We start from the raw sequence: 57671 nt of genomic DNA on the forward strand, positions 1-57671 counted from the left end.
GGTTGTGGCGGATGTGGTGAAAGGAGGGACCCAGAAGAAAAAAAATCCCACCCAGGTAGCAGGGTGGGGAAAAACGGGGGGGGGGGGGGGGGGGTGATCCCCCCCCCGCCTCCGCTGTGCCGCCAGGGCCTCAGCTGAAGGAGTCGCCGCAGGCGCAGGAGCCCGAGGCGTTCGGGTTGTCGATCGTGAAGCCCTGCTTCTCGATGGTGTCGACGAAGTCGATCGAGGCACCACCCAGGTACGGGGCGCTCATCCGGTCGGTCACGACCTTGACTCCGTCGAAGTCCTTGATGACGTCACCGTCGAGCGAACGCTCGTCGAAGAAGAGCTGGTAACGCAGGCCGGAGCAGCCACCGGGCTGGACGGCGACGCGCAGCGCGAGGTCCTCGCGGCCCTCCTGCTCCAGCAGGCTCTTGACCTTCGACGCGGCGGCGTCGGACAGGATGATGCCCTCGCTCGCGGTGGTCTCGTCCTGAACGGTCATCTGCTTCTCTCCCGGGTCGTACGGACTGCTTGCCGTCGGCACCAACCAACGGCGCCCCGGATTCATTCCGGGCCCAGCGCATGTTCCTGGCTCTTCATGCTCGCACACGGGGCCCGCGGACCGTAATGCGTCACATCGACGCGATGCCCATCGTCAACATGACGTGAAGCGGTTATGATAGATAGCGTCAAGTTGACGATTAGGGTTCCGAATGAAGAAAGAAGGGTGCGTGTTGTGACCACCGCCCAGCCCCTCGACGTCCAGCCGACCCCGCTCGCGCTGCTCCTGCTCGGCCGTGATGCCGACCCGAGGAGCGAACGCGGTGTCGAGTGTCCCGGCGACCTCCCCGCGCCCTCGGACCCGGATCTGGTGGACCGGGCCCGCGCGGCCAAGGAGAAGCTCGGCGACAAGGTCTTCGTGCTCGGGCATCACTACCAGCGCGACGAGGTCATCGAATTCGCCGATGTCACCGGTGACTCCTTCAAGCTCGCCCGGGACGCGGCCGCCCGGCCGGACGCCGAGTACATCGTCTTCTGCGGTGTGCACTTCATGGCGGAGTCCGCCGACATCCTGACCGGCGACGCCCAGCAGGTCGTCCTCCCCGACCTGGCGGCGGGCTGCTCGATGGCCGACATGGCCACCGCCGAGCAGGTCGCCGAATGCTGGGACGTGCTGACCGAGGCGGGCGTCGCCGAGACGACGGTGCCCGTCTCCTATATGAACTCCTCCGCCGACATCAAGGCTTTCACCGGCCGCCACGGCGGCACGATCTGCACCTCCTCCAACGCCCGCCGGGCCCTGGACTGGGCCTTCCAGCAGGGCGAGAAGGTGCTGTTCCTGCCCGACCAGCACCTGGGCCGCAACACCGCGGTGCGGGACATGGGCATGTCGCTGGACGACTGCGTTCTCTACAACCCGCACAAGCCCGGCGGCGGGCTGACCGCCGAGCAGCTGCGCGCCGCCAAGATGATCCTGTGGCGCGGCCACTGCTCCGTGCACGGCCGCTTCTCGCTGGAGTCCGTACGGGACGTCCGCGAGCGCATACCGGGCGTCAACGTGCTGGTGCACCCCGAGTGCAAGCACGAGGTCGTCGCGGCGGCCGACCTCGTCGGCTCGACCGAGTACATCATCAAGACCCTCGAAGCCGCCCCGGCCGGCAGCAAGTGGGCCATCGGCACCGAGCTGAACCTCGTCCGGCGGCTGGCGAACCGATTCGCCGAGGAGGACAAGGAGATCGTCTTCCTCGACAAGACGGTCTGCTTCTGCTCGACCATGAACCGGATCGACCTGCCGCACCTGGTGTGGACCCTGGAGTCGCTGGTCGCGGGCAAGGTCGTGAACCGCATCCAGGTGGACGCGGATACGGAAGCCCACGCGAAGGCCGCGCTGGAACGCATGCTGGCGCTCCCGTAGCCCTCCCGGCCCTCCCCCGGACCCGCCCTCGCGGGCCCCGAGCAACCGCACTGCCCCGCCCCGAACCAGGGGCGGGGCAGTGTTGTTCTAAGAGCCGGTAAATAAACCTTCCGCATCCACTTCGATGCAATCGAAAAGCCTTGCGCCTGGTCGTACAGGACTGCTAGCGTCTCCACTGATCAAGGGAACGGGGGCTCCTGTGCTGGCATTTCTGCCGCTTCATACGACGCATAGCGTCTTCACAGCTATCGCATTCGCCCGTATGTCTGAGCATTTCGGGTAAGGTCGGTCACTTTTCGGCGCGCATCTGCTGCGCCACTGCTCTCCAGATCACCACTGGCATTTCCAGCGGCACTGCCGCGATCCATGGAACAGCCATGGTTCCATCCTGCACGGACAAATGGTTCTGCAAAGGAAGTGTACGTGAGCGACCGCATTTTAGAGGACAGCCAGCTCGACCCTGCCGAGCTGTTCGATCCCATGAGTCCCCAGTTCATCGCGAACCCGCACGACGCCTATCGCGTCGCCCGCGAAAAGGCCCCCGTCTGCCCGGTGACGAAGCAGGGCCCGTGGGTCATTACGGGACGCGAGGAAATGGCTCAGGTACTGCGGGATCCGCTCCGGTTCACCAGCCGGAACAACACCCATGGCGCGTATGAGCTGACCGCCGAATGCAAGGAACTGCTCGCCGGGTCGCTCTTCTACCGGGTCACCCTGTTCAATTCCGACCCGGAGACCCACAGCCGCTTCCGCTCCCTGGTCAATGAGGAGTTCACTCCGCGCGCTCTGCGCCGCCGCGAGCCCGCGATCCGGAAATTGGCCGAAAAGCTGGTACGGGATTTCCAGGACGCCGGAAGCATCGACCTTCTCTCCGGCTTCGCCTATCCGCTGCCGATGAGGGTGATCTGCGACATCATCGGCGTACCCGCGGAGGACCACGCCACCGTCAAGGCGTGGAACAACGACTGGCTCCTCATGCAGGTCATGCCGCTGCCCCCGGAGGAGCAGCTGCGCTGCGCCAGGAGCGTGCTCGCCTACGAGGAGTACTTCCGGGGGCTGCTGGCCGACCGGAAGCGGCACCCGGCCGACGACCTGCTCAGCGTGCTCGTCGAGGCGGCCGGACGGCAGGCCCCGGTCTGCACCCTCGACGACGCCGTCCTCGCCCTCCAGGTCATCCTGGCCGCCGGGCACGAGACGACGACCAACCTCATCGCGAACACCGTCTACCAGCTACTCCGGGACCGGAGCCTGTGGGAGAAGGTCGTCGCCGACCGCGAGCTGATCCCCGCGGCGGTGGAGGAGGGGCTCCGGTTCGACACCTCGGTGCAGGGCGCGCCCCGGCTGGCCGCCGAGGAGACCACGATCGGCGGCGTGACGATCCCGGCCGGTGCGAAGCTGCACACGATGTTCGCGGCCGTGGGCCGCGACCCCGAGGTGGTCGAGGATCCGGAGACCTTCCGGCTCGACCGCGGCGGCCCGCCGCGCCACTTCGCGTTCGGCCACGGCATCCACTTCTGCCTCGGCGCGAGCCTGGGGCGGCTGGAGAGCCGTATCGCGCTGGAGACGCTCGCCGAAGCCCTGCCGGGCATCGACCTCGCCCCCGGCTTCGAGCCGCAGCATCTGCCGGGCGGATTCGTCTTCCACGGCCTGTCGGCTCTTCCCGTCACCTGGCCCGCCGGCTGATTCACGGCTTTCGCAGGTCGCACGGAATTTCAGAGCTTTCACGGATCCGCTTCTTCCTGGGAGTCGTCCATGGCCGCCATTACCGCTGCCCCGAACGTGCCGATCTCTCCTGGCCGGCTGCCGCTCATCGGGCATGCCTTTGCCATGTGGAAAAACCCGCTCAAGTTCTTCAATTCGGTGAGCGAACAGGGGCCACTCGCCCGTATTCAGCTCGGCCCGCTGCACGCCTATCTCGTCAGCAACCACGACATGCTGTACGACATCCTGGTGCGCAAGTCCAAGGACTATGAGAAGGGAATGCAGTACGACCGCGTGCGGTCCATGCTCGGAAACGGCATCCTGCTGTCCGAGGACGAATTGCACCGGAGTCAGCGACTGCTGATGCAGCCCGCTTTCCACCACACCCAGATCGCCACCTATCTGGGAATCATGCGGGACAGCGCCAGCGCCGTCTTCGACTCGTGGGAGGACGGCCAGCGGGTGAACATGTACCCCATGTTCTACGAGCTGGCGGTCCGGATCGTCATCAAGGCGCTCTTCTCCACCGACATGGCCGAGCACGACATCAAAGAAGTGTATCGGTGCATGCCCGTCGTGATTTCGGGTGTGGAGCGCCGGGCCGCCGTTCCGCCCGCCCTGCTTGACCGGATTCCGACGCGCGGCAGCAAGATGTTCCACAGCGCCATCGGCAGGCTCACAAAGGTGGGCCGTCGCATCGTCTCGGATCTCGATTCCGAGAAGGACCGGACGGCCAATGATCTGATGGCGCGGCTTTTCGCCGCCCGGGACTCGGGAAATCCGAATGTCACGGAACAGCAGATCCACGAAGAGTTCATGACCATGCTGACCGCGGGTTCCGAGACGACGCCGAGCGCGATGTCCTGGACGGCGTACCTGCTGGGCGAGCACCCCGACGTCCAGCGCAAGCTGCAGGCGGAAGTGGACGCCGTACTGGAGGGGCGCCCGGTCACGGCGGAGGACCTGCCGAAGCTGGAGTACACCCGCCGGGTGGTCACCGAATCGCTGCGCATGTACCCGCCGGTCTGGGCGCTGGGCAGGCGGACCAGGGTGGACACCCAGCTGGGCAGGCACCGGATCCCCAAGGGGACCGAGGTGCTGTACTCGATCTACGCGGTCCACCACGACCGCACGATCTACCCGAAGCCCGGCACGTTCGACCCGGACCGCTGGCTGCCGGAGCAGCGCAGGGAGATCCCGCGCAGCGCGTTCATGCCCTTCGGCGCGGGCGTCCGCAACTGCATCGGGGAATCGTTCGCGTGGAACGAGATCCAGGCCGTGATCGCCACGCTCGCCGCCACGTGGCATGTGCGGCCCACCAGCGACAAGCCGGTGGAGCCGATCGCGATGGGCGCCCTCGTGCCCGGGCCGCTCCCGATGACCGTCGTCCGGCGCAAGATATGAGCGGTCCGGCCCTGACGCTCGAAGAGCACGCCGCCGTCCGCACCCAGATCGAGGACAAGCTCCGCTCGTTCCTCGACGCCAAGGTCGGCCAGATCACCAACGCCGAGACCCGCGGCGTGCTCCAGCACCTGCGCGACTTCGCGCTGGGCGCGGGCAAGCGCATGCGCCCGCTGTTCTGCTACTGGGGATGGCGGGGTGCCCTGGGCGAGGACCGTGCCGAGGAGGACATCCTGTCGGTGGCGGCCGCGGTGGAGCTGTTCCACGTGGCCGCGCTGATCCATGACGACATCGTCGACCGCAGCGATCTGCGGCGCGGGTCGCCGACGATGCACCGCAGATACGCCCGGCTGCACGAGGAGTCGTGCTGGAACGGCGAGAGCGGCCACTTCGGCCTGAGCGCGGCGCTCCTGGCCGGGAACGCGGGCATCGTCTGGTCCGACGAGCTGTTCCACGACGGCTGGCGCGCCAGCCGCTCGCCGAGCGCCATGTCCCTGTTCTCCGGGCTCCGCGCCGACGCCATCCACGGGGAGTATCTGGACCTCTTCGGCGAGGCGCGGACGGGTTCAGTGGCCGAGGCCCTGGAGGTCGTGCGCTACAAGACGGCCGGTTACTCCGTGCGCGACCCCCTGCGGCTCGGTGGCGTCCTGGCGGGCGCGCCGGACGACGTCCTCGCCTCGTACGGGACGTACGGGCTGCTGCTCGGCGAGGCGTACCAGCTGCGCGACGACCTGTTCGGGGTCTTCGGGGAGCCGCTGACCACCGGGAAGTCGAATGTCGACGACATTCGCCAGGGCAAGCTGACCGTGCTCATCACGATCGCGCGGGACCTGGCCGGGCCGCGGGAGGCCAAGCTGATCGACCGGCTCTACGGGGCGCCGTGGGTCGACGACGAGGGGGCCGCCGAGGTCAGGGACGCCGTGGAGCGCGTCGGCGCGCGGGCGATGGTCGAAGACATGATCAGCGACCGGTACGCGGGCGCGCTGCGCGCCCTGGAGAGCGCCGCCATCCACCCCTCCGCCGCGGAGGCGCTGCGCGGGCTGGCCCATGCCGCCGTGGACCGCCGGACGTGACCGCGGGCCACCACGCCGCCGTCGCTCATCACCTTTCTCGTTCCGCCCGTCAGAGGAGCGTCGCCATGCCACGGACCCGAAGCCCCTACGTTCCCGGTGAGGAGTTCTACCTCCCCGAGTTCCCGTATCTGCTGCCCGCGCTCGCCCACCCGGAGACGGCCGCCATCCACCGGAGTTCGAACGGCTGGGTGCGCGAGAACATGCGGTTCGCGCTGGACGGCGACCGGGAGCTGGACCAGCTCCTGGAGGAGGGCGCGGCGCTGTGGACCTGTTACGTCCTGCCGACGGCGGAGCGGCAGCGCCTGCAGCATCTGTGCCACTACACGGAGTACCTGTCCGTCTTCGACAACGCGATGGTCGACCGCGAGAAGATCGGCAGGGACGTCAACGCCGCGAAGGAGATGTTCGCCCGGGTGGTGAACATCCTCGACGACCGGGCGGTCGGCGGCGACTTCGAGTGGGGCCGCGTGCTGCAGGGCGTCTGGCGCGAGATGCGCGCCCAGATCCCCGACCGCCAGTGGGAACGTTTCCTCGGTGAGGTCCGGCGGTTCCTCTCCGGCTGCGTCGCCGAGATCACCTCCCGGCGCGACGACGAGGTCTTCGACCTGGAGACCTATCTCAACGTCCGCCGGGACAGCGTCGGCATGGGGATGTACTTCGTGCTCGGCGAATACGGCCTGGGCATCGACCTCACCGATCAGCTGGAAGCCCACGCCGAGCTGCGGAAGCTCATCGACATCGCGCTTGAGCACATCATGCTCACCAACGACATGTTCTCCTTCCGCGCCGAGGCCGCGATGGACGACTACGTCAACGCCATCGCGGTGCTGCGGCTGAGCGAGAACATGGACCTCCAGTCCGCCGTGGACCGGCTGTTCCGCGTCATCGAGGACCGGCGGAACGACTTCATGGCGGCGCGGAAGGCGATCGAGGAGAGCCCACTCGGCGGCGATCCCGCCGTGGCCGCCTACCTCGACGCGGTCTGGCACATGATGGCGGGCAACCTCCAGTGGTCGTATCTGACCTCCCGTTACAACGGCATCGGCCACGCCTGGAACGGCTTCCGGTCCGGTGTGGTGACCCTGCACGCGGACCGGACGGTGTTCAGCGACCGCCCGTTCCACAGCCTCGGGCGGTCCGCATGACGGACATCGCGACCTACCGCGTGGCGCGCGGCCGGGTGCCGCTCGCCGGACACACCCCGGCGCTGGCGCGCAGCCCCTTCCGGTTCCTGCGGTCGCTGCAGGGTCAGGCCGACATCGTGCGCGTCGACTTCGGCACCGTCCCGACGTACTTCCTCACCGAGCCGGCGCTGATCAACGCCCTGCTGACGGACCACGACGGCGTGCTCGACAAGGGCCGCTTCTACGACAAGGTGCGCCCGCTGGCCGGGAACGGCGTCGTCCTGGCCAACGGCGACGAGCACCGGCGGCAGCACGCCATGGTCAAGCCGTCGGTGCATCGCACCCAGGTCAGCCGCTACGCCGAGGTGATGCGGGACGTGGCCGCCGAGAAGGCCACGTCCTGGCACGCCGGACAGCGGATCGCGGCCGACAAGGAGATGCACGCGATCACCCTGCGCATCCTGGCCAGCACCATGTTCGGGGCGGGGGTGGACGCGCGCGCCGTCTCCGAACTGGTCCGGCTGCTGCCCGCCGTGCTCAAGGGCATCATGTGGCGGACCGTCGTGCCCGACGCGGTCAACCGGCTGCCGCTGCCGGTGAACCGGCGGTTCGACAGGGCGTTCGCCGAGCTGCGCGAGGCCATCGACCGGATCATGCGGTCCTACCGCGACCGGGGCATCGACAACGGCGACCTGATGTCGGTGCTGCTGGCGACGCGTGACGAGAAGAGCGGCGAGCCGCTGACCGAACGCGAGGTGTGCGACCAGATCGTCGCGGTGACCATGGCCGGTGCCGAGACCGCCGCCACGGCGCTGGCCTGGACGTTCTACGAGATGGCCCGGCATCCGGAGGTCGAGCGCCAGGTCGCCGAAGAGGTCCGGGACGTGGTCGGCGACCGCGACTTCGAGATCGGCGACGTCGGCAAGCTGGAGTACGTCAAGCGGGTGCTCCAGGAGTCGCTGCGGCTGCGGCAGCCCATCCTGGTCATCTCGCGCCGCACCACCCGGCCGATGGACCTCGGCGGCCGTAAGGTTCCGGCCGGGACCGAGCTGTTCTACAGCCCGTACGGGGTCTTCCGCGATCCGCGGCTGTACCCGGCCCCGGAGCGGTTCGACCCCGACCGGTGGCTGTCCCGCCCGGCGACGAGTCTGCCGCGCGGCGCGTTCGTCCCCTTCGGCGGCGGCCCCCGGCACTGCTTCGGCGAGCACTTCGCCTGGACCATGATGGCGGCCGTCGTCGTCGAGGTCACCCGGCGCTGGCGGCTGGAGCTGCCTGTGGGGTTCCGGGCGCGCGAGATGCCCTGGGCCACCATGAACCCCAGCTCGCTGCCCATGACCGTGCTCCCCCGTACCGGACGGTGACGGGCCGTGCGGCGCGTGGAGACCAGCGTGCACATCGCCGCGGAACCCGCGCGGGTCTGGGCGGTCCTGACGGACTTCGCGGACTATCCGGAGTGGAGCCCGACGCTGCGGCGGATCAGCGGTACCCCGGCCGAGCACGCGCGGCTGGCGGTCACCGTGGCGGGACCGGGCGGCCGGGAGTGGACGATCAGGCCGGTGGTGCTCGCGGCCGAACCCGGCCGGGTGCTGCGCTGGCGCGCCCGGCCGCTGCTGCCCGGAGTCCTCACCGGGGTGCACGAGTTCGTGCTGACGCCGGAGGGCGACGGCACCCGCGTCGTCCACGCCGACACCTTCTCCGGAGTCGCCGTCCCCGCGCTCGGCCGCTTCCTGACACGGAACGCGGACGGTATGCGCGACCAGAACTCCGCGCTCAAAGCCCGGGTCGAAGCAACGAGTTAGTTCAGACCGGATCATCCAGAAGGACAGTCGATGAGTGCCGATCAGTGCCCCATGCGGATTCCCGTCAAGCGTGACGGAGTGTTCGACCCGCCGCCCGAGCTGGCCGAGCTGCGGACCCATTCCCCGGTGGCTCCCCTGACGTACGCCGACGGCCACATCGGCTGGATCGTGACGAGCTACCGGCTCGCCCGGGAGGTCCTCCAGGACCCGCGCTTCAGCTCCCGGCCGGAACTGCGGCACTCGGCGGTCCACGAGGTGCTGGGGGACGGTTCCCCGCCCGAGGAGGACGTGCCGGGGATGTTCGTCGGCATGGACCCTCCGGAGCACACCCGCTACCGGAAGCTGCTGACCGGCGAGCTGAGCGTGCGGCGGATGCGGCAGCTCGAAAAGAAGATCGAGACCACCGCGCACCGTCTGATCGACGACCTGGACAAGCCCTCGAAGAGCGCCGACCTGGTACCGGAGTTCGCGGCCCCGCTGCCCTCGCTGGTGATCTGCGACCTCCTCGGCATCCCCTACCCGGAGTGGGAGCGGATCCGGCCGGTGTCCGAGCACATGCTGCGGACAGACTCCACGGCGGACGAGGTCAAGGAGTGCTACCGGACCATCTTCGAATTCCTCGGCGAAGCGGTCGAGCGGCAGCGCCGGACTCCCCAGGACAACCTGCTGGGAGGGCTGGTCTCGACCAGCGGACTGTCCGATGTCGAGCTGACCAGCATCGCCTTCCAGCTGTTCACGGCGGGCCACGAGACGACGGCCAACATGCTGTCGCTCGGCACCTTCACCCTGCTGACCCACCCCGCGGAGCTGGCCGCGCTGCGGGCGGACCCGGCCCTGCTGCACGGGGCGGTCGAGGAGCTGCTGCGGTACCTCACGGTCATCCAGTTCGGCATCTCCCGGGGCGCTCTGGAGGACGTGGAGCTGGGCGGGGTGACCGTGAAAGCCGGGCAGACGGTGACGATCTCGCTGCCCGCGGCGAACCGGGACCCCAAGCGCTTCGCCGACCCCGATGTGTTCGACATCCGGCGCCCGGCGGCCGGGAACCTGTCCTTCGGCTTCGGTGTCCACCAGTGCGTCGCCCAGCAACTGGCCCGGGCCGAGATGCGGATCGGCTACCGGGCGCTGCTCGACCGCCTGCCGGGGCTCGCCCTCGCGGTCCCCGCGGACCAGGTCGAGACGCGCACCACGGAGATCGTCTACGGCATCCAGTCGCTGCCGGTCACATGGTAGGGAGGCCGATGTTCATCGAGGCGGACACCGGGCGCTGCTGCGGATCGGGCATGTGCGCGCTCGTCGCGGGCGAGCTGTTCGACCAGACCGACGACGACGGCACGGTCATCGTGCTGCGCCCCGAGGTTCCCGAGGACCTGCGGGAGCTGGCGCTGGAGTGCGAGCGCAACTGCCCGTGCGGCGCGATATCGGTCCGTACCGGCGGTACGGCCCTCGGGAGCGGCGCATGACCGGCGAAAGGCGACTGGACCCCAGCGAGGCGTTCCACGCGTCGATCGACTGGGCGGGCAACTACTCGGCGCTCTGCGAGGGAACGGTCGACGGCGAGGCGCTGGGCCGGGCGTTCGCGGTCCTGTCGGACGCGGCCCCGCTGCTGCGCGGCCGCCTGGTCCGGGACGAGGAGGGGTTCCGCTTCGAGGTCGCCGACCGGCCGCGGGCGGAGTTCACCGTCCGCGGGGGCGGCGAGGCGGCGTACCGGGAGGAGATGGTCAGGCGGCTGGACTCGTCCCGGTCGCTGGCCCGGCTCACCCTGATCGAGGGCGAGGGCTCCCGGCACCACGTGATCCTGACGCTGCATCACGCGATCGCCGACGCCGGTGTCGGCATCGCGCTGTTCGCGCGGCTGTGGGAGATCTACACCGCCACGGTCACCGCCGCTCCGGTCCCCCGGGCGGCCACCGCGCTGCCCGCCTCGACGCTTCCCGCCTCGACGCTTCCCACCTCGACGCTTCCCACCTCCGCCGAGCGGCTGCTGATCGCGCGTGGGGCGGGGCGGGCCGACGGGTACGGGCCGGGCTGGGACGAGGACGCCGCGGCCGTCTCCCGCGCCCTGTCTGCGGCAGCGGGCGCCTTCGAACTGCCCGCCTCCGAGGTCGCCAGGGAGCGCTTGGACCGGGACACCACCCGGCGGCTGATCGAGTCCGTCACGGGCCTCGGCCTGTCGCTGCACGGCTTCCTGTGCGGTGCGGTGCTCGTCGCGTGCCGTGATGAACTGCGCGAGGAGAGCGGTCCGACGCGGCTGGTGTGCGGGTCCCCGGTCGACCTGCGGGCCTGGCTCTCGCCGCGGGTCGGCCCGTTCGAGGCGACCAACTTCGTGGCGGGCATCGAATTCGCCGTCACCGTCCCCGAGTCCGCCGACCCGCTGACGGTCGCCCACGACGCCACCGAGGGACTGGACGCGGCCATCGCGGCCATCGTCCCCGAGCGCGTGCTGCTCGACTCGCAGCGGTTCTCGGGCTCGGCGGTGGAGGTGGTGGACTACGCCGTCTCCAACATCGGCCGCATCCCCGACCTGGCCACCCCCGAGGGGCTGGCCATCACCGACTTCCGCGGCTACACCTCCACGACCGTCCCCGGCATGCCCCTGTTCCTGGTGAGCCTGTACGACGAGCGGCTCAGCATCGAACTGATCTCGGCCGCCGGTCTCCTGACCGCCGAGCAGCGCACCCGGGTCGTCGAGCGACTCGGCGACGTCCTGCGCGCGGTCCCGGGCCCGAGCATCGCGAAGACCGCGGGAAAGGCACTCCGTGACTGACCACTCCCCCGCCGACTCCCCCGACCCCGCTTCCCACGACGCCGCTTCCCACGACCCCGCGTCGTCCATCGCCGTCGTCGGCATGGCCGGACGCTTCCCGGGCGCGGCGGACATCGACGGCCTGTGGCGGCTGCTGACCGAGCGGGGCGACGCGATCGGCCCCGTACCGCCGGACCGGTGGGACACCACGGCCCCGCTGGACCCGGAGCGGCACATCCAGGACGTCGGCGGCTTCCTCCCCGACATCGGCCTGTTCGACCCCACGTTCTTCGGGATCTCGCCGCGCGAGGCCCCGGACCTCGACCCGCAGCAGCGGCTGCTGCTGGAGGTCGCCTGGCAGGCCCTGGAGGACGCCGGACGGCCCGCGGCGGACCTGCGCGGATCCCGTACGGGGGTGTACGTCGGCGCGATCTGGCACGACTACGAGCAACTGCGCAAGGAACGGGGCGCGGCCACCACCCAGCACAGCCTGGTCGGCAACGTCCTGGACGCCATCGCCGCCCGCGTCTCGTACTTCCTCCGGCTCTCGGGGCCCAGCCTGGTCGTGGAGACCGGATGCTCGTCCTCACTGGTGGCGCTGCACCTCGCCGCGCAGGCGCTGCGCCTGGGCGAGATCGAGGCGGCCATGGTCGGCGGGGTCAATCTCCTGGTGCACCCCGACACCTCGATCGGGCTGACCCACTTCGGCGGTCTGTCCCCCACGGGCCGCTGCCACTCGTTCGGGGCCGCGGCCGACGGGTTCGTCCGCGGTGAGGGCGTGGTCGCCGTCTACCTCAAGCGGCTGGACCGGGCGCTGGCCGACGGCGACCGGATCCACGGCGTGCTCGTGCACACCACCGTGAACAACGACGGCGGGGGCAAGAGCCTGGTCACACCGAACCCGGCGGCGCACGAGGCGCTGCTGCGCACGGCGTACGCGGAGTCCGGCGTCCCCGTCGACCAGGTCGCGTACGTGGAGGCACACGGCACCGGCACCCGGCGCGGTGACCCGATCGAGGCGACGGCGATCGGCCGCGTCCTCGGTGCCGGGCGTCATGGCTCCCCGCTGCCCATCGGCTCGGTGAAGAGCAACATCGGCCATCTGGAGGGGGCTTCGGGCCTCGCCGGGCTGGTGAAGGTCCTGCTGGCGCTGCGGCACCGCACGGTCCCGCCGAGCCTGCACTGCGAGGAGCCGAACCCGGAGATCGACTTCGCCGGGCTCGGCCTGCGCGTCGCGACGGATCCGCTGCCGCTGCCGCGCGGCGGGCCGCTCTACGCGGGGCTGAACTCCTTCGGCTGGGGCGGCACCAACGCGCACGTCATCGTCGCCCCCGCGCCCCAGCGGCCCGCCATCCCGAAGGCCGCGGGCCCGAAGGCCGCCGACCGCACCGGGCCCGTGCTGGTGCCGGTCTCCGCCCATCAGCCGCGCGCGCTCCGCGACCGGGCCGCGGAGCTGGCCCCGCTCGCGGCGGAGGCCGGTACGGCGGACCTCGCCGACGCCCTCGCCCACCACCGTGACCACTTCGGCGTCCGGGCGGGGTTCGTGGCGGACGACGGCGCCGAGGCCGCCCGGCAGCTGGCCGCGTACGCCGCCGACCCCGGTGCCGACATCCCCGGGGTGGTCACCGGCCGGGCGCGCGCGCACCAGCGCACCGCGTTCGTCTTCCCGGGGCAGGGCTCGCAATGGGCGGGCATGGCCACGGAGTTGTACGCGGCCGACCCGGTGTTCGCCGCGGCGGCCCGGCGCTGCGCGGAGGCGCTGCGGCCGCATGTGGCGTGGGACCACGACCCGGTCGAGGTGATCGCGGGCCGGGCGGGCGACGGCTGGCTCGACCGGCTCGACATGGTGCAGCCGGTGCTGTGGGCGGTCTCGGTCGGGCTCGCCGCGTCGTGGCGCGCCGCCGGGGTCGAGCCGGACGTGGTGGTCGGGCACAGCCAGGGCGAGGTCTCGGCCGCCACCGTCGCGGGGCTGCTGAGCGTCGAGGACGCCGCCCTGATCGTGGCCCGGCGCAGCGCGCTGGTGGCCCGTACGGCGGGCGAGGGCGGCATGCTGGCGGTGGAGCTGGGCGCGGACGCGGCCCGGCGGGCGCTGGCGGGGTCGGAGGACGTGGTCTCCCTCGCGGTCGTCAACGGGCCCCGGTCCTGTGTGCTCTCCGGGGCGCTCGACGCGCTGGCCGCGCTGAAGAAGTCCCTGGAAGCCGACGATGTCCACTGCCGCATGGTGAACGTCGACTACGCGTCCCACAGCCCGCAGATGGACCCGCTGGCCGAGGAACTCCTCGCCGCGCTCGCGCCGGTCCGGCCCCGTCCGGGGCGGGTCCCGCTGCGGTCGACGGTCCTCGCGCGCACCGCCGAGGCGGCCGAGCTGGACGCCGCCTACTGGGTGCGCAACCTGCGGCAGCCGGTGCTCTTCGCCGACGCGATGGGCGCCCTGTTGGAGGAGGGTGTCAGCCATGTCGTGGAGATCAGCCCGCATCCCCTCCTGGCGCCCGCGGTCGAGGAGCTGACCGCGGAGTACGAGGAACCCGCGCGCGTGGTGTCCACGCTGCGGCGGGACGCCGGTGGCCCGCGCGACTTCCGGCTCGCCCTCGCCGCCGCCTACGTGGCGGGCCTCGCGCCCTTCGGGAGGCGTACGGCGCGCGGCGCCCCCGCGGTCGCGCTGCCCGGCTATCCCTGGCAGCGCGGCCGGTTCTGGGTGGACGGGGAGAAGCGGCGCCCGGCCCGCACGGGCGCCGGTTTCGACATCGCCCTGCTGCCGTCCCCCGGCGGGCACGACACCTGGCACGGCACCGCGGAACTCGGCACGCTCGACCACCCGTGGCTGACCGACCACACGGTCCACGAGGCGGTGGCGGTGCCCGGCGCGGCCATGCTGACGCTCATGCTCGGCGCGGTGGCCTCCCGTACCGGCGGGCTGCCCACGTCCCTGACCGACGTACGGTTCCGGACCGATCTGACCCTGGACGGCGAGCGGCCCGCCCTCGTCGGCGCGGACTGGCGCGACGACCTGGCCGAGGGCGGCACCGTCACCCTGCGCTCGCTGCAGGAGGGGACCACGTCCTGGCTCACCCACGCCTCGGCCCATGTGCGGCTCGGGGAGGTCCATCCGGTGAGCGAGGAGTTCCCGGCCCGGCTGCTGGCGGAGCCGGAGCGCGACATCGCGGCGTTCTACGAGGACTGCGCCGGGCGCGGTCTCGGCTACGGGCCGTCGTTCCGTACCCTCGCCTCCCTGCGGGTGTCCGGCCCGGCGCGGGCCGCGCTGGGCGAGGTGCGGGCGACCGGGCGGGGGCACGCCGTGGCCCGCCCGGGGATGCTCCACCCCACCGTGTGGGACGGGGCGCTGCAGATCCTGCTGGCCCTCGACGGGGTGGCGGGCGACGGCCGGGCGGTCGTGCCGACGGGGGTGCGCCGGGTCCTGGTGCACGCGCGTCCTGAGCACGCCGTGACGTCGGTGTGGTCGTATCTGGTCCGGCGCGACGACACCCACGTGGATGTGCATCTCTACGACGCCCGGCGCACCCCGCTCATGACCATGGAAGGTCTGACGGTGCAGGCGCTGGAGCGCGCCGGGGGGACGGACGGCGGCGAGGAGCGGCTGCACCGGATGGAGTTCCGTCCGGTGCCGCGGGCCGCCACCGCCGCGCCCCGCGGCGGCACTTGGCGCGTACGCGGGGAGAGCGCGCCCGCCGAAGACGCGGCGGCGGTGACGGAGGCGCTGCGCGCGGCCGGAGCCGAGGTGGCCGAGGTGCCCGGCGGGAAGAGCGCCGGACTGGTGTATCTCGCGCCGCGCGGGGATCTGGCGGCCCAGCGGGCGGGGCTGCTCGAACTGACCGGGCTGGTCCGCGCCGCCGTGGCCGAGGGCACCGTGTCGCGGCTGGTCGTGGTGACCGCGGGCGCCCAGGCGGTGGCCGACGGGGAGGACGTGGACCCGGGTGCCGCGCTGTTCTGGGGCTTCTGCCGGGTGCTGCGGCGGGAGCACCCGGAGCTGGATCCGCTCGTGCTGGACGTCGGACCGGACGCCGAACCGTGGGCGGCGGTCGCGGCCGAGGCGCTGGCGCGGGACGGCGAGGACCAGGTGGTGCTGCGCGCCGATGCCCGCCATGCGGCCCGCCTCACCCGGGGAGCCGCCCGGGAGGCGAGCCTGCCGGAGGTGCCGTGGCGCGGTCAGCCGCAGCCGTTCCGGCTGACCACCGGCAGGCCGGGGTTCTTCGACGCGCTCGGCTATCGCCCGCTGCGGCGTATCGCCCCGCCGCCCGGCCACATCGAGATCGAGGTGACGGCGGCCGGGCTGAACCGCATCGACGTGGTGAAGGCGATGGGCACCTACCCCGATCCGTCCGGCGCGGACGTGTTCGGCAACGAGTGCGCGGGCCGGGTGGCGGCGGTCGGGGCCGGGGTGGCCGGGTTCGCGCCCGGCGACCGGGTCGTCGCGGTGGCCCCCGGCTCGCTGGCCTCCCATGTCACGGTGCGCGCCGACCATGCCCGGCCGATTCCGGACGGCATGGACGACGCGGCCGCGGCGGGCGTGCCGGTGGCCCTGCTCACCGCCTGGTACGGCCTGCACGACCTGGCCCGGCTGGAGGCCGGTGAGACCGTGCTGATCCACTCAGGCACCGGGGGCCTGGGGCTCGCCGCGATCGGCGTGGCCCGGGCCCTGGGCGCGCGGGTGATCGCCACCGCGGGCAGCGAGGAGCGGCGGGAGTACCTGCGTACGGAACTCGGCGTGCGGCATGTCTTCGACTCCCGTGAGCTGTCCTGGGCCGGGGAGGTACGGAAGGTCACCGGCGGCCATGGCGTGGAGGTCGTGCTCAACTCGCTGACCGGTGCGGCGATCGGGCAGGGCCTCGACGCGCTGGCGGAGGACGGCCGGTTCATCGAGGTCGGCAAGACGGACATCTGGGCCGACCGGTCGCTGGGGCTCGGCGCGTTCCGCAAGCGGATCACCTTCGCCGCGGTGGACCTGGCGGGGGTGGCGCGCAGCCGCCCCGAGCGGATGGCGCGCCTGCTGCGCGACGTCTGGGACCGGGTGACGACGGACCGGCTCAGCCCGCTGCCGGCCACGAGGCTCCCCTTCGCTGCGGCGGCGGACGCCCTGCGGACCATGTCGGCCGGTCACCACATCGGCAAGTTCGTCCTGGTCGACCCCGCGTCGGTGGTCTCGGTGGCCCCTCAGCCCCTGCCGTTCCGCGACGACGCGAGCTATCTGATCACGGGCGGGCTGGGGGCGCTCGGCCTGTCGCTCGCCGAGTTCCTGGCCGAGGGCGGGGCGGGCGCGCTCGTGCTGCTCGGCCGGTCCGCACCGGCTCCGGAGGCCGCCGCCCGCATCGAGGCGCTGCGCGACAGCGGCGTCCGGACGCACGTGGTGACGGCGGACGTCGCGGACCCGCTCGCGCTCGCGGACGCGCTGGCCGGGGTGCGGGCGCAGCTGCCGCCGCTGCGGGGCGTCGTCCACGCGGCGGCCGTGCTGGACGACGCGACGATCGGCACGCTGCGGCCGGAGAGCGTCGAACGGGTGCTGGCGCCGAAGGTGGACGGCGCGGTCAACCTCGACCGGGCGACCCGCGAGGACCCGCTCGACTTCTTCCTGCTGTTCTCCTCGATGGCGGCGCTGGTCGGCAACGCCGGGCAGGCGGCCTACGCCGCCGGAAACGCCTTCCTCGACGCGCTCGCCGTCGCGCGCAGGCGGCGCGGGCTGCCCGCGCTGTCGGTGCAGTGGGGGCCGTTCGACGGGATCGGTCTCGCCGCCGCCGACGAGCTGCGCGGGGCGCGGCTCGCCGATCGCGGCATGGCGGGCTTCCCGGCCGCCGAGGCGTGGTCCGCGCTGCGTGCCCTGCTGGAGAGCGGCGAGGAGGACGTGGTCGGATACGCGCCTCTCGATCTGCCGCGATGGTTCGAGGCCAACCCGGAGACGCTGGCGCAGCGGACCTGGCAGGAGCTGCGCGAGGTCTCCGCGAGCGGCGGTGGCGGTGGCGCCGGAGGCGGATTCGCCGCCCGGGTGCGCTCGCTCGGCCCCGAGGACCGCCAGCAGGCGGCGGCGGAGAAGGTCTGCGAGCTGGCCGTGCGGGTGCTGAGCCTGGAGGAGACGGGGATCGAGCCGGACGTTCCGTTCCGGTCGCTCGGTCTGGACTCCCTGATGAGCATCGAGCTGCGCAACCGGCTGGAGACGGCGTTCGACCTGAAGCTGCCCCCGACGATCCTGTGGACCTGCCGCAACGCGGAGGCGCTGGCCGCGGAGCTGTGCAGGCGGCTGGAGGAGGCCCCGGCCGGATGACGGCGCGCGGTGGGGCGCCCGCCCGGCGAGCGGGCGCCCCGCCCGATGCGTTACGAACCGGGGCGGACCAGGCCCGTTTCGTACGCGATGACCACCAGCTGGGCCCGGTCCCGGGCGCCCAGCTTCGCCATCGCCCGGTTGACGTGCGTCTTCACGGTCAGCGGGCTGACCTGCAGACGGGCGGCGATCTCGTCGTTGGGGTGGCCGCCCGCGACCTGGACCAGGACCTCGCGCTCACGGCCCGTGAGGGCGTCCAGCCGGGAGGCGTCGTACGCGGCGTCGCCGGGGCCCGGCGCGCCCTGGGCCAGGAAGCGGGCGATCAGGCCCTTGGTGGCGACCGGGGAGAGCAGCGCCTCGCCCGCGGCCGCGATGCGGATGGCGGAGAGGAGTTCGCCGGGTTCCGCGCCCTTGCCGAGGAAGCCGCTCGCCCCGGCCCGCAGCGAGTCCACCACGTACTCGTCGACCTCGAAGGTGGTCAGCATGACCACCCGGACGTCCGCGAGCTGTGGATCCTCGCTGATCATGCGGGTGGCGGCGAGTCCGTCCGTACCGGGCATGCGGATGTCCATCAGCACCACGTCGGCGCCCTTGGCCCGGACGATCTCGACCGCCTCCGCGCCGTCCGACGCCTCCCCCACCACCTCCATGTCGGGCTCCGAGTCGACCAGCACCCGGAACGCGCTGCGCAGCAGCGTCTGGTCGTCGGCGAGCAACACCTTGATCGTCATGAATCCCCTCCCCTGCGGGTCTGCAGGGGAAGTGTCGCCCGTACCCGGAAGCCGCCCTCGGGGCGGGGGCCCGCCTCGCAGGTGCCCCGCAGCGCGGCGACCCGCTCGCGCATCCCCAGCAGCCCGTGCCCGCCGCCCTCGTCGTCGGACGGGATGCCGACGCCGTCGTCCGACACCGTGATCTCCAGCTCGCCGTCCGTGCGGACGATGCGGACCTCGGCCTGGACCGCGGGCCCGGCGTGCTTGTGCACATTGGTCAGCGCCTCCTGGACGACCCGGTACGCGGTGAGGTCCACCGAACCGGCGAGCGTGCCCAGGCCGTCCCGCGGGTGCGCCTCGACCTCGACCCGCATCCCGGCCCGTACGAAGCCGTCCACCAGCTGGTCGAGGACGCCGAGGCCCGGCGCGGGCTCGGTGGGGGCGGCGGGGTCGCCGTACTGCCGCAGCAGGCCCACGGTGGCGCGCAGTTCGTCCAGCGCCGAGCGGCTGGCCTGGCGTACGTGCGCGAGCGCCTCCTTGGCCTGGTCCGGGCGGTTGTCCATGACGTGCGAGGCGACCCCGGCCTGGACGTTGACCAGCGCGATGTGGTGCGCGACGACATCGTGCAGCTCGCGGGCGATCCGCAGCCGCTCCTCGGCGACCCGGCGCCGGGCCTCCTCCTCGCGGGTGCGCTCGGCGCGCTCGGCCCGCTCCTTGATCGCGGCGATGTAGGCGCGGCGGCTGCGGACGGCGTCGCCCACGGCGGCGGCGAGACCGGTCCACGCGAAGATGCCCCAGTTCTCCTGCGCGTACCAGGGGGTGAGCCCGAACAGCATCCCGGTGCCGGTGAGCAGCAGGGCCGTGGCGGCGCCGATCCGCCAGGTGGTGGGCCGGTCGGTGCGGGCGGCGACGGTGTAGAGCGCGACCACGACCCCGAACACGATCGAGGTGCGCGGCGGCCCCTGGTCGTTGGTGACGATCTCCATGACGACTATCGCGCAGGTGAACGCCAGCACCGCGCGCGGCAGCTCGCGGCGCAGGACGAGCGACGCGGAGGTGAGGGTGGCCAGCAGCCCGAAGAAGACGCCTATGTGCTGGTGGTCGCGCAGATGCGGGTTGGACACCGCACCGATGAGGATCAGGGCGAGGCAGCCGAGCGCCACGAGCGTGTCCAGGGCGCGTGGATGGGCGGCCAGCCAGCGGTGCGGACGGGCCAGGCCCGGCCCGACGGCGAGGGGAGTCACGGGATCCAACGGTAAACGCCGCGCCCGGCCGCTTCGGCGGCGTCCTGCCCCCGTCCTCCCCGCGGCATCGGTGAGATCTGCTGTGACCTGGGACGACGCACGGTCTGCGGGCACGGTGCTCAGCCCGGGATGAGGCCGTCGTCCTTGAGCATGGCCTTGACTTCCTCAAGGGTCGCTTCCGGGGCGGGCAGGATCAGCCCCGACGGCTCCAGCGCGTCGGCGGGCAGCGGTTCGCCCGCCGAGCGCACCGCGTCGAGGAGTGCGCCGAGCGTGCGCCGGAAGCCGTCGTGGTCACCGCTCTCGATGGCGGCGAGCAGATCGTCGTCCAGCTTGTTGAGTCCGGGCAGATGGCTGTCGTCCACCCGCATCTGCCCCTCCCCCATGATCCGTACGATCATGACGACCTCCTTGGGACGCCGGAGACCACGCCCGGGTCAGGGGCGGCTACTGCTTGTCGAACTTGTGCTGGTTCTGCGACTGCTGCGACTGGTCCTGGCTGCCGCCCTCGATCGCCTGCTGCGGGCTGCCGCCGGACAGCTCGGCCTTCATCCGCTGCAGCTCCAGCTCGACGTCCGTACCGCCGGAGAGCCGGTCCAGCTCGGCCGCGATGTCGTCCTTGGCCATCCCGGACTGGTCGTCGAGCGCGCCGGAGGCCAGCAGCTCGTCGATCGCGCCCGCGCGGGCCTGGAGCTGCGCGGTCTTGTCCTCGGCGCGCTGGATCGCCATGCCGACGTCGCCCATCTCCTCGGAGATGCCGGAGAACGCCTCGCCGATCCGGGTCTGCGCCTGGGCCGCGGTGTAGGTGGCCTTGATGGTCTCCTTGCGGGTGCGGAACGCGTCGACCTTGGCCTGCAGCCGCTGCGCGGCCAGGGTGAGCTTCTCCTCCTCGCCCTGCAGCGTCTGGTGCTGCGTCTCCAGGTCGGTGACCTGCTGCTGCAGCGCGGCACGGCGGGACAGCGCCTCGCGCGCCAGGTCCTCCCGGCCGAGCGCGAGCGCCTTGCGGCCCTGGTCCTCCAGCTTGGCGGACTGGCCCTGCAACTGGTTCAGCTGCAGTTCCAGGCGCTTACGGGAGGTGGCCACGTCGGCCACTCCGCGCCGGACCTTCTGCAGCAGCTCCAGCTGCTTCTGGTACGAGTAGTCAAGGGTCTCGCGCGGGTCCTCGGCCCGGTCCAGGGCCTTGTTGGCCTTCGCGCGGAAGATCATCCCCATACGCTTCATGACACCGCTCATGGGCCTCGCGCGCCCCCTTCTGACGGACTTGTGGAACCAGCACACCCAACAGACCCAGCCTACGGGCCCTTCTTCCATTACCGCACTGTTCGGCCCGTCTCGCGCTCCTCCTGCAGGACGATCGCGCTCCGGGCGCCTCCGGCGCAGGGATGACCACGACCCTTGGCTGTCCGCTCCGCCCGGTATGCCCGATCCACGGGGGAAAGCGGTTGCCGGATCTTTCCCCCTGACGCTGGGGCCCACACCCGGCTACCCGTACCCTTGGGCTTTGTGTTCCGAAGCCGTTCCAAGGATGAGCAGGCCGCCACCGCCAAGGTGACCGCGGACCAGCCGCAGCAGACCCGTGACCCTCAGGCGCCCAAGGGCCGCCCCACGCCCAAGCGCAGCGCGGCCCAGTCGCAGCGCCGCAGCCTGGCGAATACGCCGACCAACCGCAAGGAGGCCGCCAAGCGCCAGAAGGAGGCCCGCCGCTCCGACCTGGCCCGCCAGCGCGAGGCCCTGGCGGGCGGCGACGAGCGCTACCTCCCGGCCCGCGACAAGGGCCCGGTGCGCAAGTTCGCCCGTGACTTCGTGGACTCGCGGTTCGTCATCGCCGAGTTCTTCCTGCCGCTCGCCGTGCTGATCATGGTGCTCAGCATGATTCAGGCCGGGGCCATGCAGAGCTATGTGCTGCTGCTGTGGATGGTCGTCATCGTGCTGATCGTCCTGAACTCGTTCGTCATCACCTTCCAGCTCAAGCGGCAGCTGCGGCAGAAGTTCCCGGACGAGAACCTGCGGGGCGTCGTCGCCTACGCCCTCATGCGCACCCTGCAGATGCGTCGGCTGCGCCTGCCCAAGCCGCAGGTCAAGCGCGGAGAGCGGCCCTGAGCGGCAGATCCGGCTTCGCCGGTGGGGCGGCCGGGTGGCTCGACGGCCTCGGAAGCTTACGGAACACGGTCCGCCAGGCCCTGGTCGCCCATCAGCTCGATGAGCAGATCACCTCGCGGTTCCGGTTCGACCAGCGGCTGAAGGTCCTCGACGTCGGCCCCGGCCAGGGCACCCAGGTCCTGCGATTAGCCCGCGCGGGCCATGAGGTGACGGGCCTCGAATCCGATCCGGCGATGCTGGAGGCGGCCCGTACCGCCCTGGCCGACGAGCCCGAGGGCATCCGGCGACGGGTGCGGCTGCTGGAGGGCGACGGCCGGGACACCGGGGCGCACTTCCTGCCCGGCGCCTTCGACGTGGTGCTGTGCCACGGCGTGCTCATGTACGTGACCGAACCGGACCCGCTGCTCGCCGGGCTGGCCCGGGTCCTCGCCCCCGGCGGGCTGCTCTCGCTCCTGGTGCGCAACGCCGACGCGCTCGCGATGCGGCCGGGGCTGGCCGGTGACTGGACCACCGCGCTCACCTCGTTCGACACCCCGGAGTACATCAACCGCCTCGGGCTCCAGGTCCGCGCCGACCGGCGCGAGGAGCTGACCACCACGCTCACCGCGATCGGGGCGCCCCTGCAGGCCTGGTACGGGGTACGGGTCTTCACCGACCAGGCCCCCGACACCGCCGAGCCCCCGCCGTCCCCCGAGTGGGACCGCCTGCTGACCGCCGAGGAGCGGGCCGGACGCACCGACCCGTACCGCTCGGTGGCCGCGCTGCTGCACCTGTGCGGGGTGCGGGGCGGAGGCTGACGCCTTCGGTGGCGGCGCCCGGGGCGCCGCCACCTCTTGGCTGTCCGCTCCCCCGCGTTGTCTACTCCGCGTGCAGGCTCATCGGGCCGTAGATCTTCGACCCGTCCTCGAAGAGCGTGACCTGTTCCGCCCCGCCCTCCAGGAGGGCCTTCCACTCCTCACCGATCCATGACTCCGCGTCCCCCTGGGTCGGGAACTCCTCGGGCTGCACCGCGGGCGCCGTCTCCGTCCCGTCGGACTTCTCGAACCGCCACGTCCAGGCCATGTCCGCCTCCTCGATCCCACTGGTCGACACGTGATATCTGCCCGCAGCCTAGGCGACTGATCACTCCGTACGGCTCCGAACGGATCGGTACGTCTCCGCGGAGGGTGACCCGGCGCGCCCGGCCCGCGGGGACGCGAGACGATCGGGGCGTGGAACTCACTCTTCTGGGCACCGGGGCCCCCGACGGACTGCCGCGCCACGGCTGTCCCTGCGCGGCCTGCGCGACCGCCGTCGGCGACGAGACGCGGGCGGCGACGGCACTTCTGATCGACGGCGCGCTGCTGCTCGACCTCACTCCGGGCGCCGCGTTCGCGGCGGCGCGGGCCGGATACTCGCTGGTCGGGGTGCGGCAGGTGCTGCTGTCGCATCCGCACGCGGGCCCCGCCGTCGAGTTCCCGGCCGGACTTCCGGCGCCGGGGCGGGTGCCGGACGGGCGCGAACTGTCCCTGATCAGCGGGCACCGGGTGCGGGCGGTGGCGCTGGACTCGCCCGGTACCGGGTACGAGGTGGTCGGCCCCGACGGCACCCGCCTGCTGTATCTGCCGCCGGGCGGCGCCCCGTCCGGGCTGCCCGGCCCCGACGAGCCGTACGAGATGGTGGTGCTCGACGTACTCGGCCGCCCGGACGCGCTGGCCCGGCTCCGGGCGTCCGGCGGCGTGGGGGCCACCACCGATGTCGTGGCCGTCCACATCGACCACACCGTGCCGCCGGGCGCCGAGTTGCACCGCCGCCTCGCCACGGCGGGGGCGCGGGCCGTACCGGACGGCAGCACGCTGACCGTCGGCGAGTACCACGAGGTGCCGGACCTGCCGCGGCGCACCCTGGTGCTGGGCGGGGCGCGGTCCGGCAAGTCCCTCGAAGCGGAACGGCGGCTGGCCGCCTTCCCCGACGTGCTGTACGTGGCGACCGGCGGCACCCGGGACGGCGACCGGGAGTGGGCCGCCCGCATCGCCGCCCACCGCGACCGGCGGCCCGGCTCGTGGCGCACCGCCGAGACCTGCGACCTGGTGCCGCTGCTGACGGAGGGCGGCCCTCCGCTGCTGATCGACTGCCTGGCGCTGTGGCTCACCGACGCGATGGACTCGGTCGGGGCCTGGGACGACGAGAAGTGGGCCCACGGCGGTGAACGCGCCCTCCACGAACGGTTCGCCGCCCTCGTCACGGCCGTGCGCGAGACGGAGCGGACGGTGGTGGCGGTCAGCAACGAGGTCGGCTCCGGGGTGGTCCCCGCGACGGCGTCGGGCCGCCGCTTCCGGGACGAACTGGGTCGGCTGAACGCGGCGTTCGCGGGCGAGTGCGAGCAGGTGCTGCTGGTGGTAGCGGGCCAACCCCTGCCGCTACGCGGCTGAGCCAAGGCCCCACCCCGGGGCTCCACCCCGCCCCCCGCTCCTCAATCGCCGGAGGGGCTGGGTAGCGGTGCCTCCCGCCCCGGCCCCCGGCTCCTCAAACGCCGGAGGGGCTGGGGGTATCCGCCCGGAGGGGCTGGGGGGCTGCCGGAGGGGCGGGGGCACACCCCCGCCCCTGACGGGTGGCGCCAGCCGCGGGCGACGGCCCGCCCCAACTCCCCCGACTACCGCCGAAACCCCCCGCGCCCTCGCCCGCCCGCCACTGGTGACGCCCCACCGGGGCGCGCGGCGCCCCCGGGGGGCCGGAACGCACCCAGCCCGGCCGCAGGCGCGTGGCGAAGCCGGGGGCCGGGACGCACCCAACCCGACCGCAGGCGCGCGGCGCCACCGAGACCGGGACGTACCCAGCCCAGCCACAGGCGCGCGGCGCCACCAGGGGCCGGGACGTACCCAGTCCGACCGCAGGCATACGGCGGAGCCGGAGCCGGGACATGCCCAACCCGACCGCAGGCGTGCGGCGGAGCCGGGGCCGGGACGTGTCCAGCCCGGCCACAGGCGCGCGGCGCCACAGGGGGCCGGGACGTACCCAGAGCGGCCGCAGGCATACGGCAGTGCCGGGGCCGGGACATACCCAGCCCGACCGCAGGCGCACGGCGAAGCCAGGGCCGGGACGTGCCCAGCCCGGCCGCGGGCGTGTGGCGCCACCGGGGCCGGGACGTACCCAGAGCGGCCGCAGGCATACGGCAGTGCCGGGGCCGGGGCGCACCCAACCCGGGCGTGGGCGTGCGGTGGAGCCGGGGGCGGGACGTGTCCAGTCCGGGCGGAGCTGCTGAGGGGCCGGGGGTGTCCCCACGGTTTCGGGGAGGGGCGGGGTGGGGGAAAGGCGGCCTCGCACCGGGCGCGGGGCTCTGGGCGTCGGGGGTGTCCACAGGGCGGGGCGTCCCAACAGCGGGCGGCCGGTAGGGTTCACGGCGTGAGCAGCGGCCTGAATCTCGATGACTTCGTCGACCTGATCGAGCGCCCCGACGGGGGCATCCGACGTGACGCCGAGGAGCGGCGGGAGCGGCTGGTGCCGCCGCCCGGCGCGCTCGGGCGGCTGGACGACCTGGGTGAGTGGCTCGCCGCCGCTCAGCAGCAGGTGCCGGTCAAGCCCATCGAACGCCCCCGGGTGGTGCTGTTCGCGGGCGACCACGGCATCGCGGAACTCGGCGTCTCCGCCCGCCCCGCGGGAAGCGCCCACGCACTCGTCCGCGCCGTGATCGACGGCGAGAGCAGCGTCGCCGTGCTCGCCCGCCGCTTCGGCGTGCCCGTCCGCGTCGTCGACATGGCGCTGGACTGCGACCCCGCCGAGCTGCCCGCGGAGGTCACCCGGCACCGGGTGCGCCGCGGTTCGGGGCGGCTCGACATCGAGGACGCGCTGACCGCCGAGGAGGCCGAGCAGGCGTTCCGTACCGGCATGGCCATCGCCGACGAGGAGGCCGACGCGGGTACGGACCTCCTCGTGCTGGGCGACCTCAGCGTGGGCGGCACCACCGCCGCGGCCACGCTGACCGCCGCGCTGTGCGGCACGGACGCGTCCGTGGTGACCGGGCGCGGCGGGGCCGGGATCGACGATCTGGCGTGGATGCGCAAGTGCGCGGCGATCCGTGACGGGCTGCGCCGGGCCCGCCCGGTCCTCGGCGACCAGCTCCAGCTGCTGGCCGCGGTCGGCGGCGCGGACCTCACCGCGATCACCGGCTTTCTGCTCCAGAGCGCGGTGCGCCGCACGCCCGTGATCCTGGACGGCGTCGTCTCGGCGGCGTGTGCCCTGGTCGCCCAGCGGGTGGCGTTCCGTGCGCCGGACTGGTGGCTGGCGGGCCAGGCCAGCGGCGAACCGGCGCAGGAGAAGGCGCTCGACCGGATCGCGCTCACCCCGCTGCTCGACCACGGCGTGACCGTGGGCGAGGGCGCGGGGGCGCTGCTGGCGCTGCCGCTGGTCCAGGCGGCCGCGGCGCTCGCGGGGGAACTTCCCGAGCGTGCGGCCGAAGCGAAGCCGGAGCAGGCCGAAGGCGAGCAGACCGAAGAGGCATGACGGGGCATCAGGACGGCTCGGAGAAGCCGCCGATCCAGTCCTGGACCCGTCGCCGCACCCCGTCCCAGCGCGCGTCGTGGCGGGCCGCCCGGCGGTGCGCCCGGGCCCGGGTGCGGGGCCGGGCGCGGTAGACGCGGCGCGCCCACGGCGATCCGGGGCGCGCCAGCCGTACTGCGCCGACGATCGCCACCAGGGGCACCAGCACCCCGATCACCGCGATCCGCAGCTTGCCCTTGACCAGGGCCAGCAGGGCGAAGACGAAGTTGACGGAGACCTCCGCGACCACCGCGCCGCGGTCGCTGCGCTCGGCGGCCGACACCTCGTTCACCCCGAACGGCAGGAAGCCGCTGAGCACCAGGGCGACCAGGGCGGCGGTGACCACGACGACCTCGACGCTCTTTCTGCCCTGCTCCGACCAGTAGACGTCGTGCAGGTGGAGGATCAGCGCGAACTCGTCCAGCACCAGCCCGGCGCCCACCCCGAAGAGCACCGCCGAGACTGCCGCCCCCGCCCCGTGCCGTTCGCTCGCGACCGCGCCGAAGCCGCCGACGACGGTCAGGATCACACCCGGCACCACATGGTGAACGTGCAGCCCGCCGGGGGTGACGTTGCGGAACGGGCCCTTGCCCGCCTTGATCATCCGGGTGACGGTGCGCGTGATCACGAACGAGAGGATGAACGAGGCCAGCGCGAGGAGCAGCGGCAGCTTGCCGGGCTCGACGATGTTGCGTTCCCACCAATGGCCCATGGCCCGTCAGGGTCGCGCGATACTCTGCGGCGCGATGGACACCACGCCGGAGCAGTCCCCCGACCGCCAGCCGGAACCGGACCCGGAGCAGCAGCCGGAACCGGACCCGGAGATACCGCCGACCCCCGCAACGGAGACCCCCGGCGCGGAAATCCCGCCGAGCCCCGGCGCGGAGATACCGCCGCGTCCGGCGCACCCCCCGCGCGCCTCGCTCGACGACGGCCTCCGCTTCGCCTTCGGCACGCTCACGGCGCTGCCCGTACGGGTGGCGCGCTGGGATCGCGAGGCGGCGCGCGTCGGCATGCTGTGCGCCCTGCCGGTCGGGCTGACGGTCGGGCTGTGCGCGGCCGCGCTGGGCGGCGTACTGCTGTTCCTGGGCGCCGGGCCGCTGCTCGCGGCGGTCGCCTCCGTCGCCGTCCCGGCCGTACTGACCCGCGGCCTCCACCTCGACGGGCTCGCGGACACCGCGGACGGCCTCGGCAGCGGCAAGCCCGCGGACGAGGCACTGCGGATCATGAAGCGCTCCGACATCGGCCCGTTCGGTGTCATCACCCTGCTGTTCGCGCTGCTGGCACAGGTGGCGGCGCTGGCCGAGCTGTACGGGGAGAGCTGGACGCGCGGCGCGGTGGCCGCCGCCGCGGCGGGGCTCGTCGCCCGGTGCGCCCTGACGCTCGCGGCCCGCCAGGGGATGCCCGCGGCGCGGCCGGAGGGGCTGGGCGCCGCGGTCGCGGGGGTGGTGCCGCCACGGGCGGCCGTCGCCGCTGCCGCGCTGGCCGTCGTCGCCTGCGCGGGGGCGGGCGCGCTCGTGGACGTGTACGCCATGCCGATGCACGCGCTGGCGGCGCTGGCCGGACTCGCCGCCGCCGATCTGCTGTCGCGTCACTGTGTGCGCCGCTTCGACGGGGTGACGGGGGACGTCTTCGGCGCCCTCGCGGAAACCGCGGCCACGGCGGCCCTGCTGGTGCTGACCTTCGGCTGAGGCGACGGGCGTTCGACTGACGCGACGGGCTCCGGAAGCGCGCCGCGGCTCGGAATAAGCTGGGCGCACGGCTGACCACACCCGATGTCGGCCCGAACTATCGGAAGAGGGACCCGACCACTGTGACTGCACTGACTCTCAGCACCTCCTCCGCCGCGACGCTGCGCGCGGATGCCCTTGTCGTCGGCGTGGCAAAGGGGACCAAGGGCCCCGTCATCGCCCCGGGCGCCGAGGCCGTGGACAAGGCGTTCGGCGGGAAGCTCGCCACCGTTCTGGAGACGCTCGGCGCGACCGGCGCCGAGGGTGAGGTGACCAAGCTGCCCGCCGCCTCCGGGCTCAAGTCCCCGGTCGTACTGGCGGTCGGCCTGGGCGAGGCCCCGTCGAAGGGCGACGGCTTCGACGCCGAGGCGCTGCGCCGCGCCGCGGGCGCGGCCGCCCGTGCGCTGGCGGGGTCGAAGAAGGGCGCGTTCGCGCTGCCCGTCGAGGACGCGGCGGACGTGGCCGCGGTCGCCGAGGGCGCGCTGCTCGGCGCGTACGCGTACGACAAGAGCAACGGCAAGAGCGCCAAGGGCAGCAAGGACAAGGGCGACAAGGACAAGAAGAACAACGGTCCGCTCGCCGAGGTGGCCCTGCTCGGCGCCAAGCCGCGCGACAAGGCGCACAAGGCGGCGGCCGAGCGTGCCACGGCACTGATCGCCGAGGTCAACCGGGCCCGCGACCTGATCAACACCCCGTCCAACCTGCTCGACCCGGCCTCGTTCGCGGCGGCGACCGTGACCGCGGCCAAGGAGCACGGTCTGAAGACCGAGGTGCTGGACGAGAAGGCCCTCGCGAAGGGCGGCTACGGCGGCATCCTGGGCGTGGGCCAGGGCTCGGACGCCCCGCCGCGGCTGGTGCGGATCGCGTACACCCACCCCAAGGCCGAGAAGACGCTCGCGCTGGTCGGCAAGGGCATCACGTACGACTCGGGCGGTATCTCGCTGAAGCCGGCCGGTCACAACGAGACCATGAAGTGCGACATGAGCGGCGCGGCCGCGGTGTTCGCCGCCGTGGTGGCGGCGGCCAAGCTGGGGCTGCGGGTCAACATCACCGGCTGGCTGGCGCTGGCCGAGAACATGCCGTCGGGTTCGGCGACCCGTCCCGGCGATGTGCTGTCGATGTACAGCGGCAAGACCGTCGAGGTGCTGAACACCGACGCCGAGGGCCGCCTGGTGCTCGCCGACGCGCTCGCCCGCGCGTGCGAGGAGAAGCCGGACGCGATCGTGGACGTGGCGACGCTGACCGGTGCGATGGTCCTGGCGCTGGGCAACCGCAGGTTCGGGATCATGTCGAACGACGACGCGTTCCGCACCGCGCTGCACGAGATCGCGGACGAGGCGGGCGAGGCGTCCTGGCCGATGCCGCTGCCCGCCGATCTTCGCAAGGGCATCGACTCCCCGGTCGCCGATCTGGCGAACATGGGCGAGCGCATGGGTGGCGGCCTGGTGGCCGGTATCTTCCTCAAGGAGTTCGTGGAGGACGGCATCGCCTGGGGTCACCTGGACATCGCGGGTCCCGCCTTCAACGAGTCCGGTCCGTTCGGCTACACCCCCAAGGGCGGCACGGGCTCCGCGGTCCGCACCCTGGTGCGGCTGGCGGAGCGCACCGCCGACGGGGACCTAGGCTGACCGGGAGACCCCTTTACCGGGTACCGGTGAGTAACCCCTGATCCGGGGTCCCGAGATATCTCACACAACGGCCCCGCGTCCCGCCTCCCGTCAACAAGTGCGAAGATGTTGCCCGGCAGGACAGGGCCCCCACACCAGGGCTGCGAGCAAGAAGCGGCCGAACAACCGCCGCCACCGGCCACCGAAGGTCGGCCCGGCGCACCCATGCATGGAGGACGTGACGTGGCGAACGACGCCAGCACCGTTTTCGACCTAGTGATCCTCGGAGGCGGTAGCGGCGGTTACGCCGCTGCCCTGCGCGGAGCGCAGCTGGGTCTGGACGTCGCCCTGATCGAGAAGGACAAGCTGGGCGGCACCTGTCTGCACCGCGGCTGCATCCCGACGAAGGCTCTGCTGCACGCCGGTGAGCTCGCCGACCAGGCTCGTGAGGGCTCGGAATTCGGCGTGAAGACCACCTTCGAGGGCATCGACATCGAAGGCGTGCACAAGTACAAGGACGGCGTGGTCACGGGCCTGTACAAGGGTCTGCAGGGCCTGATCGCCTCGCGCAAGGTCACCTATGTGACGGGCGAGGGCCGGCTGTCCTCGCCGACCTCCGTCGATGTGAACGGCGAGCGCTACACCGGCCGCCACATCCTGCTCGCCACCGGTTCGGTGCCGAAGTCCCTCCCCGGCCTGGAGATCGACGGCAACCGCGTCATCTCCTCGGACCACGCGCTGGTCCTGGACCGGGTTCCGAAGTCCGCGATCGTGCTGGGCGGCGGCGTCATCGGCGTCGAGTTCGCCTCCGCGTGGAAGTCCTTCGGGGCCGATGTCACCATCGTCGAGGCGCTTCCCCACCTCGTCCCGGTCGAGGACGAGAACAGCTCCAAGCTGCTGGAGCGCGCCTTCCGCAAGCGCGGCATCAACTTTTCCCTGGGCTCGCGCTTCTCGGGCGTCGAGTACACCGACGACGGCGTCAAGGTCTCGCTGGAGAACGGCAAGACCTTCGAGGCCGAGGTGCTGCTCGTGGCCGTCGGCCGCGGCCCGGTCTCGCAGGGCCTGGGCTACGAGGAGGCCGGGGTCGCCATGGACCGCGGCTACGTCCTGGCCGATGAGTACATGCAGACCAACGTCCCGACCATCTCCGCCGTCGGTGACCTGATCCCCACGCTTCAGCTCGCCCACGTCGGCTTCGCCGAGGGCATGCTGGTGGCCGAGCGCCTGGCCGGCCAGAACCCCGTTCCGATCGACTACGACGGCGTGCCCCGGGTGACGTACTGCCACCCCGAGGTCGCCTCCGTCGGCATCACCGAGGCCAAGGCCAAGGAGCTGTACGGTGCGGACAAGGTCGTCGCCCTGAAGTACAACCTCGCGGGCAACGGCAAGAGCAAGATCCTGAAGACCACGGGCGAGATCAAGCTCGTCCAGGTCCGCGACGGTGCTGTCGTCGGCGTCCACATGGTCGGTGACCGTATGGGCGAGCAGGTCGGCGAAGCTCAGCTGATCTACAACTGGGAGGCGCTGCCGGCCGAGGTCGCGCAGCTCGTCCACGCCCACCCCACCCAGAACGAGGCGCTCGGCGAGGCCCACCTGGCGCTTGCCGGCAAGCCGCTGCACTCCCACGACTAATCAGTCCGAGCGCGCGACCCATTCCGCACAGATCGTTAAGGAGCAACCGAACACCATGGCGGTATCCGTAACCCTGCCGGCGCTCGGCGAGAGCGTGACCGAGGGCACCGTCACCCGCTGGCTCAAGGCCGAAGGTGAGCGCGTCGAGGCCGACGAGCCGCTGCTCGAGGTCTCGACCGACAAGGTCGACACCGAGATCCCGGCGCCCAGCGCCGGTGTGCTGACATCCATCAAGGTGGCCGAGGACGAGACGGTCGAGGTCGGCGCCGAGCTCGCCGTCATCGACGACGGCGAGGGCGCCCCCGCGGAGGCCCCCGCCCCGGCTGCCGAGCCCGCTCCGGCGGCCCAGCCCGAGCCCGAGCCCGCCGCGGCCCCCGCCGCCGAGGCCCCGGCCCCGGCCGCCGCCCCGGCCGGTGGTGCCGAGGGCACCGACGTCGTCCTGCCCGCGCTGGGCGAGTCGGTGACCGAGGGCACCGTGACCCGCTGGCTCAAGGAGGTCGGCGAGTCGGTCGAGGCCGACGAGCCGCTGCTCGAGGTCTCCACCGACAAGGTCGACACCGAGATCCCCGCCCCGACCGCGGGCACCCTGCTGGAGATCCTGGTCGGCGAGGACGAGACCGCCGAGGTCGGCGCCAAGCTCGCCGTGATCGGTACTGCCGATCAGGGCGCCGCCGCTCCGGCCGCCGCGCCCGCCGAGGCCCCGGCCGCCCCCGCCCCGGCCCCCGAGCCGGTCAAGGCGGAGGCCCCGGCCCCCGCCCCCGCTCCGGAGCCCACCCCGGCTCCGGCGCCCGCTCCGGCCCCGGCCCCGGCCGCTCCGGCTCCGGCTCCGGCTCCGGCCGCCAAGGCGTCCATCCCGGCTCCGGCCTCCCCCGAGGCCGAGGGCGCGTACGTGACCCCGCTGGTGCGCAAGCTCGCCGCGGAGAACGGCGTGGACCTGGGCACCGTCAAGGGCACCGGCGTCGGCGGCCGCATCCGCAAGCAGGACGTCATCGCCGCCGCCGAGGCCGCGAAGGCCGCGGCCCAGACCCAGGCGCCGGCTCCGGCCGCCGCCGCGCCGAAGGCCCCGCAGGCGGTCTCCCCGCTGCGCGGCCAGACCATCAAGATGCCGCGGATGCGCAAGGTCATCGGCGACAACATGATGAAGGCGCTGCACGGCCAGGCCCAGCTGACCAGCGTGGTCGAGGTGGACGTCACCAAGGTCATGCGGCTGCGTGCCCAGGCCAAGGAGGCGTTCGCGCAGCGTGAGGGCGTCAAGCTCTCGCCGATGCCGTTCTTCGTGAAGGCCGCCGTCCAGGCGCTGAAGGCCCACCCGGCCGTCAACGCCCGGATCAACGACGACGACACGATCACGTACTTCGACGTGGAGAACATCGGCATCGCGGTGGACGCCGAGAAGGGCCTGATGACCCCGGTCATCAAGGGCGCGGGCGACCTCAACATCGCCGGTATCTCCAAGAAGACGGCGGAGCTGGCGGGCAAGGTCCGCTCCAACAAGATCACCCCGGACGACATGTCCGGTGCCACCTTCACGATCAGCAACACCGGCTCGCGCGGTGCGCTGTTCGACACGATCATCGTGCCCCCGAACCAGGTCGCCATCCTGGGCATCGGCGCGACCGTCAAGCGTCCGGTGGTCATCAACCACCCGGACCTGGGCGAGACCATCGCGGTGCGCGACATGACGTACGTGGCGCTCTCCTACGACCACCGCCTGGTGGACGGTGCCGACGCGGCCCGCTACCTGACCGCGGTCAAGGAGATCCTGGAGGCCGGTGAGTTCGAGGTCGAGCTGGGCCTCTGACCCGCCTTACGGCAGACGGCCGCGCCCCGCACGGGCTTCCCGTGCGGGGCGCGGCCCTTTTTCGTGTCTTTCCGGCTCCGTGTCTTTCCGGCTCCGTGTCTTTCCGGCTCCGGACCGCGATGCTTCCGCTGCCTGGATAATGACTTCCGTTCACCGCTGGTTCCGAAGGAGCGCTCCCTATGATCCCGCCCGTCGTCCACTCGCTGCGCGAGCAGATCCGCGAGCACATCGTGGAGGGGATCGTCAGCGGGCGGTGGAAGCCGGGCGAGCGGATCGTCGAGCGGCGCATCGCGACGGAGCTGGAGGTCAGCCAGACGCCCGTACGGGAGGCGCTGCGCGAGCTGGAGACGCTGCGGCTGATCGAGTCGGCCCCGAACAAGGGCGTCCGGGTGCGGAACCTGACCGCCGCCGACCTGGAGGAGATCTATCCGGTGCGGGCCGGTCTGGAGCAGATCGCCGCCGAGCTGGCGGCGCCCCGGCTGGCCGAGGACACCTCGGCGCTGGAGCCCGAGGTGCGGGCGCTGTACGACGCCGACCGCAGAGCCGACGGCGAGGCCCAGGTGCGGCACACCGTGGCCTTCCACCGGGAGCTGGTGCGGGCGTCGGGCAACAGCGTGCTGCTGCACACCTGGGAGTCGCTGGGCATCGAGATCTGGACGACGCTGTCGATCCGCTGGCTGGGCACCGTGCAGCAGTCATACGCCGAGGAGCACCAAGCGGTGGTCGACGCGTTCCGGCGACGGGATCCGAGGGTGGGCGAACTGGTCAAAGCACACGTTCTCGGATGTGCACCGCGTGCCTGATTTCGAGGCACGGAATGCCAATTTCGCCGTACGGACAAGTTTTTCCCTTCATCTACTTTGATCGATCATCGATCAGAACTTACAGTCGACCGCATGACCGATCTCGCTAGCACGCAGCCGAGTGCGCTCGACCAGTTCCCCGACCGGGACCCCGAGGAGACCGCCGAGTGGGGCGCCTCGCTCGCTGCCGTCACCCAGGCCGCCGGCCCGCACCGCGCCTCGTACCTGATGCGCCGCACGCTGGAGCGCGCCGAGGGCGCCGGGCTCGCGCTGCCGCCGCTGCTGGAGTCGGACTACGTCAACACCATTCCGACCGCCGCGGAGCCCGCGTTCCCCGGTGACGAGGAGCTGGAGCGCCGGATCACCGCCTGGAACCGGTGGAACGCGGCGGCGATGGTCACCCGCGGCAGCCGCGACGGCCTCGGCGGCCACATCGCCACCTTCGCCTCCGCCGCCTGGCTCTACGAGACGGGCTTCCAGCACTTCTTCCACGGCAAAGAGACCGACGGCAGCGGCGACCAGCTCTACATCCAGGGCCACGCCTCCCCCGGCATCTACGCCCGCGCCTTCCTCGACGGCCGGCTGACCGAGGCGCACCTCGACAACTTCCGCCGCGAGGCGGGCGGCGACGGACTGCCCTCGTATCCGCATCCGCGCCGGATGCCCTCGCTGTGGGAGTTCCCCACCGTCTCGATGGGCCTCGGCCCGATCTCCGCGATCTACCAGGCCCGCTTCAACCGCTACCTGGCCGCCCGCGGCATCAAGGACACCGCGAACTCCCACGTCTGGGCGTTCCTCGGCGACGGCGAGATGGACGAACCGGAGTCGACCGCCGCACTGGCGCTGGCCGGGCGCGAGGGTCTGGACAACCTCACGTTCGTCATCAACTGCAACCTGCAGCGCCTCGACGGCCCGGTGCGCGCCAACTTCAAGATCGTGCAGGAGCTGGAGGCCCAGTTCCGCGCGGCCGGATGGAACGTCGTCAAGTCCCTGTGGGGCTCCGCCTGGGACGAGCTGTTCGCGCTCGACGCCTCCGGCGCGCTGGGCCGTCGGCTGCGCGAGGTCCCGGACGCCCAGTTCCAGACGTACGCGACCCGCGACGCCGCCTACATCCGCGAGCACTTCTTCGGCGCCGACCCGGCCCTCGCCGAGCTGGCGAAGACGCTGACCGACGCCAAGCTGGCCGAGTGTTTCCACACCTCCCGCGCGGGCCACGAGCCCCGCAAGGTGTACGCGGCCTACCGCGCGGCCATGGAGCACAAGGGCGCCCCCACGGTCGTCCTCGCCCAGACCGTCAAGGGCTGGACGCTCGGCCCCGGCTTCGAGTCGCGCAACGCGAACCACCAGATGAAGAAGCTGACCGGCAAGGAGTTCCGCGCCATGCGCGACCTCCTGGAGCTGCCCATCCCGGACAGCAAGCTGGACGACGAGCTGGTCCCGTACATCCACCCCGGCGAGGACTCCCCCGAGGTCCGCTACCTCCAGGAGCGCCGTGCCGCGCTCGGCGGCCCCGCCCCGGCCCGCAAGGTCCACCCGGTGGCCCTGCCCGAGCCCTCCGCCAAGCCGTTCGAGGCCCTCGCCAAGGGCTCCGGCAGCCAGGAGATCGCCACGACCATGGCGTTCGTACGCCTGGTCAAGGACCTGATGCGGGACAAGGAGACCGGTCGGCGCTGGGTGCCGATCGTGCCCGACGAGGCCCGTACGTTCGGCATGGAGTCGCTCTTCCCGACCGCCGGGATCTACTCCCCGCTCGGCCAGACCTACGACCCGGTCGACCGCGATCAGCTCCTGTACTACAAGGAAGCCAAGAACGGTCAGATCCTCAACGAGGGGATCACCGAGGCCGGTTCGATGGCCGACTTCACCGCCGCCGCCACGTCCTACGCGACGCACGGCGAGCCGATGATCCCCTTCTACATCTTCTACTCGATGTTCGGCTGGCAGCGCACCGCCGACCAGATGTGGGCGCTCGGCGACCAGCTCGGCCGCGGCTTCCTGATCGGCGCCACCGCCGGGCGTACGACGATGACCGGTGAGGGCCTGCAGCACGCGGACGGCCACTCGCATCTGATCGCCTCCACCAACCCGGCGGCGCTCGCCTACGACCCGGCGTTCGCGTACGAGGTCGGCGTGATCGTGCGGGACGGGCTGCGGCGGATGTACGGCCCGCAGGCCGAGGACATCTTCTACTACCTCACGGTCTACAACGAGACCAAGGTGCAGCCGCCGATGCCGCAGCGCGACGGCGTCGAGGAAGGCATCGTCAAGGGCCTCTACCGCTTCCAGGAGGCCGAGGCGCCCGCCGCCGACGCCCCCCGGATCCAGCTCCTCGCCTCCGGCACCGCCATCCACTGGGTGCTGGAGGCACAGAAACTGCTCGCCGACGACTGGGGCGTGGCCGCCGACGTGTGGTCCGCCACCTCCTGGAGCGAGCTGCGCCGCGATGCCCTGTCCTGTGACGCGGCGCAGCTCAACGGTGAAGACCGGGTCCCGTACGTCACCCGTGCCCTGGCAGGCGCACCGGGCCCGGTCCTCGCTGTCAGCGACTGGATGCGGGCGGTGCCGGACCAGATCAGCCAGTGGGTCGAGCAGGACTGGTACTCGCTCGGCACCGACGGCTTCGGTCTCTCCGACACCCGTGACGCGGCCCGCCGCCACTTCGGGGTGGACGTCCCGTCGATCGTGGTCAACGCGCTGGCCCGGCTCGCCAAGCAGGGCCAGGTCAAGAGCACGGCCCCCAAGGAGGCCGCCGAGCGCTACGGCATCTGACGGCGCGCCGCCGCCCCCTCACGGCATGATGGGGCGGTGCGTGCAGCGCGGCTGATCAAGATGGTGCTTCTGCTCCAGGCTCGGCCCTCGATGACGGGGGCCGAGCTTGCGCGTGAGCTGGAGGTTTCGGAGCGCACGGTGACGCGTGACGCCGCCGCGCTCTCCGAGGCCGGGGTCCCGGTCTACGCGGACCGCGGCCGGGCCGGTGGCTACCGGCTCATCGGCGGCTACCGCACCCGGCTGACCGGCCTCGGCCGCACCGAGGCGGAGGCGCTGTTCCTGTCCGGCGTGCCGTCCGCGCTGCGCGAGATGGGGCTCGCGGACGCCGCCTCCGCCGCCCGGCTGAAGGTCTCCGCCGCGCTCCTCCCCGAGCTGCGCGACGCCTCCCACACGGTGGCCCAGCGCTTCCATCTCGACGCCCCGGGGTGGTGGCAGGAGCCGCAGACGCCCTCGCTGCTGCCGGACGTCGCCGACGCGGTGTGGGACGACCGGCGGCTCGCGGTCCGGTACCGCCGCCGGGACGCGGAGGTGGACCGCGAGCTGGAGCCGTACGGGCTCGTCCTCAAGGCGGGCGTCTGGTATCTGGCGGCCCGCGCCGACGGCCCCCAGGGCGACTTCCGGGTCTACCGGGTGGACCGGCTCGCCGCGGTCGGGCCCGCGCCCGGCGAGGGGCGTTTCCGGCGCGACGAGACGTTCGACCTGCCCGCCTTCTGGGAGGAGCGGGCGGCACAGTTCGCGCGCGCGATCCTCCGCGAGGAGGTCACGGTGCGCCTCACCCCGGACGGCGCCCGCGCCCTGCGTCACGTCACGGACCGCACGGCGGCCGAGGAGGCCGTACGGTCCGCCGGGGAGCCGGACGGGGCGGGGCGGATCACCGTCAGCCTGCCCGTGGAGTCCGCCGAGGTCGCGTACGGCCAGCTCCTCGCCCTGGGCCCGGAGGCGGAGGTGCTGTCGCCGCCGGAGCTGCGGGAGCGGTTCGCGGCGGCGGCGCGGTGCATGAGGGACCTCTACCGGTAGGGCTCACCGGTAGTCGGCGGCGGTGCCCTCCTTGCCGCCGAAGACGACGTCCCGGAAGTATCCGAAGGCGTCCGGCCGCGACCCGTCGAGGTCGGTGAAGCCGTAGACCTTGGCCAGATCGCCGCTGAAGACGGACTGTCCGTTCCACCGCGCCCGGTCCGGGTCGGCGGCGAGCGCGGCGACCGCCCGCCCGACGAAGTGCGGGGACTCGGCGATGGCGAAGTGCTGCTCCCGCTCCACCGCGTCCCGCCAGTTCTCCTCGGACACCCCGAAGTGGTCCAGCATCTGCTCGGAGCGCAGGAAGCCCGGGGAGACGCACACGGCCGTGCCGCCGAACTCCTTCAGCTCCTGCGCGAGGCCGAAGACCGTGCGGATGGGGGCGTTCTTGGTGAGGTCGAAGAAGAGGTTCTCGCGGTAGGTCTTGTTGAACTCCTCGTTGCCGTCGGTCACCTCGATCACCAGGCCGCCGGGGTTCCGGATCAGCAGCGGCAGCGCGTAGTAGTGGGTGATCAGGTGGGTCTCGACGCCGAGCCGGAGCATCCGCAGCCCGTTCGCCAGGTTGTTCTCCCAGGTCTTCTTGTTGAATTCGATCAGCGCCTCACCGCCCCAGACGTCGTTGACCAGGACGTCCAGCCGCCCCTGCTCGCGGTCGACGCGCTCGATGAGCGCCTGTACCTGCTCCGGCTCCAGGTGATCCGTCGGCACCGCGATGCCCGTGCCGCCCGCCGCCGTGACCAGTTCCGCGGTCTCCTCGATGGTCTCCGTCGCCCGCCCGACCTCGCTGACCCGGTCCCGGGTGGTGCGCCCCGTCGCGTAGACGGTGGCGCCCGCCGCGCCCAGCTCGACGGCCATCGCCCGGCCCGCGCCGCGTGTCGCGCCCGCGACGAGGGCGATCGTGCCCGCCAGTGCGCCCTGTGTGCTCACGTATGTGTTTCCTCTCCGTGGAGCCGTCCTCAGTGACGCGTTCGACCCTCGCAAGGAAACCCGACATCTTCTGTCCCATATAACAAGAGGGCCGCATCTGGGCCGCTCCACGTGCGGGGGTGGGCGCGAGGGCCGATGCTGGTCCCGTGATGATGGACGAGACGGAGTTCTGGGGGCTGGTCGACAGGGCTCGGGAGGCCGCCGAGGGCGACCCCGAGGACCAGTCCGACCTGCTCGTCGAGCAGCTGTCGCAGCTCGACCCCGACTCCGTGCTGGACTTCGCCCGGCACTTCGAGGCCCGCGCGAACCGGGCGTACCGCTGGGATCTGTGGGGTGCCGCCTGGGTGATGCTGGGCGGCGTCAGCGACGACGCGTTCGAGGCGTTCCGCTTCTGGCTGATCGGCCAGGGCCGGGACGTCTTCGAGGGCGCGCTGCACGACCCGGACGCCCTGGCGGAGCTGCTGGACGATTTCGACGAGCAGGTGGACGGCGACTGCGAGGACCTGGGGTTCGCGGCGGACGAGGCGTACGAGCAGCTCACCGGCCTGGTACTGCCGGAGCTGGGGCTTCCTACGCAGCCGGACGAGCCGATCGGCGCGACGGTCGACCTGGAGGACGACGCGGCGCTGGCGGTGCGCTATCCCCGGCTCTGGGAGCGCTTCCGGGGCTGATCCGGGGCTGACCCGGGTCTGGGGTCAGCCGCTGAGGGCGCGGCCCATCAGCACATCGTCCACGTAACGGCCGTCCAGCAGGAACTCCCCCGGCATGACGCCCTCCACCGCGAAGCCCTCCGACTCGTAGAGCCGCCGCGCCGGGAGGTTGTGGCCGAGCACCCGCAGGGTGATCCGGCTCGCGCCCTGCCGCAGCGCCTCCTCGTACGCCGCGTTCAGCAGCGCCCGCGCGACGCCCCGGCCGCGCGCCTTCGGGTCCACCGCGAGCCCCTGTATCTGGCGGACGTGCGCGTTGCTGGCCAGCTGCGTCGGCGGGACGAGCCGCAGATAGCCGACGGGCTGCCCGTCCAGCTCGGCCACCGTGACGTGCACGGGGCGGTTGCGGTGGGTGAAGAAGGCGTCGTACGGCGGCTCCGGGGCCGGCAGTACGGAGTGCAGCGTGGACCAGGTACGGCGGTCCAGCGCGACCAGCGCGTGCTCGTCGTCGAGCACGGCGCGCCGGATGAGCGGCGCGGGCAGGGCTGACGGCTGGGTCGGGGCGGAGGGCTCGGACATGCGGGTCACTCTGCCACGCGCTCCTCGACGTCCGACATCCCCCGGAAGATCGGGGGCAGGATGGGCCCATGCGCATCGCGGTCACCGGTTCCACCGGGCTCATCGGGACGGCCCTCGTCCGCTCTCTGCTCCGGGACGGCCACCAGGTCGTGCGCCTGGTGCGGCGAACTCCCCGCGAGGAGGCGGAAGTCGAGTGGGACCCGCAGCGGCAGTGGGTCGACACCGCCGGGCTGACGGGGTGTGAGGCCGTCGTCCACCTCGCGGGCGCGGGCATCGGCGAGCACCGCTGGACCGAGGCGTACAAGAAGGAGCTGCGGGACAGCCGGGTGCTGGGCACGGCCGCCATCGCCGAGGCCGTGGCCTCTCTGGACACCCCGCCGCGGGTGCTGGTCAGTGGAAGCGCGGTCGGGTTCTACGGGGACACGGGGGAGCGCGCGGTCGATGAGAGCGCGCCCCCTGGGCACGGTTTCCTCCCGGACCTGTGCCAGGACTGGGAGGAGGCGACCGCCGCGGCGCAGGAGGCGGACGTGCGCACGGTGTTCATCCGCAGCGGTCTGGTGATCGCTCCCGAGGGCGGGGCGTGGGGGCGGCTGTTCCCCCTGTTCAAGGCGGGCCTCGGCGGGCGGATGGGCAGCGGCCGCCAGTACTGGAGCTTCATCGCCCTGCACGACCACATCGCCGCGCTGCGCCACATCCTGGACACCGCGGACCTCAGCGGCCCGGTCAATCTCACCAGCCCCTCCCCCGTGACCAACCGTGAGATCACCGAGGCCATGGGCCGGGTGCTGCGCCGCCCGACGCTCCTCCATGTGCCCGCTCCGGCCCTGCGGATCGCCCTGGGCGAGATGTCCACCGACATCCTCGGCAGCGTACGGGCCCTCCCCCGCAGGCTCCTGGACACCGGCTTCGCCTTCACCTACCCCCATGTCGACGAGGCCCTGAAGGCGGCGGCGGGCGGTCGGCGCTGACGGGGCGTAGGGGTCGTAGAGGACGTCACGGGGGAACGGGACGCCACGAAGCGGAACGGCCGAACCCGATCGGCGTGCGACCGTTGTGCGCCCATGCTCGGTCGATGCGCGTCTGTCATCGACCGTTTTTGCCCCTACCGTCGTGACCGTTCCGATCCGCTCCATCCCGACCCCGGGGAGGACACGTGCTCAAGCGCACGCACCGCACGGACGTCGTCATCGTGGGAGCCGGACTCGCGGGACTGGCCGCCGCCCAGTCGCTGACCGGCGCGGGCATGGAGGTCACCGTCCTGGAGGCCGCGCCGCGGGTCGGCGGCCGCATGACCACCGATACGGTCGACGGCTTCCGGCTGGACCGCACCGGGCAGCTGGTGAACACCTCCTTCCCTGAGCTGCGGCACACCCCGGGACTCGACGCCCTCGCCCTGCGCCCCTTCTCCCAGGGGGTGCTGGTGCACGGCGACGGCCGTACGCAGCGGATCGGCACCCCTCGCGGCCCCCGGAGCACAAGGGGCGCACTCACCACGGCGCGCGCTCTCGCAAGCGCTGCCCGCGCGCCCCTGGGCGGCGGACTCGATCAGGCCCGACTCGGTGCCGCGCTCGGCAGGCTCGCCGCCCTGCCCGCGGACCGCCTCCTCGCCCGCCCCGACCGGCCGGTCCACGAGACCCTGGCGGGGCGGGGCCTTCCCGCTCGTACCGTCGAGAGCGTGCTGCGGCCGCTTCTCGTCTCGCTGCTGAGCGATCCGGGCCTGAACACGTCCAGCCGCTGCGCCGATCTGGTGCTGCGCGGCTACGCCCGCGGCAGGCTGTGCCTTCCGGCGGGCGGCGCCGCCACCGTCCCCGAGCTGCTGGCCGCCACGCTGCCGCCGGGGACCGTCCACACCGGCGTACGGGCCACCTCGGCCGCCACCACCACCGTGACCACCGCCGGACACGGCGAGATCCGCTGCCGCGCGGTGCTGGTGGCCACCGGGGCGCACGACGCCGCCGAACTCCTCCCCGGGCTGCGGCTGCCCGCCTTCCACCCGGTCACCGTGCTGCACCACACCGCCGGTCAGCCGCCCCTGCGCGAACCCGCGCTGATCCTCGCCGCGGGCGGCCAGGGTCCCGTCGCCCACACCACGGTCGCCAGCGAGGTCGACCCCTCGCGCGCGCCGGGCGGCCGGGTGCTGATCACCTCCACCGTGCTGGGCGCCGCCGCGGGCCTGCCGACCGCCGAACTCGACCGGCAGGCCAGGGCCCAGCTCGCCACCGTCTACGGCACCTCCACCGCCGACTGGGAGCTGCTGGCCGCCCACCACGACCCGCACGCCGTGCCCGCCATGCCCGCGCCCCACGACCTGCGCCGCCCGGTGCGGCTGCTGTCCGGGCTGTACGTATGCGGCGACCACCGTGACGCCAGCACCGTGCAGGGCGCCCTCGTCTCCGGCCGCCGCGCCGCCCGGGCGGTGCTCCACGACTTCGGCGCCACCCCCGGCTCCGACACCCCCGTCGTCCCCGTCGCGGCGGCCTGACGGCGCCCTCCGCCAAGGTCCACTACCGTCTGCGTCATGAGGTGATGACCCAGGCGCACCGATCCGCATGGCGCCGTGCGAGCCCTGCTCCGGCGTCCATGCGGTGCGCCCGCATGGCCCGTCATCCACCGCGCACGATCGGACCTTCATGACCGACGACACGTTCCTCACCCATGCCGCCGACCGGCTCGCCGCACTGCCCGCCGTGCGCGCCGTCGCCCTCGGCGGCTCGCGCGCCCAGCGGACCCACGCCCCGGACAGCGACTGGGACCTGGCCCTGTACTACCGGGGCGCGTTCGACCCGGCCGATCTGCGCGCGGTCGCCCGCTCGTCCGCCTGGCCGGGGGAGGTCTCCGGCATCGGCGACTGGGGCGGCGGCGTCTTCAACGGCGGCGCCTGGCTCACCGTCGGCGGACGGCACGTCGACGTCCACTACCGCGACCTCGACGCCGTCGAACACGAACTCGCCGAGGCCCGGCGGGGCCGCTTCCGCTGGGAGCCGCTTCTCTTCCACCTCGCGGGCATCCCCAGCTATCTGGTCGTCGCCGAACTCGCCGTCAACCAGGTACTCCGCGGCGCCCTGCCCCGCCCCGGGTACCCGGAGGCGCTGCGCGCGGCGGCTCCCCCGTTCTGGCGCGACCGGGCCGCCCTGACGCTCGCGTACGCCAAGGGCTCGTACGCCCGGCGCGGCCAGGCCACCGAGGTCGCGGGCGCGCTGGCCACCGCCGCCATGCAGACCGCCCACGCGGTGCTGGCGGCACGCGGCGAGTGGGTCACCAACGAGAAGCGGCTGCTGCGGCGGGCGGGCCTGGGCCGCCTCGACACGGTCACGTCCGGGCTGCGGCCCGATCCTGAGGCCCTGGCGCGGGCGATCGCCGAGGCGGAGGAGGTGTTCGAGGCCGCTCGGCGCACGAACACTTCGCCGGGCGCCGAAGCGACCGCGCCCTAGGCTGAACCCATGACCGCCTCTCCCGCCCGTGACGCGGACCTCGCCCGCGCCGCCACCGTCTTCGCGGACGCCTCCCGCGCCCGGATCCTGCTGGCGCTGGCGGAGGGGCGGGCGCTGCCCGCGAGCGTGCTGGCCACCGAGGCGGGGGTGAGCGCCTCCACGGTGAGCGGACACCTGGCGAAGCTGCTGGAGGCCGGTGTCGTACGCGTCGCACCGCAGGGGCGGCACCGCTACTACCGGCTGACCGGCCCGGCCGTCGGCGAGGCCATCGAGGCGCTGGCGAGGATCGCGCCGCCGCTGCCCGTCACCTCGCTGCGGGCGTCCACCCACGCCCAGGCCCTGCGCCGGGCCCGCACCTGCTACGACCATGTCGCGGGCGGCCTGGGCGTGGCGCTGATGGGCGCCCTGCTGGACCGCGGCCTGCTGACCGGCGGCGACGGACGCCACCACCCGGAGACCGCCGAACGCGACCGGCTGTCCGCCCCCGGCAACGACACCCCGTACCGGCTGACCGACCGGGGGCGGACCGAGCTGGCCGCGTTCGGCGTGGACACCGACCGGCTCCACGGCCGCCGCCCCCTGATCCGCTACTGCGTGGACTGGACCGAACAGCGCCACCACCTGGCGGGTGCCCTGGGCGCCGCGATCACCGACCGCCTCTTCGAGCTGGACTGGATCCGCCGCGGCACCCGCCGCCGGGCGATAGACGTGACGGACCAGGGCACGGCGGGCCTGTCCCACACGTTCGGCGTGCGCACGCCCTGACCAAGCCCGACGGCGAGCCGCCCCAGCAGCACGGGCTGACCCGCCCCGCGTCGCCGCGGTCGGCTAACCCAGTGCCGCGACGCGTTCGCGGTAGCCGCGGACCGGGGCCGCGTCTCGGTAGGGCTCCAGGCGGCGCTCGAAGTCGCGTACGTAGTCCAGCGCCCGCGCCGACCGCATCTCGGACGCCTGCTGCGCCGCCTCCGCGCCCAGCGCGCACGCCTGCTCCAGCTCGCCCAGGCCCAGCCGGGCCGTGGCCAGCACCACCCGGCTGAAGAGGCGGCTGCGGGCGAATCCGGCGCCGCGCAGCCGTAGCGAGCGCTCCGCGTGCTGGGCCGCGGCCCGGTACTGCTGGAGGTCCCGGTGGCAGTGGCCGAACTCGTCGGCCAGCTGGGCCTCGTCGAAGGTCCGCGCCCAGTACGGCACGTCGTCGCCCGGACGCGACGTCTCCAGCGCCCGCTCGGCGCGGGCGAGCGAGGCGGTGCAGGCCCGTACCTCGCCGAGCACCGCGTGCCCGCGCGCCTCGACCGCGTGCAGCAGGGCCTGCAGCACCGGCGGGGCGCCGCCGCCCACGCCCTGCTGGGCCACCCTGGCGAGCTGGACGGCCTCCCGGCCGTGGCCCAGGTAGACGGCCTGGCGGCTCATGGTCACCAGCACATAGCTGCCGTACGGCCGGTCCCCGGCGGCCTGGGCGAGCCGCAGCGCCTGGACGAAATACCGCTGGGCCAGGCCGTGCGCGGCGATGTCGTACGACGTCCACCCGGCCAGCCGGGTCAGGTCCGCGACGGCGCCGAACAGCCGCCGACCCGTCGTCTCGCCGTAGGTGCCGCGCAGCATCGGCTCGCCCTCGTGCTCCAGATAGCGCACCAGGGCCTGCCGGGCGTGGCCGCCGCCGTACGTCTGGTCCAGCGTCCGGAACAGCTCGCTGACCGAGCGCAGCGCCGCGATGTCGCCCGGGGTCACCCGGTGGCCGGGGCCGCGCTGGACCCGGTCCGCCTGCCGCTGCCGGGGCACCGGCACCCGGTCGGCGGTGGCCGTCCCGGCGGAGACCGCCCGGCCCGCGGCGGCTCCCCGGCCGCCCTGCGCGGGGACGGTCGGGCCCCCGGCGGCCGCCGGGGGTTCACCCCGGGCGACCCGGTCGTCCGGGCGGCCGATCAGCCAGTCCCGGCTGGGGACCACGAGCCCGGCCGGGGTGAAGGCGATCTTCCGTAGCTCCGCGTGGCTGCCGGAGTCCTTCCGCCACAGCCCGCTGACGATGTCCACCGCCTCCTGCGGGGTCGCCGCGAACTCCAGCCCCGCGTAGACCGGGGCACAGGCGTCCAGCCCCAGGTCCTGGGCGGTCAGCCGGCGCCCCAGCCGCCGGGTGAAGACCTCGGCGATCAGCGCGGGGGTGGTGCCGCGCGGCTGCTGGCCACGGAGCCAGCGGGTCACCGACGTCTTGTCGTATCTCAGGTCGAGGCCGTGCTCGATACCGAGCTGGTCCACCCGCCGGGCGAGCCCGGCGTTGGAGAACCCTGCCTCGGAAATCAGCGCGGCGAGCTGACGGTTGGGGATGCGCTGCGGGGGTCGTTCCGTCATCAGCCTGCCGGTCTCCCTGATTCGCTCTGTGGAACGGCGTGAATTTAACTGGCTGTAGCGGGCTGATCGCGCTGGTCGGACTCCTTTCATCCGATCGTGTGAGAACGAGCCGGATACGGGTAGGAAAGCGCGCGGTCGTACAGTGGCGGGGGCACCGCCCACTGTTACGAGGTCCGAAAAGGAGCTTGCCGTGACCGCAGCGTCCCCGGGGACGACCCCCGCTTCGCAGACGCGACTGCGCTACGTCCACTTGGGGTTCGGGGCGGAGGCCGTCGACTACCAGGAGGCGTGGCAGGAGCAGCGCCGGGTGCACGCGGCCCGCTTCGCGGACGAGATCCCGGACACCTGTCTGCTGCTCGAGCACCAGGCCGTCTACACGGCGGGGCGGCGCACGGCGGACAACGAGCGCCCTCTCGACGGCACCCCGGTGGTGGACGTGGACCGCGGCGGCAAGATCACCTGGCATGGTCCAGGGCAGCTCGTCGGCTATCCGATCCTCAAGCTGCCGCGCCCGGTGGACGTCGTCGCGCATGTCCGGCGGCTGGAGGAGGCCATGCTGCTGACCTGCGCCGACTTCGGCGTGGAGGCCACCCGGGTGGAGGGCCGCAGCGGGGTGTGGGTGCTGGGCGACCCGATGGACCAGCGCCCGGCGCTCGGCGGGCTGAAGCTGGACTTCGACCCGCGGGTGGAGGACGAGGAGTTCGACCCGCGGATGAACGGCCCGGAGTACGCCCCGTCCAACGCCGGACAGCGCCGCGAGGACCGCAAGCTCGGCGCGATCGGCGTGCGAGTCGCCAAGGGCGTGACCATGCACGGGTTCTCGTTCAACTGCGATCCGGACAACACCTCGTACGACCGGATCGTGCCGTGCGGCATCCGGGACGCGGGCGTGACCTCGCTCTCGGCGGAGCTGGGCCGGGACGTGGCGGTCGCCGAGGTGATCCCGGTGATCGAGAAGCATCTGCGGGCGGTCGTGGAGTCCTCCGTACCGCTGCCGCGCGCCGTGTAGGAGCCGTGTAGGAGCGTGCTCCCGGGGAATGCGCCCCCGACGTCATCGGTTGCCCTGGACGTAAATCCGTATGAATGACGGGCGTACCCTGGTGACCGCCGACGAATCGAAAGCCGCGCCACCCAGACTCGCCAAGCAAAGAGGAGTGCCGGACGTGTCCGCAGTCGCACCCGACGGACGCAAGATGCTGCGTCTGGAGGTCCGGAACAGCCAGACCCCCATCGAGCGCAAGCCCGAATGGATCAAAACCCGGGCGAAGATGGGCCCCGAGTACACCGAGCTGCACGGCCTGGTGAAGCGGGAGGGCCTGCACACGGTGTGCCAGGAGGCGGGCTGTCCCAACATCTTCGAATGCTGGGAGGACCGCGAGGCCACGTTCCTCATCGGCGGCGACCAGTGCACCCGGCGCTGTGACTTCTGCCAGATCGACACCGGCAAGCCGCAGCCGCTGGACCGCGACGAGCCGCGCCGGGTGGCCGAATCCGTGCAGACGATGGAGCTGCGCTACGCGACGATCACCGGCGTCGCCCGCGACGACCTGGACGACGGCGGCGCCTGGCTGTACGCGGAGACCGTGCGGCAGATCCACTCCCTCATGCCGGACACCGGCGTCGAGCTGCTGATCCCGGACTTCAACGCGGACCCCGACCAGCTCGCCGAGGTCTTCTCGTCCCGCCCCGAGGTGCTCGCGCACAACGTCGAGACGGTCCCGCGGATCTTCAAGCGCATCCGCCCCGGCTTCCGCTACGAGCGCTCGCTCGAGGTCATCACCAAGGCCCGCGAGGACGGTCTCGTCACCAAGTCCAACCTGATCCTTGGCATGGGCGAGACCCGCGAAGAGGTCAGCCAGGCGCTCCAGGACCTGTACGACGCGGGCTGCGAGCTGATCACGATCACCCAGTACCTGCGCCCCTCCCCCCGGCACCACCCGGTGGAGCGCTGGGTCAAGCCGCACGAGTTCGTGGAGCTGAAGGAGGAGGCGGACGAGATCGGCTACGCCGGTGTCATGTCCGGCCCGCTCGTCCGTTCGTCCTACCGCGCGGGGCGCCTGTACCAGCAGGCCATCGACCACCGCGAGAACTCGACGCAGGCGGTCTGAGCCCCGACGGCACGAGAGCCGGTGTGAGCAACACGCTGTGTGAGTGCGGGCACACCGGCCACTCGGCCCGTTTCGCAAAACCCCAGGTCACAGCCACAATAGAAGCCGTATCCGAGGCTTCATCGGTGTTTGACCGGCCGGTCACACACTGGTAACACCATTGGGTAACGATAAAACCACGCACCGCTCATAGCCGCGTGCGTCGTGATAATCCACCGCTTCCGAGGGGTACTCAATGCCGGCTGCGCCCGTACGCCCGTCCATGACCGACGCGCTGCTCGCCCTGGAGGGTCTGCTGCTGCGCGGCGGGCAGCGCACAGCCCGGCGTAACGCCTGGACCTCGGTCCTGGAGGACCGGCGCCGCGCCAAGGACCGGACCGAGGCACAGCACGTTCTGGAGGCCGTGTCCACCGGGGCTTCCCAGGCCACGTAAACTTCGCCTTATGGCGCGGAAGGAAACATCCGAGAACCCCGGGCGACTGAAGCAGATCGCCCAGACCTACAAGATGACCAAACGGGTCGACTCCAAGGTCGGCCTCGTGGTTGCCGGCGTGGGGATCATCACCTTCGGTGTCCTCCTCGCCATCGGCTTCCTGATCGGTCACCCCATCTTCCTGGGCATCCTGGGCTTCGTCCTGGCGTTCCTCGCGATGGCGATCATTTTCGGCCGTCGCGCCGAGCGGGCGGCCTTCGGTCAGATGGAGGGCCAGCCGGGCGCGGCGGCCGCCGTCCTGGAGAACGTGGGCCGCGGCTGGTCGGTGACCCCGGCGGTCGCGATGAACCGCAACCAGGACGTCATCCACCGGGCCGTCGGCAAGGCGGGCATCGTGCTCGTCGGCGAGGGCAACCCGAACCGGCTCAAGGGCATGCTGGCCGCCGAGAAGAAGCGCATGGGCCGCATCGTCTCGGACGTCCCGGTGCACGATGTGATCGTCGGCACCGGCGAGGGCCAGGTGCAGATCAAGAAGCTCCGCACCACGCTGCTGAAGCTGCCGCGGGTGCTGCCGGGCGCGCAGGTGACGGTCGTGAACGAGCGGCTGCGGGCGCTGGGTGACCTGATGAGCAACATGCCGATCCCGAAGGGCCCGATGCCCAAGGGCATGCGGATGCCGAAGGGCCGCTGATCCGCCGATCCGGCTGAGACTCCACGTAATAAAGGCGGCCCGGGACAAGAGTCCCGGGCCGCCTTTCGTATGCAATCGGCTGTCCTTGGCTGCGCCTACACCCGGATCTGCACGGCCTTGGAGAGCCGGTCGTGCAGCCCGCGGGTGTCGCGGTCGAAGACGACCGCGGGGATGACGAGCACCAGCAGCACGCTGCGCAGCACGGCCCGCGGCAGGCTGAGCCGCACCCCGCCCTCGCCGACCACCCGCAGCCTGAGCAGCAGCTTGCCGGGGGTCGCGCCGACGGTGCCCACGGTCAGCACGCTGAGCACGAGGAAGACGAGCAGCGCCCAGTTCCCGGCGGCCTGCGGATTACGGTCGGCCAGTAGCGCGTACGACACGAGCACACACAGCGCCCAGTCGATGAAGAGCGCCCCGAAACGCCGCCCGAGCGATGCGATCGCGCCCGGTCCGCTCTCGGGCAGCCCCATCCCCTGGCCGCGGTAGCCCAGGTCGACGCCCATCTCCTCGGCGGCCGCGCGGGGGCCGGAAAGCCAGGATCCGATTGCTTGCCTCTTGTCCACGCTCCATACGGTACTGCGGCCCTCCGCATACGCCCGTAACGGCCCCTGACCCGGTTAACCTGGGTGAAACAAATGGGTCATGCCCGGGAAATCCCGCCTGCTTATCGTCGGCGACAGCGCGCCACCACCCCCAGGACCGCGCGACCGAACAAATCCCCGTCCCCCTGCGGCCGGGCTAGGAGGAGTTGGATGTTCCAGAACGCCGACGACGCTCGGAAGTTCATCTCGGACGAGGACGTCAAGTTCGTCGACGTCCGGTTCTGTGACCTTCCCGGCGTCATGCAGCACTTCACCGTACCGGCAGCGGCGTTCGACCCGGACGAGGAGCTGGCCTTCGACGGCTCGTCGATTCGCGGCTTCCAGGCGATCCACGAGTCGGACATGGCCCTGCGTGCGGACCTGTCGACGGCGCGTATCGACCCGTTCCGCCGCGACAAGACGCTCAACATCAACTTCTTCATCCACGACCCGATCACGGGCGAGCAGTACAGCCGCGACCCGCGCAACATCGCCAAGAAGGCCGAGGCCTACCTCGCCTCCACCGGCATCGCGGACATCGCGTACTTCGGCCCCGAGGCCGAGTTCTACGTGTTCGACAGCGTGCGCTTCGAGACCAAGGCGAACGAGGCCTTCTACCACATCGACTCCGAGGCGGGCGCCTGGAACACCGGTGCGCTGGAGGACAACCGCGGTTACAAGGTCCGCTACAAGGGCGGCTACTTCCCGACCCCGCCGGTCGACCACTTCGCCGACCTGCGCGCCGAGATCAGCCTGGAGCTGGACAAGGCCGGTCTCCAGGTCGAGCGCCAGCACCACGAGGTGGGCACCGCCGGCCAGGCCGAGATCAACTACAAGTTCAACACGCTGCTGGCCGCGGCCGACGACCTGATGCTGTTCAAGTACATCGTCAAGAACGTGGCGTGGAAGAACGGCAAGACCGCGACCTTCATGCCGAAGCCGATCTTCGGTGACAACGGCTCGGGCATGCACGTCCACTCGTCGCTGTGGCAGGGCGGCGTCCCGCTCTTCTACGACGAGCAGGGCTACGCGGGCCTCTCGGACACCGCCCGCTACTACATCGGCGGCATCCTCAAGCACGCCCCGTCGCTGCTGGCCTTCACCAACCCGACGGTGAACTCCTACCACCGCCTGGTCCCGGGCTTCGAGGCGCCGGTCAACATGGTGTACTCGCAGCGTAACCGCTCGGCCGCGATGCGTATCCCGATCACGGGCTCCAACCCGAAGGCCAAGCGCGTCGAGTTCCGCGCCCCGGACTCCTCCGGCAACCCGTACCTGGCCTTCGCCGCGCTCCTGCTCGCGGGCCTGGACGGCATCAAGAACAAGATCGAGCCGGCCGAGCCGATCGACAAGGACCTCTACGAGCTGGCCCCCGAGGAGCACGCGGGCGTCCCCCAGGTCCCGACCTCCCTCCCGGCCGTCCTCGACGCGCTCGAGGCCGACCACGAGTACCTCCTCCAGGGCGGTGTCTTCACCTCCGACCTGATCGAGACGTGGATCGAGTACAAGCGCACCAACGAGATCGCCCCGCTGCAGCTGCGTCCGCACCCGCACGAGTTCGAGCTCTACTTCGACGTCTAAAGACCCCGCGGGTCCTCGACGCTCGACCGAGCCCCGCCACTGCCCCTCGGGGGCGGTGGCGGGGCTCGGTGCTGGCTAGGGGACGGGGGTCACCGTGTGGGTGTCGACTCCTGAGGACGGCAGGAAGCTGGCGTCGCCGCTGTAGAGGGCGATCACGGGGCTGGTACCGACGGCCAGGGTGGAGAGCGTCAGCGTGGCCACACCGGCCGTCACGGGCTGGGCGAAGGTGCCGCCGCCCACGCCGCCGATGATGAAGGTCATAGTCCCGGTCGGGGAGCCTCCGCCGCCTCCGACGGGGGTGACCGTGGCCGTGAACGTCACCGACTGCCCGAGTGTCGACGGGTCCGGGCTGGACACCACCGATGTCGTCGTCGCGGCCTGGATGACCACGATGACGGTGGCGCCGGTGGAGGCGAGGAAGTTGGTGTCGCCGCCGTAGGTGGCGACCACGGGGTGGACGCCGACGCTCAGCCCGCTGGCGGTGACCGTGGCCGTGCCGCCGGACAGGGTCCCCGTCAGGGTGGGGCCGCCGGTGATGGTGAAGGTGACGGTGCCGGTGGGGGTTCCGGTGCCGAGGGGGATGACGGTGGCGGTGAGCGTGACCGTCTGCCCGGACGTCGCCGGGTTCGGCGCTGCCGTCACCAGGGTGATGGTGGGGGTAGCCATGATGGGCCCTCCAAGTGAGGTGAGGTGGTGGGCCGTTGGTCGCCAGGCCGGCGCCTTGGTCAGGGCGCGGCGGCGCATCGGGTACCAGGGGGTGCACACTTACGGCGATCGACGCCGGGGCATGCCCGCGTCACCGTCCCCCGGCGGATGTGGAACCCACCGGTCTGTAGCACCAGTAGGCGCGCGAGTGGCGGCACAACGCCAGGTGCATGGGGGTGAATTGCCCTGAATGGCGCAGCGCTCAGCGGCTCGCGCCGGGTGCGCCGCGGGTACCGTCGAGCGCGGGGTTTCCCGACCGGTGCGCACCGCGCGGGCGCTGTGCGGGGGTGGTGTGTATTCACCTCGAGGGGGCGCATCCGCGGCGACACGGACACGGGTCCGGGCCGCCGCGTCGGCTCGGTCACCGCGTGGTGAAGGCTCCGCCGTTGACGTGGAGGGTCTGGCCGGTGATGTGCCGGGCGCCCGGAGAGGCGAGGAAGGCGACCGTCCGGGCGATGTCGTCGACCGTTCCCGGCCGCTTGTTGTGCGTCTCCTCCACGAGCGCTCGGTGGCGGTCGTCGGTCATCTGACCGCGGAAGAAGTTGGTGCCCTCGATGTATCCCGCGGAGATGACGTTGCAGCTGACGCCCTTGGGGGCGAGTTCGACGGACAGTGAGACGTTCCATGCGGCGAGCGCGGCCTTGGCCGCTCCGTACGAGCCGCCCTTCCGCTCGGCGCCGATCGAGCCGATGCTGATGACGGAGCTGTCGCCGGTGAGCTTGTCCCGCACCGAGGCGGTGGTGAGCACCGCGGTGAGCAGGTTCCGCGCCAGACTGGAGTGCCACTGGGCGCGCAGCTCTTCGAGGGGCGACGCCTCGCCGGACGCGGCCTCGGGCAGCCCCCCGGCGGCGTTGACCAGGACGTCCAGTTCACCCACCCGGGCGGCGAGTTCCGCGACCTGCTCGGGGTCGGTCGCGTCGCAGACGACGCCGTGCACGTTCAGCTCCCCGGCGGTGCGGGCGACGGTGTCGGAGTGGCGTCCGGTGATGAAGACCTCCGCCTCCTCGGCGGCGAGGGTCGCGGCGACGGCGCGGCCGATGCCGCTGGTGCCGCCGGTGACGAGTACGGTGCGGGGCACGGTTCCTCCTGCTCACTGCTATGTTCAGACCTATATTTAGATCTAAACATAGCCGACGACGACAGAGGATCACACCGTGGCCGACACCACCGCCGCCGCATCGGGGGAACCCGAACCCGCCCACGCCGCCGCCGAGATCGCCGCGGCGTGGCGGCGGGAGAGGCCGGGCACGCCGACGTCGTCCATCGAGGTCGCCACGCCCATCTGGCAGTTGGCCAAGCTCTTCGCCGACGACCGCAACCGGGTGCTGCGCGAGGCGGGGATCGACGCGGCCACCCTCGATCTGCTGTCCGTCATCCGCCGCTCCGGGCCGCCGTACACGCTCAGCACGCGTGAGATCGCGCGGCGGACACTGGTCACCGCGGGGGCGGTTTCCCAGCGCGTGGCGCGCGCCGAGCGCGACGGGCTGGTCGAGCGGGCGCCGGGGACCACCGGTCGCCGGACCGTTCTGGTGAAGCTCACGGCCGACGGGCACGCGCTCATCGAGCGGTCCGTCGATCAGGTGCTCGGCCAGGAGGCCAGGCTCGTCGAGGGCCTGTCGGAGGACGAACGGGCCACCCTCACCGCCCTGCTGAACAAGCTGATGGCCGACGTACGGCGGCGCACCGCCGCGCCGTGAGCCATCGGCCGATGCACGCCGGGGGACGGCCGCTCCCCGGCCGGTTCCCGAGCGGTCCCCGATCGTGTGGACCTCCGTCGTACGCCCTGCGGCGCAAACGGCTTTGCGGCAAGGTGACCGGCACCGCCGTGCTGGAGCATTCGTCAGGGGGATCCGTGGCAGCGTCGCAGACCGCCGGGAAACCGGCCGACCAACCGGCAGGACAACCGGACGGGGCCGATGAGGAATTACGGTTCCGGCCGCCCGTGCCGGTGGTCCTGGAGACGATCACCACCCGGGCCATGGCCCGCCGGCTGCCGCAACTGGTGCGCCGCTCGCTGGGGCTGGCCTGGCGGGTGGACCGCAAGGCGGTCGTGACGCTGCTGCTGTGCCAGGCGCTCGCGGGGTTCTTCGAGGCGTTCGGGCTGCTGGCGACGACCGGCACCATCACGGCGCTCATCTCGTCCGGGCACATCGGCGAGCGGCTGCGGGAGGCGCTGCCGTCGCTCGCGGTGCTGGCCGGTGCGGCGGGGCTGCGGGCGCTGCTGGGGATCGCGGTGTCGAACATCTCCAGCAGGCTGTCGCCGCGCATCTCGCGGGAGGCCGAGACCCAGATGCTGGACGCGGCGATCAACGCGGAGCTGGCGGCGTACGACAACCCCGGGTTCAACGACAAGTGGGACGCGGCGGACCGGGGCGCCGAGGTCGCGCAGGATCTGATCGTCGAGTCGCAGCAGCTGATGGCGTGTCTGTCCTCGCTGGTCGCGGCGGCCGGGGTGGTGACCGTGCTGCATCCGGCGCTGCTGCCGCTGTTGCTGCTGGCCGCGCTGCCGCAGGGGATCGCGGGGATGAAGGGCGCGCGGGTCCAGTACGAGACGAGCCGGGCGATCAGCGCGGACCGGCGCACGCTCGGGCTGCTGCGCTGGTACATGGTGGACAAGGACATCGCCGATCAACTGCGCTCGGGCACCATGGCGTCGTTCCTCCTGGACCGGTACCGGTCGATCGGCGCGCGGGTGGACGCCGCGACGGACAAGGCGGTGCACCGGGGCGCCCGGTACGCGGTGGCGGGGGCGCTGGCCGGGGGTTTCGCGTCGGGGCTTGTGTGGGCGTCGCTGGCGCTGCTGCTGGGGTCCGGGCAGATGTCGGTGGCCTCGGCGGGGACGGCGGTGTTCGCGCTGCGGACGGTGGGCTCATCGCTGCAGGGGATGGTCGGGTACGGGACGCGGCTGTTCCGTACGGGGCTGTATCTGGACGACTGGGCGGAGTTCATCGAGGAGGCGGGCGGGCACCGGATGCGGCGCGGCAGCCGGGTGCCGGAAGTGCCGCGGGTGATCCGGGCCGAAGGGCTGACGTACGCCTACCCGGAGTCCCAGGCTCCGGCGCTCGCCGAGGTGAGCCTGGAGGTGCGACGCGGCGAAGTGCTGGCGCTGGTCGGGGAGAACGGCTCCGGCAAGACCACCCTGAGCAAGCTGCTGACGGGGCTGTACCTGCCCACCGGGGGCGCCGTGACCTGGGACGGCACGAGCACCGCGGAGCTGGATCCGCAGGCGATGTGGCGGCACACCGCCGTGGTGCCGCAGGACTACGCCCACTGGCCGCTGTCGGCACGCGACAACATCACCCTCGGGCAGCCGCACGGCGGGGACGAGGCGGTCCGGACCGCGGCGGTCCGCTCCGGGGCGCACGAGGTGGTCGACGGGCTGCGCAGCGGTCTAGACACGCTGCTGGCCCGGCAGTGGTGGGGCGGGGTGGAACTGTCCGGCGGGCAGTGGCAGCGGATCGCGCTGGCCCGCGCGTTCCACCGGCCCGCCGGGCTGCTGGTGATGGACGAGCCCACCAGCGCTCTGGACGCGCGCGCCGAGCACCGCGTCTTCGCCGGGCTGCGGCGGATGGCGCGGGACCGCGCGGTCGTCCTGGTCACGCACCGGCTGGCGAACGTCGCGGTGGCGGACCGCATCGTGGTGCTGGACCGCGGCCGGGTGATCCAGCAGGGCACGTTCGAGGAGCTGACCCGATCGCCGGGCCTGTTCCGGGAGTTGTGGGAGCTGCAGAACGACCGCGGGGTGCCCGCCCCGCGCGGCGAAACGCCGTAGGGGCGCTGGGGCCGCGTAGAGCCGCTGGGCCGCGTAGAGCCGTTGAGGCCGCGTAGGGCCGTTGAGGCCGCCCAGGGCCGCTTACGTCACGCGGGCGCGGGAGGCGGCGATCTCGGCGTACGCCTGCTCGCGGCCCTCCCAGTGGGATCCCTCGACGGACTTGCCGGGTTCGAGGTCCTTGTAGACGTCGAAGAAGTGGGTGATCTCCATACGGTCGAACTCGGGCACGTCGTCGATGTCCTGGACGTCCACATAGCGCGGATCGTGGGCGGGCACGCACAGGATCTTCTCGTCCGGCCCCTTCTCGTCGCGCATGCAGTACATGCCGATGGCCCGGCACAGGATCACGCAGCCGGGGAACGTGGGCTCGCCGACGGTGACCAGGGCGTCGAGCGGGTCGCCGTCGCGGCCGAGGGTGTGGTCGATATAGCCGTAGTCGGCCGGGTACTTCGTGGCAGTGAACAGCATCCGGTCCAGCCGGATGCGCCCGGACTCATGGTCCATCTCGTACTTGTTGCGGGACCCCTCGGGTATCTCCACGACGACGTCGAATTCGGCGGCGGACTCCATCGCGACCTCCGGTCACCGGTGGGCGTGCTTCCAGTGTGCGCCGTGCGAGCGTCTCACGCACCGCGTACGAGGGCGCCGACCTCGGCCTCGAAATGCGCCGCCGGATCGAAGCCCATACCGCCGAACTGGCCCTGCACCTCAAGGCTGATCACCCCGTGCAGCCGGGTCCAGGTGGCCAGGGCGCGGCTCTTCAGCTCGCCGTCCGGCTCCGGGCCGGGGGCCCAGGGGCCCACGCCCTCCAGCTGCCGCGCCAGCTCGGCTTCGAGCGGGGTGGGGGCGGCGGCGCGGTCCAGGGTGGCGCAGGCGTCGAGGATGGTGCGCATCAGGGACCCGGCGATCTCGGTGGTCTCGGGGGGCGCCTGGTAACCGGGCACCGGGGTGCCGTAGATGAGCAGATAGCGGTCGGGCTGCCGCTTGGCCCAGTCGCGCAGGGCGTGGGCGAGGGAACGGAAGCGGTCGGCGGGGGCGGCTGCGTCTACGGCCGCGGAGGCCACCGCGGCCAGATCGCGGTAGGCGTCGGTGATCAGCTCGGTCAGCAGCTCGTCCCGGCCCGCGAAGTAGCGGTAGAGGGCGGGGCCGGTCATGCCCATCGCCTTCGCGATCGCGTTCACCGAGATGCCCGCCGTGCCCGACTCGGCGAGCTGGGTCAGGGCCACGGCCTTGGCCTCCTCCCGCGTCTGCTGCCGGTAGCGCTCTCGCCGTGCTGTGGCCATGGGTGCGCCCTTCCCTTCTCGTGCGGGCCTCGTACGGGCCGGAAAAAACGGGGCTTGACACGTCGAGGGTAACAGGTTCATTGTTTCGTTAGAAGCTCTCACATTCGATAGAAGACCTTACGAGATGCGGGGTTCCGCCATGTCGCTCACCGAAGTCGTCCTGCCCGGTCCGGTGGATCCGGAGGGGCTCCAGCTCCGCACCGGCCCGGTGCCCGAGCCCGGACCCGGCCAGGTCCTGATGGCCGTCGAGGCGTCCGGGGTCTCCTTCGCCGAGCAGCAGATGCGCCGCGGCAAGTACTACGACCAGCCGCCGTTCCCCTTCGTGCCCGGATACGACCTGGTGGGCATGGTCGCCGATACGGGCGCGGGAGTGGACCCGGGGCTGCGCGGCCGCCGGTTCGCCGTGCTGACCAAGGTCGGCGGATGGGCCAGCCATGCGCTGGCCGACGCGGGCGACCTGGTCGCGGTGCCGGACGGAGTGGGCGCGGCCGAGGCCGAGACGGTGGTGGTCAACGGGATCACGGCCTGGCAGATGCTGCACCGGGTGGCCGGGGCCCGCGCCGGGATGACCGTGCTGGTCCACGGGGCCAACGGCGGAGTGGGCTCCACCCTGGTCCAGCTCGCCCGCCACGCCGGTATCGCGGTCATCGGCACCGCGTCGCCCC

General features: G+C 72.3%; 50 protein-coding genes (1 of these 50 only partly in view). 35 read left to right on the plus strand and 15 right to left on the minus strand.

Annotated elements, in window-relative coordinates:
- Positions 1-130: 130 nt before the first annotated feature.
- Positions 131-484 carry a HesB/IscA family protein gene (locus tag ACZ59A_RS02035; protein WP_470952262.1) on the minus strand — a complete coding sequence of 118 codons (354 nt, stop codon included), beginning with the start codon at positions 482-484 and terminating at the stop codon, positions 131-133.
- Between the two features lie 234 nt (positions 485-718).
- On the opposite strand from ACZ59A_RS02035, the gene nadA reads away from it, so the two are divergent.
- The 11 genes from nadA (at position 719) to ACZ59A_RS02090 (ending at position 18009) form a co-directional block, all read left to right on the plus strand.
- A complete protein-coding gene (gene nadA / locus ACZ59A_RS02040) occupies positions 719-1897 on the plus strand; it encodes a quinolinate synthase NadA (RefSeq protein ID WP_470952264.1) in 1179 nt (392 codons plus the stop codon).
- 423 nt (positions 1898-2320) lie between these two features.
- Entirely contained in the window at positions 2321-3580 is a 1260-nt protein-coding gene (locus ACZ59A_RS02045) for a cytochrome P450 (RefSeq protein ID WP_470952267.1), read from the plus strand.
- Between the two features lie 69 nt (positions 3581-3649).
- The gene (locus tag ACZ59A_RS02050; protein ID WP_470952270.1) at positions 3650-5002 is read left to right on the plus strand and encodes a cytochrome P450; all 1353 of its coding nucleotides are present in this window, start codon (positions 3650-3652) and stop codon (positions 5000-5002) included.
- The gene (locus ACZ59A_RS02055; protein ID WP_470952273.1) at positions 4999-6072 is read left to right on the plus strand and encodes a polyprenyl synthetase family protein; all 1074 of its coding nucleotides are present in this window, start codon (positions 4999-5001) and stop codon (positions 6070-6072) included. Before ACZ59A_RS02050 ends, ACZ59A_RS02055 begins: the two co-directional genes overlap by 4 nt.
- Positions 6073-6137: 65 nt before the next feature.
- A complete protein-coding gene (locus tag ACZ59A_RS02060; RefSeq protein ID WP_468041562.1) occupies positions 6138-7217 on the plus strand; it encodes a terpene synthase family protein in 1080 nt (359 codons plus the stop codon).
- A complete protein-coding gene (locus ACZ59A_RS02065) occupies positions 7214-8557 on the plus strand; it encodes a cytochrome P450 (protein ID WP_470952276.1) in 1344 nt (447 codons plus the stop codon). Before ACZ59A_RS02060 ends, ACZ59A_RS02065 begins: the two co-directional genes overlap by 4 nt.
- 6 nt (positions 8558-8563) lie before the next feature.
- Positions 8564-8995, plus strand: a complete 432-nt coding sequence (locus ACZ59A_RS02070) for an SRPBCC family protein (RefSeq protein WP_470952279.1) — start codon at positions 8564-8566, stop codon at positions 8993-8995.
- Between the two features lie 30 nt (positions 8996-9025).
- On the plus strand, positions 9026-10225 hold the full coding sequence (locus ACZ59A_RS02075; RefSeq protein ID WP_470952282.1) for a cytochrome P450: 1200 nt from the start codon (positions 9026-9028) through the stop codon (positions 10223-10225).
- A gap of 8 nt (positions 10226-10233) precedes the next feature.
- On the plus strand, positions 10234-10455 hold the full coding sequence (locus ACZ59A_RS02080) for a ferredoxin (RefSeq protein WP_468041556.1): 222 nt from the start codon (positions 10234-10236) through the stop codon (positions 10453-10455).
- Positions 10452-11759, plus strand: coding sequence for a phthiocerol/phthiodiolone dimycocerosyl transferase family protein (locus ACZ59A_RS02085; protein WP_470952285.1), 1308 nt, complete (start codon positions 10452-10454; stop codon positions 11757-11759). Before ACZ59A_RS02080 ends, ACZ59A_RS02085 begins: the two co-directional genes overlap by 4 nt.
- A complete protein-coding gene (locus ACZ59A_RS02090) occupies positions 11752-18009 on the plus strand; it encodes an SDR family NAD(P)-dependent oxidoreductase (RefSeq protein ID WP_470952288.1) in 6258 nt (2085 codons plus the stop codon). The genes ACZ59A_RS02085 and ACZ59A_RS02090 overlap by 8 nt, the downstream gene beginning before the upstream one ends.
- 50 nt (positions 18010-18059) lie before the next feature.
- Here ACZ59A_RS02090 and ACZ59A_RS02095 read toward each other — a convergent pair whose 3' ends face one another.
- The 4 genes from ACZ59A_RS02095 to ACZ59A_RS02110 all read right to left on the minus strand — a co-directional run bounded on the left by ACZ59A_RS02095 (position 18060) and on the right by ACZ59A_RS02110 (position 21178).
- Positions 18060-18737, minus strand: a complete 678-nt coding sequence (locus tag ACZ59A_RS02095) for a response regulator (RefSeq protein WP_470952291.1) — start codon at positions 18735-18737, stop codon at positions 18060-18062.
- Complete coding sequence (locus ACZ59A_RS02100) at positions 18734-19969, minus strand: sensor histidine kinase (RefSeq protein ID WP_470952294.1); 1236 nt, start codon at positions 19967-19969, stop codon at positions 18734-18736. The genes ACZ59A_RS02095 and ACZ59A_RS02100 overlap by 4 nt, the downstream gene beginning before the upstream one ends.
- Positions 19970-20079: 110 nt before the next feature.
- Positions 20080-20358 carry a PspA-associated protein PspAA gene (gene pspAA, locus ACZ59A_RS02105; protein WP_468041547.1) on the minus strand — a complete coding sequence of 93 codons (279 nt, stop codon included), beginning with the start codon at positions 20356-20358 and terminating at the stop codon, positions 20080-20082.
- A 46-nt stretch (positions 20359-20404) separates the two neighbouring features.
- Positions 20405-21178 carry a PspA/IM30 family protein gene (locus ACZ59A_RS02110; protein WP_470952297.1) on the minus strand — a complete coding sequence of 258 codons (774 nt, stop codon included), beginning with the start codon at positions 21176-21178 and terminating at the stop codon, positions 20405-20407.
- Positions 21179-21460: 282 nt separating this feature from the next.
- Between ACZ59A_RS02110 and ACZ59A_RS02115 the strand changes: the two genes are divergently transcribed.
- The gene (locus tag ACZ59A_RS02115; RefSeq protein ID WP_468041543.1) at positions 21461-22057 is read left to right on the plus strand and encodes a DUF3043 domain-containing protein; all 597 of its coding nucleotides are present in this window, start codon (positions 21461-21463) and stop codon (positions 22055-22057) included.
- Positions 22058-22137: 80 nt separating this feature from the next.
- Positions 22138-22854 (plus strand): class I SAM-dependent methyltransferase, encoded by a 717-nt coding sequence (locus ACZ59A_RS02120; protein ID WP_470954585.1) that lies wholly within the window; start codon positions 22138-22140, stop codon positions 22852-22854.
- Positions 22855-22915: 61 nt separating this feature from the next.
- On the opposite strand, the gene ACZ59A_RS02125 is transcribed toward ACZ59A_RS02120, so the two are convergent.
- On the minus strand, positions 22916-23119 hold the full coding sequence (locus tag ACZ59A_RS02125; RefSeq protein ID WP_039942100.1) for a hypothetical protein: 204 nt from the start codon (positions 23117-23119) through the stop codon (positions 22916-22918).
- Positions 23120-23268: 149 nt separating this feature from the next.
- Between ACZ59A_RS02125 and ACZ59A_RS02130 the strand changes: the two genes are divergently transcribed.
- Complete coding sequence (locus ACZ59A_RS02130; RefSeq protein WP_470952300.1) at positions 23269-24468, plus strand: bifunctional adenosylcobinamide kinase/adenosylcobinamide-phosphate guanylyltransferase; 1200 nt, start codon at positions 23269-23271, stop codon at positions 24466-24468.
- A gap of 982 nt (positions 24469-25450) precedes the next feature.
- On the plus strand, positions 25451-26536 hold the full coding sequence (gene cobT, locus ACZ59A_RS02135) for a nicotinate-nucleotide--dimethylbenzimidazole phosphoribosyltransferase (RefSeq protein ID WP_470954588.1): 1086 nt from the start codon (positions 25451-25453) through the stop codon (positions 26534-26536).
- A gap of 7 nt (positions 26537-26543) precedes the next feature.
- On the opposite strand, the gene ACZ59A_RS02140 is transcribed toward cobT, so the two are convergent.
- On the minus strand, positions 26544-27284 hold the full coding sequence (locus ACZ59A_RS02140) for a hypothetical protein (protein WP_470952302.1): 741 nt from the start codon (positions 27282-27284) through the stop codon (positions 26544-26546).
- A gap of 34 nt (positions 27285-27318) precedes the next feature.
- Here ACZ59A_RS02140 and ACZ59A_RS02145 point away from each other — a divergent pair, with 34 nt between their 5' ends.
- The 7 genes from ACZ59A_RS02145 to ACZ59A_RS02175 all read left to right on the plus strand — a co-directional run bounded on the left by ACZ59A_RS02145 (position 27319) and on the right by ACZ59A_RS02175 (position 37931).
- Positions 27319-28263 carry an adenosylcobinamide-GDP ribazoletransferase gene (locus tag ACZ59A_RS02145; RefSeq protein ID WP_470952305.1) on the plus strand — a complete coding sequence of 315 codons (945 nt, stop codon included), beginning with the start codon at positions 27319-27321 and terminating at the stop codon, positions 28261-28263.
- Between the two features lie 122 nt (positions 28264-28385).
- On the plus strand, positions 28386-29930 hold the full coding sequence (locus ACZ59A_RS02150) for a leucyl aminopeptidase (protein ID WP_468041537.1): 1545 nt from the start codon (positions 28386-28388) through the stop codon (positions 29928-29930).
- A 222-nt stretch (positions 29931-30152) separates the two neighbouring features.
- Entirely contained in the window at positions 30153-31541 is a 1389-nt protein-coding gene (lpdA, locus tag ACZ59A_RS02155; protein ID WP_470952308.1) for a dihydrolipoyl dehydrogenase, read from the plus strand.
- A 55-nt stretch (positions 31542-31596) separates the two neighbouring features.
- On the plus strand, positions 31597-33342 hold the full coding sequence (gene sucB, locus ACZ59A_RS02160) for a 2-oxoglutarate dehydrogenase, E2 component, dihydrolipoamide succinyltransferase (RefSeq protein ID WP_470952311.1): 1746 nt from the start codon (positions 31597-31599) through the stop codon (positions 33340-33342).
- 179 nt (positions 33343-33521) lie between these two features.
- Positions 33522-34145, plus strand: coding sequence for a GntR family transcriptional regulator (locus tag ACZ59A_RS02165; protein WP_468041532.1), 624 nt, complete (start codon positions 33522-33524; stop codon positions 34143-34145).
- Positions 34146-34238: 93 nt separating this feature from the next.
- Positions 34239-36914: a pyruvate dehydrogenase (acetyl-transferring), homodimeric type gene (gene aceE / locus ACZ59A_RS02170; protein WP_470952315.1), complete on the plus strand. Its 2676-nt coding sequence runs from the start codon at positions 34239-34241 to the stop codon at positions 36912-36914.
- A 36-nt stretch (positions 36915-36950) separates the two neighbouring features.
- A complete protein-coding gene (locus tag ACZ59A_RS02175) occupies positions 36951-37931 on the plus strand; it encodes a helix-turn-helix transcriptional regulator (RefSeq protein WP_470952317.1) in 981 nt (326 codons plus the stop codon).
- A 3-nt stretch (positions 37932-37934) separates the two neighbouring features.
- Here the strand turns inward: ACZ59A_RS02175 and ACZ59A_RS02180 are convergent, their stop codons facing one another.
- A complete protein-coding gene (locus ACZ59A_RS02180) occupies positions 37935-38855 on the minus strand; it encodes an SDR family oxidoreductase (RefSeq protein ID WP_470952320.1) in 921 nt (306 codons plus the stop codon).
- A gap of 152 nt (positions 38856-39007) precedes the next feature.
- Here ACZ59A_RS02180 and ACZ59A_RS02185 point away from each other — a divergent pair, with 152 nt between their 5' ends.
- Positions 39008-39526: a DUF4240 domain-containing protein gene (locus tag ACZ59A_RS02185; protein WP_470954590.1), complete on the plus strand. Its 519-nt coding sequence runs from the start codon at positions 39008-39010 to the stop codon at positions 39524-39526.
- A 24-nt stretch (positions 39527-39550) separates the two neighbouring features.
- On the opposite strand, the gene ACZ59A_RS02190 is transcribed toward ACZ59A_RS02185, so the two are convergent.
- A complete protein-coding gene (locus ACZ59A_RS02190; protein WP_470952322.1) occupies positions 39551-40081 on the minus strand; it encodes a GNAT family N-acetyltransferase in 531 nt (176 codons plus the stop codon).
- A gap of 68 nt (positions 40082-40149) precedes the next feature.
- Here ACZ59A_RS02190 and ACZ59A_RS02195 point away from each other — a divergent pair, with 68 nt between their 5' ends.
- The 4 genes from ACZ59A_RS02195 to ACZ59A_RS02210 all read left to right on the plus strand — a co-directional run bounded on the left by ACZ59A_RS02195 (position 40150) and on the right by ACZ59A_RS02210 (position 44277).
- Positions 40150-41049, plus strand: a complete 900-nt coding sequence (locus ACZ59A_RS02195; RefSeq protein ID WP_470952325.1) for a TIGR01777 family oxidoreductase — start codon at positions 40150-40152, stop codon at positions 41047-41049.
- A 185-nt stretch (positions 41050-41234) separates the two neighbouring features.
- Entirely contained in the window at positions 41235-42563 is a 1329-nt protein-coding gene (locus ACZ59A_RS02200; RefSeq protein WP_470952328.1) for an NAD(P)/FAD-dependent oxidoreductase, read from the plus strand.
- A 148-nt stretch (positions 42564-42711) separates the two neighbouring features.
- Positions 42712-43512: a nucleotidyltransferase domain-containing protein gene (locus ACZ59A_RS02205; RefSeq protein WP_470952330.1), complete on the plus strand. Its 801-nt coding sequence runs from the start codon at positions 42712-42714 to the stop codon at positions 43510-43512.
- A 9-nt stretch (positions 43513-43521) separates the two neighbouring features.
- Positions 43522-44277, plus strand: coding sequence for an ArsR/SmtB family transcription factor (locus ACZ59A_RS02210; RefSeq protein ID WP_470952332.1), 756 nt, complete (start codon positions 43522-43524; stop codon positions 44275-44277).
- Positions 44278-44340: 63 nt separating this feature from the next.
- Here ACZ59A_RS02210 and ACZ59A_RS02215 read toward each other — a convergent pair whose 3' ends face one another.
- On the minus strand, positions 44341-45852 hold the full coding sequence (locus ACZ59A_RS02215; protein WP_470952335.1) for a regulator: 1512 nt from the start codon (positions 45850-45852) through the stop codon (positions 44341-44343).
- A 190-nt stretch (positions 45853-46042) separates the two neighbouring features.
- On the opposite strand from ACZ59A_RS02215, the gene lipB reads away from it, so the two are divergent.
- The 4 genes from lipB to ACZ59A_RS02235 all read left to right on the plus strand — a co-directional run bounded on the left by lipB (position 46043) and on the right by ACZ59A_RS02235 (position 49084).
- Positions 46043-46861: a lipoyl(octanoyl) transferase LipB gene (gene lipB, locus ACZ59A_RS02220; protein ID WP_470952338.1), complete on the plus strand. Its 819-nt coding sequence runs from the start codon at positions 46043-46045 to the stop codon at positions 46859-46861.
- Positions 46862-47015: 154 nt separating this feature from the next.
- Positions 47016-47960: a lipoyl synthase gene (gene lipA / locus ACZ59A_RS02225; protein WP_470952341.1), complete on the plus strand. Its 945-nt coding sequence runs from the start codon at positions 47016-47018 to the stop codon at positions 47958-47960.
- 235 nt (positions 47961-48195) lie between these two features.
- Entirely contained in the window at positions 48196-48393 is a 198-nt protein-coding gene (locus ACZ59A_RS02230; RefSeq protein WP_468041510.1) for an SCO2195 family GlnR-regulated protein, read from the plus strand.
- 10 nt (positions 48394-48403) lie between these two features.
- Positions 48404-49084 carry a DUF4191 domain-containing protein gene (locus tag ACZ59A_RS02235; RefSeq protein WP_468041509.1) on the plus strand — a complete coding sequence of 227 codons (681 nt, stop codon included), beginning with the start codon at positions 48404-48406 and terminating at the stop codon, positions 49082-49084.
- Between the two features lie 95 nt (positions 49085-49179).
- Here ACZ59A_RS02235 and ACZ59A_RS02240 read toward each other — a convergent pair whose 3' ends face one another.
- Positions 49180-49647: an RDD family protein gene (locus tag ACZ59A_RS02240; protein WP_468041507.1), complete on the minus strand. Its 468-nt coding sequence runs from the start codon at positions 49645-49647 to the stop codon at positions 49180-49182.
- A 189-nt stretch (positions 49648-49836) separates the two neighbouring features.
- Between ACZ59A_RS02240 and glnA the strand changes: the two genes are divergently transcribed.
- Complete coding sequence (glnA, locus tag ACZ59A_RS02245) at positions 49837-51246, plus strand: type I glutamate--ammonia ligase (protein WP_468041506.1); 1410 nt, start codon at positions 49837-49839, stop codon at positions 51244-51246.
- 75 nt (positions 51247-51321) lie between these two features.
- Here glnA and ACZ59A_RS02250 read toward each other — a convergent pair whose 3' ends face one another.
- Positions 51322-51912 (minus strand): Ig-like domain-containing protein, encoded by a 591-nt coding sequence (locus ACZ59A_RS02250; protein WP_470952345.1) that lies wholly within the window; start codon positions 51910-51912, stop codon positions 51322-51324.
- Between the two features lie 400 nt (positions 51913-52312).
- Entirely contained in the window at positions 52313-53029 is a 717-nt protein-coding gene (locus ACZ59A_RS02255; RefSeq protein WP_470952348.1) for an SDR family NAD(P)-dependent oxidoreductase, read from the minus strand.
- A 76-nt stretch (positions 53030-53105) separates the two neighbouring features.
- Between ACZ59A_RS02255 and ACZ59A_RS02260 the strand changes: the two genes are divergently transcribed.
- Positions 53106-53648, plus strand: a complete 543-nt coding sequence (locus tag ACZ59A_RS02260) for a MarR family winged helix-turn-helix transcriptional regulator (RefSeq protein WP_470952351.1) — start codon at positions 53106-53108, stop codon at positions 53646-53648.
- Between the two features lie 155 nt (positions 53649-53803).
- A complete protein-coding gene (locus ACZ59A_RS02265) occupies positions 53804-55723 on the plus strand; it encodes an ABC transporter ATP-binding protein (protein WP_470952354.1) in 1920 nt (639 codons plus the stop codon).
- An 81-nt stretch (positions 55724-55804) separates the two neighbouring features.
- Here ACZ59A_RS02265 and ACZ59A_RS02270 read toward each other — a convergent pair whose 3' ends face one another.
- A complete protein-coding gene (locus ACZ59A_RS02270; RefSeq protein WP_468041486.1) occupies positions 55805-56293 on the minus strand; it encodes an inorganic diphosphatase in 489 nt (162 codons plus the stop codon).
- A 53-nt stretch (positions 56294-56346) separates the two neighbouring features.
- On the minus strand, positions 56347-57006 hold the full coding sequence (locus tag ACZ59A_RS02275; protein WP_468041484.1) for a TetR/AcrR family transcriptional regulator: 660 nt from the start codon (positions 57004-57006) through the stop codon (positions 56347-56349).
- Positions 57007-57145: 139 nt separating this feature from the next.
- Between ACZ59A_RS02275 and ACZ59A_RS02280 the strand changes: the two genes are divergently transcribed.
- Positions 57146-57671, plus strand: partial view of a medium chain dehydrogenase/reductase family protein gene (locus ACZ59A_RS02280; RefSeq protein WP_470952357.1) — the 5' portion only. It continues 506 nt past the right edge of the window; only the first 526 of its 1032 coding nucleotides appear in the window; its start codon is at positions 57146-57148; the stop codon falls past the right edge of the window.

It is taken from the genome of Streptomyces sp. NPDC040405 (assembly GCF_055595765.1).

Coding starts and splice junctions, on each gene's coding strand:
- ACZ59A_RS02035 (WP_470952262.1), bottom strand. CDS start 484: ATGACCGTTCAGGACGAGACCACCGCGAGCGAGGGCATCATCCTGTCC.
- ACZ59A_RS02050 (WP_470952270.1), top strand. CDS start 3,650: ATGGCCGCCATTACCGCTGCCCCGAACGTGCCGATCTCTCCTGGCCGG.
- ACZ59A_RS02055 (WP_470952273.1), top strand. CDS start 4,999: ATGAGCGGTCCGGCCCTGACGCTCGAAGAGCACGCCGCCGTCCGCACC.
- ACZ59A_RS02060 (WP_468041562.1), top strand. CDS start 6,138: ATGCCACGGACCCGAAGCCCCTACGTTCCCGGTGAGGAGTTCTACCTC.
- ACZ59A_RS02065 (WP_470952276.1), top strand. CDS start 7,214: ATGACGGACATCGCGACCTACCGCGTGGCGCGCGGCCGGGTGCCGCTC.
- ACZ59A_RS02075 (WP_470952282.1), top strand. CDS start 9,026: ATGAGTGCCGATCAGTGCCCCATGCGGATTCCCGTCAAGCGTGACGGA.
- ACZ59A_RS02080 (WP_468041556.1), top strand. CDS start 10,234: ATGTTCATCGAGGCGGACACCGGGCGCTGCTGCGGATCGGGCATGTGC.
- ACZ59A_RS02085 (WP_470952285.1), top strand. CDS start 10,452: ATGACCGGCGAAAGGCGACTGGACCCCAGCGAGGCGTTCCACGCGTCG.
- ACZ59A_RS02095 (WP_470952291.1), bottom strand. CDS start 18,737: ATGACGATCAAGGTGTTGCTCGCCGACGACCAGACGCTGCTGCGCAGC.
- pspAA (WP_468041547.1), bottom strand. CDS start 20,358: ATGATCGTACGGATCATGGGGGAGGGGCAGATGCGGGTGGACGACAGC.
- ACZ59A_RS02110 (WP_470952297.1), bottom strand. CDS start 21,178: ATGAAGCGTATGGGGATGATCTTCCGCGCGAAGGCCAACAAGGCCCTG.
- ACZ59A_RS02125 (WP_039942100.1), bottom strand. CDS start 23,119: ATGGCCTGGACGTGGCGGTTCGAGAAGTCCGACGGGACGGAGACGGCG.
- ACZ59A_RS02140 (WP_470952302.1), bottom strand. CDS start 27,284: ATGGGCCATTGGTGGGAACGCAACATCGTCGAGCCCGGCAAGCTGCCG.
- ACZ59A_RS02145 (WP_470952305.1), top strand. CDS start 27,319: ATGGACACCACGCCGGAGCAGTCCCCCGACCGCCAGCCGGAACCGGAC.
- sucB (WP_470952311.1), top strand. CDS start 31,597: ATGGCGGTATCCGTAACCCTGCCGGCGCTCGGCGAGAGCGTGACCGAG.
- ACZ59A_RS02165 (WP_468041532.1), top strand. CDS start 33,522: ATGATCCCGCCCGTCGTCCACTCGCTGCGCGAGCAGATCCGCGAGCAC.
- aceE (WP_470952315.1), top strand. CDS start 34,239: ATGACCGATCTCGCTAGCACGCAGCCGAGTGCGCTCGACCAGTTCCCC.
- ACZ59A_RS02185 (WP_470954590.1), top strand. CDS start 39,008: ATGGACGAGACGGAGTTCTGGGGGCTGGTCGACAGGGCTCGGGAGGCC.
- ACZ59A_RS02190 (WP_470952322.1), bottom strand. CDS start 40,081: ATGTCCGAGCCCTCCGCCCCGACCCAGCCGTCAGCCCTGCCCGCGCCG.
- ACZ59A_RS02195 (WP_470952325.1), top strand. CDS start 40,150: ATGCGCATCGCGGTCACCGGTTCCACCGGGCTCATCGGGACGGCCCTC.
- ACZ59A_RS02205 (WP_470952330.1), top strand. CDS start 42,712: ATGACCGACGACACGTTCCTCACCCATGCCGCCGACCGGCTCGCCGCA.
- ACZ59A_RS02210 (WP_470952332.1), top strand. CDS start 43,522: ATGACCGCCTCTCCCGCCCGTGACGCGGACCTCGCCCGCGCCGCCACC.
- ACZ59A_RS02215 (WP_470952335.1), bottom strand. CDS start 45,852: ATGACGGAACGACCCCCGCAGCGCATCCCCAACCGTCAGCTCGCCGCG.
- ACZ59A_RS02230 (WP_468041510.1), top strand. CDS start 48,196: ATGCCGGCTGCGCCCGTACGCCCGTCCATGACCGACGCGCTGCTCGCC.
- ACZ59A_RS02235 (WP_468041509.1), top strand. CDS start 48,404: ATGGCGCGGAAGGAAACATCCGAGAACCCCGGGCGACTGAAGCAGATC.
- glnA (WP_468041506.1), top strand. CDS start 49,837: ATGTTCCAGAACGCCGACGACGCTCGGAAGTTCATCTCGGACGAGGAC.
- ACZ59A_RS02250 (WP_470952345.1), bottom strand. CDS start 51,912: ATGGCTACCCCCACCATCACCCTGGTGACGGCAGCGCCGAACCCGGCG.
- ACZ59A_RS02270 (WP_468041486.1), bottom strand. CDS start 56,293: ATGGAGTCCGCCGCCGAATTCGACGTCGTCGTGGAGATACCCGAGGGG.
- ACZ59A_RS02275 (WP_468041484.1), bottom strand. CDS start 57,006: ATGGCCACAGCACGGCGAGAGCGCTACCGGCAGCAGACGCGGGAGGAG.